Below are 57,671 nucleotides of genomic sequence, written 5' to 3' on the forward strand. Positions count from 1 at the left end.
AGTTGGGTTGCAAGTTTGGTATTTATCACTGTGTTGATTTTTATTATTTTCAGTATTTGGGAGAGTACGAATTGTGCCAAAACTCTGATTTGCTTTTTGCGACTTCTCAGCGTTTTTTAGACGATTATGGCGACTACGATGCTCCTAAATATGTTGTTCCTCATGGTATTTCCACCGAAGAATTTGAGACCAAGCAAGAAGAACTAGACAATCTAGATATTGATATTCAAGACTATGCATTGTATGTTGGTGTCATCGACCATCGGATGGATTTCTCTTTATTGGAACGTGCCATTCAAAAATTTCCTGACGTGCCTTTTTTATTTGTAGGTCCTTTGCGGTTGTACCATCGCCCTATCAAAGAAAAAGATCTAGCAGCAGCCAAGCGCATCTTTGAGGAAAAAAAATATGCTAATTTGCATGCTATTGGCTCTAGACACTTTAAGACACTCAAAAATTATATCAAAAAGGCTAAATTCTGTATCTCGTTTATGGATATGGAGTACCATGCCAATACCGTTCATCATCACAAAACATTGGTCTATCTAACACAAGGAAAACCAGTTTTTGGTCCCATTTTTAGCGAGTACAAAGACTTGGGGAATATTATGTATATGGACAATGATCCCGATGGGCAGTTAAATTTGATTGCTAATTTCTTAGAGAATGGTGAGGCTCCTGAATTAGAACAACTTAGGATTGAGCATGCTCGGCAATATACCTTTGAAAATGTTTTGGCTAAGGCGAGCAAGTTGGTGGAGCAACATAGTTCGTAAGTTTACGTATAATGCTATGTCCCCACATCATACCAAATACATCATCATGCAAAAAAAAATCTTTTACACACTTTTATGTTGTATAATTAGTAACTTGTGTGCCGCCCAAAACTATACCTCTTTTGATTTTAACAATGGTCTGTGGGAAGAAGAATATTATCACATGCAACATCAACGTTCTAGGTATAATTACTATATAGATGGGGACACGGTCATCAATAACCTTACTTATCAAAAATTATACAGGATTGGAGAACTTACCTATTCTTACGGAACAACGTATGCTTCATGGCATAGTTTTTCTACCAATATGGGCTTTATCCGAGAAGATAATAACAAAAAAGTGTACCACTTACAGGGTAATATAGAAGAACGTTTATATGATTTTGACATAGCATTAGGGGATACCGTTTCAATTCCTACAATTGCATACTCGTATGATAGTGCTATTGTGGTTGCTGTAGATAGTGTTTTTATTTGCTCTACCATGCGTCAGCGTTATAAATTAGATCCTATTGGAACACAGTTAATGCATGATCTCTATTGGACAGAAGGCATTGGCAGTTCTCATGGTCTTATTCCTAGGTATAGCTGGTTTGAGAGTGGGGTGATACATGTTTGTTACTCAGATAGCACTTGTGCTACTCCTTGCTCAAACTTTCTGTCTACTATGAAAGTAAAAAGTCAACACTCAAAACTAGCTACGGTATATCCCAACCCAAGTTCTGAAAAGAGCATTATTCAGCTTAACAACGAAGCTACTACGACTAAAATTCAAGTGATCAACAATATTGGGCAAGTCATCTTAAATAAAAGGACTAATAACCAAGAAGAACAACTTGATTTGAGTAGTTGGCCGATAGGTCTTTATGTTATTAAATTAGAATACGACCAATATATAGAAACACATTTTTTAATCAAAGAATAAATAGTTTTTGCCAAACAGCGCATTATACCTTTCATGAAAGACATTTTAGTTTCTGTAATCATACCAGCCTACAAAGCAGGGCAATACATCGAAGAGACCATCCAAGGGGTTTTAAATCAAACCCATGATAATTTTGAATTAATTATTGTAGACGATGGTTCGCCTGACAATCAAGCAGAAGTTATTGCACCTATTGTTGCCTCAGACAATCGCATTCAGTATATCAAGCAAAAAAATGGCGGTGTTTCTTCTGCTAGAAATCATGGTTTTAGGCTGTCTAAAGGCAATTTTTTAGCTTTTCTAGATGCAGATGATATTTGGCTGCCGAATAATCTAGAGGTAAAATTGGCTAAATTTGCCACCGACAAAGCATTTGGTTTGGTTCATTCAGATATGGCGATTATGGATGGCAATTCACAATTAACTGGGGAGACCAAAAGCGGGAAAGAAGGATATATTTTGGATGATTTATTGTCGTGGAATGGTACTTGTGTTCCTACTCCAAGTAGTATTTTAGTGCGACGAGAAGTCGTAGAAAAAGTTGGTGGCTTCGACCTAGAATTATCCAATGCTGCCGACCAAGAATTTTTCTTTCGAGTTGCCAAAGATTATAAAATAGGTCGAGTACCTGAGGTCACTTGGTGGTATCGAGTACATGACAACAATATGCATAGCAACATTCCTGTTATGGAAAAAGATGCCTTACTCGCCTATCAAAGAGCCGAAGAAAACAAATTATTTAAATCAAAAGCATTTCGAAATCAGTGTTTTGCCAACATGTATTTAATTATGGGGGCTTCTTGGTGGGGAGATGGCCACAATAAGTCCAAAGGAATGCAATATTTATTAAAAGCCATTACTACCCATCCACCGGCTGTTGGAAAAGTATTTAAAAAGCTGTTTTCTTAAACAATCAATGAATCCTCACCTTAAAAGTTTTATTTTTTAACCTTCATTAGCATTCATGGCTGTATCTAAGCAAAAACCGTCTATTCTTATTTGTGCATCGCATAGTTTCAAAGATCCATTGTTTAATGGGTTGATGTATCAATACATCTTAGAACACCAAAAAGCATCTCAATATGCCTATCGGTATCATATTGTAACAGAAGAACAAGCTGCTTATGCCCTTTCCTCTGGAGAACAAGCAAAGCTTCAAGCTCAATTAAAAGAACAAGACTTGTTTTGGCACCCCATGCCCTATCGAGGAGGGAAATTTATTTTGTTTAAGAAACTATGGAACTTCATTGGTTTGTTTTTCAAAATATGGGGCATCAAGCGTAGAGAAAAAGCAAAAGTTATTATTGGTTTTTTAGCCATTGCGGGGGGCTATGCTTATATTATTTCTAGAGTATTAAGACTTAAGTTGATGGTTTTTTGCTTTGAACCGCATAGCTTATACATGAAAGAATTTGGCATTTGGTCAGGGAGTTCTTTAAAATATAAAATCCTAAACAAAATCGAATACTTGCAAGCTACTCGTGCCGATTATGTAACAGGTCCTACGATTCATACCATCGAATTGCTAAAAAAATGGCAATCTAAGGCTAAGTTGTTTAGAGTTCCAATTAGTGTTGACACTCAAAAATTCACCTTTTCAACTCAAGATCGTCAACGTATTCGAGCACAATATAATATCCCTGAGGATCGTTATGTAATGCTTTATTTAGGTAAGTTTAATGGGATTTATTATAATGAAAAAGAAGTTGCTGATTTTTGTAAACGACTCGTCCACTTTGACCCTAGCATTTTTATTTTCACCATCTCGCCAACCCCTTCAGAAGCTGTTGAAAAGGCATATCTAGAAGCAGGTTTGGGCAAGCGTGACTTTTTAGTTTTAAATAAAATTCCTTACGAGGAAATTGAAGGATATATTTCGGCTTGTGATATGGGAATTGTTGCTATTCCGCCTTTGGATTCTCAAAAGTATCGTACCCCCGTCAAAATTGGCAATTACTTGGCTTGTGGGATTCCTTTTTTACTAAATAGAGGGATTGCGGACGATGATATCATGGCAGAAGAAGAAAATGTGGGAGTAGTTTTCGAAAGTTTGGATGCCAAAGATTTTGCCCCTCCTTTAGCGACCTTAAAAAGGTTTATGCAAGAAGACAAGTTGAGCCTTCAAAAACGCTGTAGAGCAGCTGCAATAAAGCACCGAGGCATCCAAAACTCGGTAGAAGTACTTGATAAAATGATTCAAGAAGTGTATCCATAATTATGAAAACGACCAAGTACTTGTAAAGTCATTCAAAACTAGCTACTGTTTATACTTTTTGTAAGAATTAGTAGCCTATTCAGAGTATCAATAGTATAAAATATGGCAAATATATTTGTTACCGGTGGAACAGGCTTTATGGGGTCTCATATTGTTGAATTATTAGTACAACAAGGACACCAGGTTACGGTATTAACATCTAGCTCCAGCATACACCCCAATATCCAACATTTACAAGCTCAAATAAAAATTGTTCGAGGTGATTTTGGCAATTATCAATTGGTTTTGGAACATCTAAAAAACATAGATATCATTGTCCATATTGCTTGGACAACGGTTCCCAAAACAGCTTCCGAAAATCCAATTTATGATGCTCAAACGAATATTATTGGAAGCATACACCTTTTAGAAGCTGCGGTAAAAGCCCAAGTCAAAAAAGTAATTTTTGTATCTACAGGCGGCGCACTCTACGGCGTCCCCCAATATACTCCTATTGACGAGGCACATCCCATTCGTCCAATTTCTGCTTATGGTATTTCAAAGATGGCTTTTGAACGTTATTTGCATTTCTTTTATCAAAATAAAGGTTTAGATTATAACATCTTTAGAATTGCCAACGCTTATGGCACCCGTCAAAATTTAACTAAAAACCAAGGAGTAATAGGCATTTGGTTGCAAAAAATAAAAGAAAATCAGCCTATTGAAATTTGGGGCGATGGTTCCGTAGTCCGTGATTATATTTATGTGACAGATGTAGCTCAAATTATTGCCAAAGGAATTGCATATCAAGGCAAAGACAAAGTATTTAATGTAGGTTCTGGGCTAGGATATTCTTTAAATGAAATTTTGGAAGTTTGCCAAAAAGTAAGCCAAAAAACACCAAGTGTTACTTATTTAGATGGTCGTAGTTTTGATGTTCCTGTTAATATTTTATCTATTCAAAAAGCACAAGAACAACTTGACTGGCAACCTCAAATTTCGATTGAAAAAGGAATTGAAGCTACTTGGGACTGGTTAATTTCTATATAATATGGAAGAACATGAAATTTTAGATCTTAAATCCCCCCAAAAGCACCTGCCTAGTTGGCTCGTTCGTTGGCAGTGGCACTTTATACATGCTGGAATAATTATCGGTTTGCATTTTTTTGTTGCCTTTTGCTTGACCTCTATACTGCCTATCTTTCCTAGAGTTATTGCAGATATGATTAGCTTTCTTTTGTTAATCATCATTATTTTTGGCACTTGTGGTATTAGTATTTATATCTGTAAAAAAGGTTATCGTTGGTCTTGGTTAACAGCATTGATATTAGGTGCTTTTGTTTTTTTTTGTTGTTTTGTCTACACTATGAGTAATCTCGATTATTGGGTGGATATATTCACAAATAAGTTGCAAGATTGGACAACCTTTTCGGATAAAAAATTAAAAAACATATTAGAAATTGTCGTTGTTGGAATTGTATACAGTTTCTGGGCAATTATTAGTTTTGAAATTTTAGTGCTTCTAGGACATGTTATATCTCAATTAACCCACAAAGAAGAAACATAGAGTCTTATGCGCTATACTAGCCAAACCAATTGAGGTGCTCTATTCTCTCCTCCATAAACAATTGCATTCTGTTGATATTGCCTCCCTATCTCTTTCCCTGATTCCAACGATAAATTACAAACAAAATAACTTTTTTCAGCCTCCCAGCTTGAATTATCAGGTACACCATTCGCCTCAAAGAAGATACACTTTGTATCTATTAAAGTCTGCTTTAATTGTTCATTATTTGCTTGATTCATTTCCAAAGAGCACTCTTTAGAATAAGGATTATAGGCAGTGATAATTGCCCAAGTCTTTATACCTTCTCTTTCACAAAACGATAGGAAGAGCTCATTCTCTTTTTTTATCCTAAGTTGGTATATCTCTTCTTGGTTATAAACTTCGTAAGTAGTACTTAAATATGCTTGTTCAAGAAATGTGTTCATGATTATTAATATTTGTTAAGGTTAAACTTAGAAATGGATCCCAGTTGTCAATAATAACAGCTTGCACTTGTCCGTCTTTTTCAAAGACATCGACACCACTCACTTCTTTAGGCAACAACATGATTTTTTGCGCTGCAAATGGTCTTTCAGCTGGCGGAACCCATCCATAATTTCCTTTTGTATACAACTCGTTGTTTTTGTCCCTCAAATGCTTCCCAAAATTCACCCAACAATTTTGGCCTCTAGTTTCGGTTGTCATGGCAGCCCTTGCTAGTGGACTTAACATTCGAATATGAGTTACCCATGCTAAATCTTCTCCAATAGGACCAAAGCTATAACCATAGGTTGCATGACCAAAAATATCATGAACAATTCGAAAAACATCGTTGACTAAAAGTTCATATCCTTTAATGCAAATACCCGTATTCTGAAGCATTGGATTATTAAAATCCAACACACCTTTACCAAAGCCATTCGTTGTTTTGAAAAAATACATATGATAGTTATAAATGTCTTTTACCATTTCCAAACTATTCTCATAAGGTTCTCCTTGTCCATCATACGGCTCAAACTCAATATCCATTTCTCTAATAATAAAATAGAATTGTTGCAAGATTTCTTTTGCTAGTGCTTTATAAGCCACTTTAACAACTTTACTTTGAGGATTATTGACACCGACTTCGTAGGCATCTGCTATTTTCATTCCTACAGAAAAAGTCATTCGTTCTCTATAGACAAAATTGTAATGCGGAATTTTATACGTATTCTTGTAATCTGTTTTTAACTTATTTAACAATGGGTAGGGATCATTTTTTAATGTTTTAATGTGGTAAGCCTTTACCAACTCTTTTAGCTTATTCATTTTTAAATGTATTCTTTTTCATTAAAAATAGATTCCCATTCAGCCACAATTTCTTCTGCCAAAAAACTAGGAAATGGATGAACTCCATTGTCTAAACGAGCAAATCTTAATAAATCTACTCCTAGATTATGTGCATAAAACACAGGGTCCAAATACCTCATCAAAGTTGGCTGATCGACAAAGAAGTTGATAGGGCGCTTTTCACACATAACACCTTTTTTTTCAAAACCATAACCAAACTCATCTTCACCACCCATGTTTGCCAAGTATTTAGCTTTGAATGCTTTAGGATTATACCTATCTGATATGACGTTTTTAATCCCTGTTGCTGTGACAATAGCAAACATTTGTGAAGCTGATGCTTCTACATTTTTTTGATCGTCCGCAGACAATACCTTAAATCCAGCATGAAAAGCTTGCGCTATATGCTCCTGTTTTTGTTCTACAACCGTAATATCTTGAGTATAATTTTTCAAATGGTGGGCAATTCCTCTACCAACTTTTCCATAACCAAAAACCATCATCTTTCTCCCCTTAATGTTCTCTTGTGTCAGCTCCAAAAAGGCTCGAACAAAAGCCTCTCCAGTTCCTAAAACGCCTTCTAAGTGCTTGATTTTACTTTGGTCTACAGAAATGACAGGATAATCAATTTCAGCTGCTTTGTATTTATTCGTTCCTGTTCCTGTGATTTCTACCCCTCCAATACTAGGGCTGGTTTTATCCAATAATTCGGCCGCACAATCCATTGTAATATCAAATGACTGATGTCTTATTTTTTCAATAGGCACCCAATCTCCTCCAGCTTGTACAAATTGATGGACAAGCTCTCTATCTACCTCCATAAAACTAGGAGAGGTTACAACAAGATCAGCCCCTCCCACATATAGCGTTTCAAGTTTTACAATCGTCTCTCTGGTAAAAGGAATATTGTGTAAAATGCGCAGGTCTTTATAAGGCAAATTTTTGGCAACTCTTTTGAGCTGCTTTTGAAGGAAGGGATACTGTCCTTTGTCAAAATACCCTTTTTGCTCGTTGATAAATTGATGTATTGATTCCATTGTCAATTATAATAATTCTAATAATATTTAATAATCTAACCAAGTCACTCTTAGGCATAGTAGTTCCTGTCTTCTCAACAGTACGTTGTTGGAAAATAAGCTACTTTAACCTGTAATATTCAGTAGTTGTTATTGACAAAACCTCATTGACATGCATTAAAACATTATAACATATTCTATACACATCACTGATCTTACGACATAGAATTATACCTTTGAAATTAGGCTATAAAGTCAATTATAAATTGAAATTTTCCTAAATTCAATAACATACTACTGAAAAATAATTACTATTTAATATTATAGATTAAGGCAAGTTGCTATAGATCGCTTACATTTTTAAATTGAAAAAAGTTTCTAATCCCAAAATGTATGCGCCAAAAGGCTTGAAACATAGCAGTAGGAAATATCTATAAATATTAGTTGGGGGGCTGATATTATTTCAATGAAATAATATAATACAAGTGGTTTGGGATTTTTTGTGGCGAGCTTATAATATAAATTAATTGGCTGCCAACATATTTATCATTATTTAATTGTCCTTGTTTGCAATATATAACTAATTATCTCTTAGTGCAAACTATTTTATCAATATAAGTATTGACAAAATAGATATAAACATTACAAATAATTAAAACCCAACAATTAAGCAACAAAAAAACTGTCTATAAGATAATCCCATAGACAGTTTTCTAAAATAAGTAATTATAAGCTTTTGTATTTATTTCCCACAAGCAGCAATAAAGTCTACAAACAAAGGATGTGGTTTTTCTACTGTACTTTTATATTCAGGATGAAATTGTACCCCTACAAACCATTTGTGATCAGGGATTTCAACCACCTCTACCAAATTGGAGTCTGGATTGATTCCTGTTGGAATTAGCCCAGCTTCTTTTATTTTTTCTAAATAGTCGTTGTTAAACTCATAACGATGACGATGGCGTTCTTGAATTGCCTTGCGACCATAGATACTACGTACTCGTGAATCTTTTTCCAAATGGCAAGCATAGGCTCCCAAACGCATTGTCCCTCCTTTTTGATTGATGCCTTTTTGAGCTTCCATAAGTCCAATGACAGGATGTTTGGTCTGCTCGTTCATTTCTGTTGAAGAGGCATCTTTTAAATCCAACACATTTCTAGCAAATTCGACAACGGCACATTGCATTCCTAGACAAATTCCAAAAAATGGGAGGTTGTTTTCTCTAGCATAACGAATAGCGTGTATTTTTCCTTCAATGCCACGTTCTCCAAAACCAGGTGCTACTAGGATTCCATTCAATTCCTTAAATTTCTTTTCAACATTATTTCCTGTAATTTCTTCCGAAGCAATTGGCACCACATGCACCTTGCACTCATTGGCAACCCCAGCATGAACAAAAGCCTCTAGGATGGATTTATAAGCATCTTGAAGCTCAATGTATTTTCCAATCAATCCCACACGAATTTCGCTAACAGGGTTTTTCATATGCCCCAAGAAAGCTTTCCACTTTCTCAAATCGGGTTCTCTTCGATCTGCTAGACGAAGCATAGAAATAACCGTGATATCTAACTTTTCTTTCAACATCAAAATCGGCACATCGTAAATACTGTCCGCATCTCGTGCTTCAATAACAGCATTGGGTGACAAGTTGCAAAACAAGGATAATTTTCTACGAATATTAGAAGATAAAGGATGTTCTGTACGACAAACCAAAATATCAGGTTGTACCCCTGCACTCAACAACTCCTTAACAGAATGCTGTGTAGGCTTTGTTTTTAACTCTCCTGCTGCATTCAAATAAGGAATCAACGTCAAATGAATGACCAAACAATTATCAGCACCTAATTCCCAACGCAACTGACGAATCGCTTCTACATAAGGTAGTGACTCGATGTCTCCAACGGTTCCACCTATCTCAGTAATAACAATATCGTATTCTCCTGTATTTGAAATCAATTGCATTCTGCGCTTAATTTCGTCTGTGATATGCGGAATGATCTGAACTGTTTTTCCTAGATAAGCCCCTTCACGCTCTTTATTAATAACAGTTTGATAAATTCTACCTGTTGTTACATTATTCGCTTGAGAAGTTGGTATATTTAAAAAACGCTCGTAATGTCCTAAATCCAAATCGGTTTCAGCGCCATCGTCCGTGACAAAACATTCTCCATGTTCGTAAGGATTTAACGTTCCTGGATCGACATTGATGTAAGGATCAAATTTTTGGATGGTGACAGAAAATCCACGTGCTTGCAGTAATTTAGCCGTAGATGCAGCAATAATTCCTTTTCCGAGAGAAGAGCTTACGCCCCCCGTTACAAAGATGTACTTAGCCATGATTTAATTGCAAAGAATTAAGAAGTTTGAATCAATTGCGCGCAAAACTACCCTTTTTTGAATGAAATTAAGCTATAAAAGGTCATAATTATTAACATTAATTCATAGTTTTCTCTCTATCTCAAAAAGATACTTCTTATTTTCTGTTGATATCGCTTTTTATTTTTTCAATAAATAAAAAGTGAGTTGCCCACAAAATACGAACAACTCACTTTAACTAAACACCATCAATAAGCTATCTATAAATACTCTAATTTCAAACAACTTAACAGATGTATCTTTGCATTATTCTAATTTATCTTCTACCCAAATGTCAAACTTTTTTTGATCTTTTGTAGAAACACCACTTCCGCCTGATCGAACAAGTTTCCCTCCAATAGTTGCTTTATATTTTACTGTAATATGGTCTCCATCAAGCATTCCTTTAGCTCTAACAATTAGATCCGCACCAGAATCCAATTCAAATGTTGTATTCCAATCAGGGGTTAAAGTTTCTGTTTGAAGTTGCCCTGCTTTATCATAATAAGATATTGTAGACCAACTCTCTAGATCACCTTCTACTTCAACAGACAAGGCCACCTCCCAAATACCGTTATCCTGTTTTTTACACGAAGAAAAAAAACTTACAGCAAATAATGAGATCAAAATAAATCGAGATAAATTTTTCATTTTTTAATATTTTTTATTTTTTGAAACTTAAGGAATTATTTCAACTCCCTATTATCTAAATAGTAAATGTTGTAACCTATCAACACCTCCACAACCTTAATGTATTTGCCAAAGGACCTCTATTCTTTTGTTATCAAAAATTAAATCTCAATCCAAGAGAATTAATTAATTCATGTGCATTACTACGGTGGAAATTATTTGAATTATAGGGCTTAAAAATATATTCTGCTTGAACAAAAAGCCTCAACTGTTGGCTCAATTGATAGTTAATATTTAACCCCATAGCTATTTTAGAATTGAAACGTTCTCTAAGATGTTCTGAAACATCGATCTTATCAATAGATTGTACATCTATGTTAGAACTTATTTCAAGGCTATAACTCACATCCAAATCAATTCCTATTTTATTTAGTTGTAATAAATTAAATCGATTCCCCACAGTTAGAGAAAATGATGTAATATTAAAGACCGCCTTTATATCGTATAAAATAAATTGATTGCATAAAAGGTCAGAGTCATTGATTTCATCTAAAGGCATTTTATTTCCTTGAATATTATAAGTAAAATAGCCTTCGTCATCATATAAAGCACTATAATTGAATTCAGCTTGTTTTCTATTATAATTAAAACCTACTATTGGATTTAATAAAGAATTAATTTGATAACCAAAACTTATATTTGCATTCAGTCCTGAGGATTTGAATTTTCGATTCGAAAGATCTCCAAAGACAAAAGAGGAATTCCATAAACTCATTTTATAGCTGGAATAACCAACTTTAGTTTCTATGAAAAATGGCGTTTTTCTAGGTTTATTTTTTCTTGAATCATTTTCTTTTACTACCTCTCCTGTTAACAACATTGCCAAGTCCTTATTTTCTATAAACATACTGTCAATGCACTCATCTTCTAACAATAATTCCTTAACAATCCTCTCTGCTCCTTCCGCATTCTCTTCCTTCTCTTCTGGTAACAACAATCCTTTAGATAGATCTTCTACTCCTTTATCTTCCTTTCCTTCTAGTAACAACAATCCTTTAGATAGATCTTCTACTGTAGCAATATCAGTGGGTAGATTTTCAGAGATATAGGCTTTCTTTTTATTGACATACTGTTTGTCTATCTTGTTTTGATTTTTCTTTGAATAAATAGTAGTTGGCAATTCATCAAAACCTGTTGATTTTGGTATTGCATTTGATTCTTTAGAATTAAGGTTTGGTTCAGAGACAATTTCCTCAAAAGATGCCTGCTGCGGCAAATCATCTATTACCCAGTAAATAAATCCTAAACTTAGCAGGAGAAGCAATATACTTAGCATCTGAAAGAAGAAAAACAACCCTTTTTTACGCTTCTTCTCTTCAATTTCCTTTTCAATATTATCCCAAACAAAAGAAGGCGTTTCTGCTTTACCATCCTTTAAATTATCCCTAAATAGTTTATCAAATTCTGTCATAGTAGTTGTTAATTATTTGAACAGATTGATCTGCTGTTAAATATTTTTTAAGCTGAAACCTTGCCCTTACCAATTGGGACCTAGAAGTACTTACGCTAATTCCAATTAATTCACTAACCTCTTTGTGAGAATAGCCTTCAATAATGACTAAATTCACAATTGTTCTATAGCCATCTGATAATTGATTAATTGCGTTTAGTAGTACTCTTTGTAGATTTTCATCTCCTTTAGGATAATCAAATTCAAAGGATTGCTCATAAAAATCCTCTACAATATGGCTATTTTCCAGTTCTTCGTAAATCTTCCGACTTCGTAAGAATTCTAAGCATTTATTTACTATGATTTTTTTTAACCAGCCCTCAAAGGATCCTTTGCCAGAAAATGAGGGTATCTTCTTGTACGCTTGGATGAATCCCTCTTGCAAGGCATCACAAGCGTCTGGTCTATTCTTGAGATATCGCAGGCAGACGTAGTATAATTTATCAGCATAATGCTGATAAATTACTTTGAAAGCGGTACTATCCACTTTCTTTTGACATCTTTTTATTGCTTCTGTTACTAAGATAATACTTTATTTAATAGAAATTATACATAATATTGATCTGTGCAATTAGCTAAACTGCCTACTCCGTCATAGAGACCTATAGCCCATCCCATTCACTATTCGAAACCACTCTTTGTTAGTCTTAGGTAGACCACCTACAATACCTCTTAACATCCAATAATCAATACCAATCGTTTAGATGTTCTTATCAAAAGTCTAAAACTCCATACGAAATAGCATGACAGCTAATTACTACACACACATCTATTTAAAGACCATAGACAGATAAGTTATCATATGTCGTATTTTCTGGCAATACAATTGTATTAATAGGACCTTCAATGACAACTCGATAACAAGGTATTCCATTTTCAGCATCTCCTAAAGGCATAATAGTATAAGAAATACCAGCAGGAACAGTCCCTAATGAAGCGCCATTTACTCTAAATTCATTGGGAGCGACAAGCAACATATCATTAGAAACGTCAAAAGAAATATGTTTCTTAGAAATCCTAAGACTTGAAAAATCTATCTCTAAATCACAATCTAGTAATTTTAAAAGACCACCAGAAAAATTGCTATTCCTCTCTTTATCAAAAGGGAAACTATCCCCCCATGCGATAAGTCCCTTTTCGCCTCCACCAACAGCACCAGTAGAACCTATATATTTAGCTCTAAAATAGACAGAATCTATATTGGTAGGATAAGGTAGGTGTTGTTGGTGCAAGATACGAATTCCCATAGTACGTATTAGTTTATAATCTGTGTCGGCAGAGTCGATAAATATATTTAGGGAATTATCAAAAACAAATGTACTCGCGTCCCATCCAGTACTATTGCGTGAAAGATCGTTTAGCAATAAGTCATCAATTGAAATAGACGCTCCTCCTAACTCTATAGTATTAATTTCTCCTAATAATTTCACCTCACCAAAAGTTTGAGATGCCATATATTCCTCAGGAGAACCACCATTTATTTTAAGGTTTCCAGAATGAAGCAAATCATCAGTTTTAAGGATAATTGACTTTAACCTTGTTGAATGGTCTACAGCAGAATAATCAAACAATACATCGGCATCTTTAATATTTAAAACTTTATCGACAAAGTTTGCGTTTGGATTGGGTAGCTCAGAAGCTGAAATAGTCTTTACAGATCCTAAATTTTGTCCAAGCCCAGAATAATCCTTGTACTTTCCTTGCATCGTAACACTGTTATGAGCATAAAAAACAGGGCTATAAGTGGTAGACGAAAAAGATTCATTAATATTTACAACATCAAATCCAATATTTGGACATTTTTCAGGAATAGGAACTTCAACATCTTCTTTTTGGCAAGAAACAACAGTCATTAATAAAGCAACTAATACACCTACGATATAAAAAATACTCTTACTCATCTTTTGATTATTTGATAGTTATTAATTGATTAGTAGTTCGTTGACTAGCTTTGTTACTCCCTATGGTCGTGAGCTCGCATAGCTCGGTTCGCAGCTACTACGTGGTTTCAACGAACTATTGAATTGATGACATCCGTTAAAAAATCAACGGAGTAATAAATTGAGATTATTTAAGAATAAGGTTATCTAGAATTAATACTCCGTTGATTTTTGAGTTTCCCTACGAACCCGCAGGCTCACGAAGTAAAAACGTAAAAAAGCATCTTGCATTAGTTTGATTATCAGTCTTTTAGCATAAAGGCTAACAAGGGCACATCTTACTGATAATCAAACTAATACGATTTTTCAACGGAGTAATGCTAGAATAGTAGTTATCAATAAACATCTTCATTATTTATCTCTTAGATGCAGACTTTGTAAAAACGCTGCATGATTTTTTATTTTTTTTAAGTCTGTGTACCAAACAAAAATTTTAAAATTGCTACCATAAAAAGTTTAAATTAGTACCCAAAAGAAAATATTATGATTCGTATATTCAGTTTTTTATTCCTTTTCAGCATTCTACTGGCTTGTAACCCAAGTTCAAAACTAAAAAATAAAGACATTGAAGATTTAGAGGATATTAATCTATTGCTTCAAAAAGTACGTTCAAAATACAATATGCCAGCCATGGCAGCAGCAGTTGTTCGCAAAGATGCCATTCAAGCCATAGGTGTAACAGGCGTACGACGTATTTATACCAAAGATAAAGTAAAACTTAGCGACCGTTTTCATATGGGCTCTACGACCAAGGCAATTACAGCACATTGGGCAGCAAGCTTGGTAGAAAGCGGGTTCATTACTTGGGATAGCAAGATTTTAGACATATTTCCACATTGGGAAGACGATGCATTAAAAACATACCACAACGTTACTCTATCTGATTTACTTTGCCATAGAGGCAAAATTCAGCCGTTTACAAGTGCAATGGACTTGGCTAGTTTGCCTCGATTTGCGGGCAACCCCATGGAAAAACGTCGTGCTTTTGCCAAATGGTTGCTCAAGCAAAACCCAGCAAAAGTTGGTAGTCAAGAAGGTTACGTTTATTCCAATGCAGGATATTCTATTGCTGCTGCTATGCTCGAAAAAGTAAGTGAAACAACTTGGGAGGAAGCTATTTTAAGCGATGTACTGGTTCCTTTAGATATCGATGCGGTTATTGGTTGGCCTACAGATAGCGACGCCAATCAACCTTTTGGGCATCATTCTGTCCATCCTTTAGATTCTAACCTTCGAGCTGTGACGGCTAGAAATATGTTTCAAATGGAAGACATTATTGCTCCCTCTGGTGACTTGAGTATGTCTATTGAGGATTACGCCAAATTTGTTCAAGCACATTTACAAGGTGTACAAGGGCAAGATAACTTGTTAAAAGCTGATACGTATAACTATGTGCATTATGGTCGGGAGAACTATGCTATGGGCTGGACTAGGCTGCTAAAAAATGGCACACACGTTAGCACACACGACGGTAGTGCTGGTACCTTTTATTCTCATACGAGCATTTTGAAAGAAAAAGACTTGGGCATTATTATTTTTGTTAATGCTTCCAATATTTACGCTACAAAAGCCGTTTATACTTTAAAAAAACGTTTGCTAGATATTTATGACAAATAATAATTTCTTTGGCATAAAAATTATAGCTATATTAATCATATAAAGGCTATCCCCCAATATAGAATAAATGACAAAGTATTCATTTGGGCTTAGATACAATCCAATTTAAGTCCTTTTCTATATTTGATTATCTCGTCCTGTTTTTTAAACCCCAAATTTAAATTACATTATTGATCTACTTTTTAATCTATGTAGTATGCCATATACTAGAACTTATCTAATTAAAGGAGTTCTTATTCCCAATAAAGGTGCTACATTCAAAATGGCTGGTTATGAAACAAGTTCAACACCTATTTTTTGTTGTCCTTCTTACTGTTTTTGCAATGACAATGACAAAAGCACAAGATACTCCATTGCCCAACATTAGCTCTCAATATCTAACTCAAGGGAATGATTATGGTGCTGTAGTATTAAAAATCCAATATGCCAACCCAAAAAGTCATTGGGTTTTGGATGGAAAAACACTCGATTTTACACAACAAAATTTATATCAATTCTTGGATACTCGGTTTGAAAATTTAGAAGCAGCAGAGATTCAACAACATAATATAAAATTGGAAGCGCCCTCTGATATGCCCATTCACTACTTACAAGATGCTTATGCGTGGGTTCAAATTTATGGAAATAAAAGTTTACACCTAGCCATGTATGAAAGCATGCAACCCGATAAAAAACAATACCTTCCGTTAGATATCCTGCCCTTTACTCAACTAGAAGAAGCCTGCACTTATTACGCTACATCTACGAGAGGTTCCAATTCGGCAGTTGAAGCTTTCTCAACCATCCACCCCAATACCGAACGCTTAACAATGTCTAAAAAGATAGATTTAAGTTTAGCATCTAAAAAAATTCGTCCTGAACATTATATCCCTCAAAACATTCTACATATTGACCTTCGAGAAGGTAATGAAATAATTTTTAAAGGTCGTCAAGCCAATCCTTTGGTTTTGGGTTCTCTTATTCAAAGTGAGTTGGCTGCTAATTATAAGAATAGTTACGAAAAAGCAGCTCCGCAAAACTACTTGTGGATCAACCTCCGTATGAACAAAAATATTACCTATCAGCAGTATGCTGAAGTATTGGTTGCTCTGCAAGAAGCGTTTCATTTATATTGGGAAGAATTGGCATTTAACAAATTTCAAAAAGCCTACTTAGATTTAGATGTGCAACAACGCTGGTCTATTCAACAGGCTAGCCCTAAATTAATTGCTCAATATGATGCCATTGAATTATTGTACATAGAAGAAAAGTTATCTTCGGATACTCCTCAAACATGGTTTGAATTAAAATAAAACACCTTATATGCTAAAGTTTTTTTGATTTATAAAAATTCACGAAAGACCAAGCTACCTTTTAAGGGTAGCTTTTTTTATGTGATTTAGAAGAATGAATCTTAAGATTAATCGAAAAAATTATAAAACATATTCCATTTGCACTTATCTTTACTCCCACAAAAAGAATTCCTATTTATAATATTTTGTACGTGTTTTAAACAACAACTTAAAACAAGAGAATAAATCTAATTCTTGATATTGTACAAACTCTAACAAAGAACAACCAAAAAATAAATTAACCAAAGAATGAAAAAATTATTAGTTAGCTTATTAAGTTTAGCTACCCTACAACTTTCTGCTCAAACATACGAGTATAAAGTAAATTTAAACAACACAGCAAACGATCAATTAGCTGTAGAATTAAAAGTCCCAGCTTTAAAACAAAAAGACCTCTATTTTCACTTACCTGCAATGGTTCCTGGCACTTATAGTGTTTATAATTTTGGTCGCTTTATAAGCGACTTTAAAGCTTTTGACCAAGAAGGAAAAGAACTCTCTGTAGAACATCCAGATGTTAATACTTGGAAAATTGCCAATGCCAAAACAGCTGCCAAAATCACCTACAAAGTAGAAGATACTTGGGACACCAATAAATCCAATGTTATTTTTGAGCCAGCGGGTACTAATATTGATAAAAATGTATTTGTTTTTAATAACCATGGTATTTTTGGCTATTTCAAAAAATACGAAAAACTGCCTTACAAAATTGAAGTAGATCGCCCTAAAGAATTGTTTGGAGGAACGGCCATGCCTCGCACAGGGGGAGATGCCGACACCGACATTTTTGAAACAGACAGTTACAACTCGTTGGTGGACAATCCAATTATGTTTAGTGCTCCAGACACAGCCATGTTTAAAGTAGGTAAAGCTTCAATCTTAATTCATACCTACTCTCCTACGGGTCGTGTCAAATCTAAAGATTTAACAGCAGATATCAAACCTATTTTGGAAGCTCAAAGAGAGTATTTAGGGGGCACATTGCCTGTTGATCGTTATGCCTTTTTAATCTTTTTAAACAAAGAAGGTGGTTTGTATTTATCAGGTTCGGCAGGAGCTTTAGAGCATTCTTATTCTTCTTTTTATTGTCTTTTTGAAGGCGATCCAGCAGGGATTAGCCAAACAGTTAGGGACGTTGCTGCACATGAATTTTTTCATATTGTAACGCCTTTAAACATTCATTCTAAAGAGATTCATAATTTTGATTTCATCAATCCTGAAATGTCTGCTCACTTATGGCTGTACGAAGGAGGAACAGAATATGCTGCACAACACGTTCAAGTGAAGCAAAAACTAGTGCCTATTCAACAATTTTTGGCTGCCATGAGTCAAAAGATGCGTCAAGCAGAGATGTTTAACCAATCTATTCCGTTTACGACCATGAGCAAAACTTGTTTGGATGAAAATAAATCTCAATATGCCAATGTTTACCTAAAAGGGGCACTGATCAATATGTGCTTAGATATGACGCTTCGTAAGTTGTCTAAAGGTAGTTATGGCACTCAAAATATGATGAACGATTTAGCCAAAAAATATGGCATTGACAAACCATTTAAAGACAAATGCCTATTCAAAGAAATTGGAAAAGTAACAGGCTTCAAAAAGGAGATGAAAGACTTTTTTGCGCGTTATGTCGATGGAGCAGAACCGCTGCCAATCGCTTCTTTGATGAAAGATTTTGGAATTGATTATAAAGAAAAAGGAACGATTACAGAGCTTTCTCCTTTTGGATTTAATATCAATACAGGGGTTACGTTCAATTTTGCAAAGAGTTTGATTGAAATTAAAGAAAGTGGTATTGATGCATTTGGTAAAGATATTTTAGGGTTCCAAGGGGGTGATTTGTTGTATAAATGGCAGGGACAAGAATTGACCATGCAAACATTGCAAAGTGTATTGGGTCAACACCAAATGGCAGCTAAAGAAGGGCTGGAACTAAGTGTCACCGTTTTGCGTAAAAATGCGGAAGGCGAATACGAAGAAAAAGAACTTAAGGGTACTCTAAAAAAAGTACCTGTAGAAGTTACACACGCTTTGTTTGTAGATGAGCAAGCTAGTGCCGAAAAGGTGAACCTACGTAAAGCTTGGTTGGGTGATTACATTTCTGAGTAATCAGAAAAACTTTTTCAAATGAATACTTCTTAACAATAGTTCTCTACAAAGTATTGTCAGATAAAAAAAGACTAAAAAGGTATTGGATTCTTTTCCGATGCCTTTTTTTTTATCTTAGTAAAGCTTTAGTAATCGTTCAGAAAAAATGAGTGATCAACAATAACAACAGTATTATCATGAAAATCCTTACCATACGCCTAAAAAACCTTAACTCTCTAAAAGGAGAGTATCGCATCAGTTTTGAAGAATCTCCTCTTAGAGATAGCGGCTTATTTTTGATTACTGGAAATACTGGGGCTGGTAAATCTACCATTTTGGATGCCATTACTTTGGCTTTGTTTGGTTTGGTGCCAAGGTTTGAGGATATGAATATCACAAAAAAAGAAAACCAAGTGTTAACACATGGTAGCAAAAGTTGTTATGCCGAAGTGGAGTTTGAAAGTATGGGAACGATTTATCGCTCAAAATGGAGTTTACGGAAAACTCGTACAGGTTCTTTTTCTGAGTCCAAACGAGAAATTGCAGAACTTTCTCCTGATAGGCTAAGTAGCAAAATTCTAGCTACCAAAAAGAAAAAAGTCGATAGCTTGGTAGAAAAATTATTAGGAGGATTAGACTTCAAACGTTTTACTCGTTCTGTTTTGCTTGCCCAAGGTGAATTCGCACAATTTCTAAAAGGTACTAAAGATAGAAGTACTATTTTAGAGCGAATCACTAATTCTGACCGCTATTCTAAAATATCTATTGCGGCTTTTGAACGTCATAAAGAAGCGTTATTAGAACTAGAAAAGCTAAAGGAGCAAAATTCCAATATTCAATTATTATCTCCTGAGGAAAAAGCTTTTTTGACAGAACAATTAGGCTTGTTCGAACAACAACAACAAGAAAAAGAGCACACCCTCTTACAGCAACAAGAACAATTACAGTTGCTCCAAAAATTGGAAAATTTGCAAGCCGAACAAGAACAGTTCCAAGCACAATTTGAAACATTGTTATCACAAAAATCAACAGCTCAAGATTCTTTTGACCAACTGGCTTTACATCAAAAAGCAATTGAATTTAAACCTGCCTTAGATGAATTAGAACAAACCATCCAAAACCAGCAGACGATTTTAGTTGAAATTGAAACCTTACAACAGGCGAATGCGAGCACGACAAAAGAATTAGCAACTCGTTCTCAGCAACAACAAACACTAGAAAAGCAATTGCAAGTTGCAAAAGAAAATTTCTTAGCTTTTGAGCAAATTTATGATCAAGTTGTAAAATTGGATACTCAGCTAGAAAGTGAAGAAAAAGTGGCGCTCGCTTTACAAAAAGAATTAAAAGAAACGTCTCTACTTGTAGAAAATAAAACCATTCTTATACAAAAAACTCAAGATGATAAAAAGAAGTTATTAGAAGATCAAACCTCTACAAAAGCATGGTTAGAACAACATCAAATCTATGCTTCTTTGGTGGATTCGGACACTATTTTTGAATTAAAAAACCAATACAAAGATCTTCAAAAATACGAAGAAGCTTTGTTGGCTATTCAAAAAAAGCAAGTTGCAACCAAAGATAAAATAGAGGCTTTAAATATACAAGCAAAAAAGCTACAGCTTGCTTTGCAAGAAAACCAAGCTGTTTTAAAAGAAGAAAAAGCAACTTATCTACAATTTTGTAAACAATACAAGTTAGATGCTTCTTTAAGTTATGAAACACATTTAACAGCGATACAAGAACACAGTGCTAATACCGATCAACTGTTACAAGCCTTAACCAGTGTTGAAGAGGAGCGTAAAAAACACCAAGAGTTATTACAAGAAGTGATTGAGTTGGATGAAAATATTGATAGCAAACAAACGGAGTTTGAGTTTTTAGATCATCTGTTTTTGCAATATGAAGAAGCCTTGCAACAAGCTCGAAAGCTCGAAAATTACTATGAATTAGTCTATCAAGAACAACAAGCCAAAAACGATTTGAGTGCTTTTCGTGGTCAATTAAAAGAGGGGGACGAATGTCCTTTGTGTTTCTCTGTTGAGCAACCTTTTAGAAAGTTGAATGTTGATGTGAGTTACGCCCTAAAAAAAGCCGATCAAGATCGTACAAAAGCCAAAAGAGAACGGGAAAAAGTAGAGCAAACTTACTCTGAAAATACCAATCATCAACGATTAATTTTTTCTAACATCCAAGATTTGCAAAAACGAAAAGCTACTTTGGTTAACGACTTAACCTTGGTGGAAGAGAACATTCGTTTTATTATAGAGCAAAAGCAATTGTTTATTGCTCCTATTGTTCATCAAAAAGATGCCTTAAAAGCAAAAATTGAAGATACTTCAGCTTTGGTCAAGGAGTATATAACGTTAGAACGTGCTTTGAGTAAAATTCAGCAGAAGATTCAAAATAGTGAGAAAGATGAGGAATTACTTCACTCCAAACTTCATCAAAATACCTTGCACCTAAAAGACTTCAATCAACAACAAAATGAACAAGCTCTAGAACAAGAACATTATCACACAGAGCTACAAAAGGCTCAAGATTTTATAGAAAAACAACTTGCTAATTATCAACTAAAAGACGATCTACCAAAAGCTATTGAACATTTAGAGCAATCCAAAAATAAATATATAGAACAAACTGAATTGCAACAAAAGCAAGTTACAAAGCTTGAAAATATTGGCTTGCAGTTAAAAAATCTTCTAGATCAATTGAGCGAAAGCCAAGAATTGCTCAAAGGGAAACAAACGATTTGGGAACAGCATCAAAGAGATTTAGATGCCTTAAAACAGAAGCGTTTGGATTTATTTGGCGAAGCATCTATACAAGCAACTAAAACGGCTAAAACGCAAGAATTAGAGGAGTTGAATCGTCACTTAGAAGATAACTTAAAAGCAGTACAACAATTGGAGCAGTTGCAAGCTAAAAATGTTGGTATTTTATCCGAAAAAGAAAAGCAAGCGGTTCTCTTCCGTAATTTGGTGGCAGAAAAACAACCATTGCTACTGGATGCCATACAAACAATAGGTTTAAAAGATTTGGAAACTTTGAAAGCAAGTCTTTTGGACAAAGAATTAGCGATTTCTATTGCACAGCAACAACAAGAATTGCAACAAAATATTGATCATAATACTGAGAAACAACAAACCAATCAGCAACACCAAGCTGCCCTTTTAAAAACTACTACCGTTGAATTGCAGGAAAAAGAAACGCTTTTAGAAAACTATCAATTGCAACAAAAGCAAGTTAAAGATTTGCTCCAAGAGATTGGTAGTACAAAAGAAAAATTACGACACCAAGCTGCCCAAGAAGAAAAGAACCAAGTGCTTTTAGAAAAAATTAATGCTCATAAAAAAGAAGTAGAGCGTTGGGGGATGCTCAAAGAATTAATTGGTTCAAGTGATGGTAAAAAGTTCCGTGTCTTTGCACAAAGTATTACCTTAAAAAAACTAATTCACTTAGCCAATCAACATTTGCGCTATTTTATCAATGGACGATATTACTTAGAAAAACGCTTGGCAGAATATCAAGATAGACGACCTAATGATATTTTAGAAATTGATATTGTAGATACGTTTCAAGCCAACAACAAACGTCCTTTGAATACGCTTTCGGGAGGAGAAAGTTTTTTAGCTAGTTTGGCTTTAGCTCTAGGATTGTCGGATTTAGCAGGTGGCAACGCAACCATTGAATCCTTATTTATTGACGAGGGGTTTGGCACCTTGGATGCCGACACCTTGCAAGTTGCTATTCGTGCCTTGCAAACACTAGAGTCCAAAGGAAAAACCATTGGTGTTATCTCTCATATCGAGCAACTAAAACAAAATATTCCTACCCAAATTCATGTCGTCAAAAAAGGTGGTGGTTTTAGCCAATTGAAAGTGATGGAAGTTTAATAAAAATGGTGTTGTACCAAGAACCTGTACAACACCATCTTTATTCTTATTGTTACAAACAATCTATACTTGTGCTGGTTGTGCTTTTGTTTTCTCCAATTCAGGGTTTTTGCGTTTGGTTCGAGAGTACAGACTCACGTTCTTATCGGTTAAGAAACGCCAGTTAACCGCCAACCAAGAATTATACGAGTGTAAATTATCATAAAACTCTGGTGCCATTTTTCTTAACTCTGGCAAACGGCTTCCAGGAATACGAGGAAAATCATGGTGCTCATTGTGGTAACCTACATTGAACGTTACTAAATTCAAAGGACCATAGTAAGAATACGTTTCTTGTCCTTCTTCAAATACATAATGCTCTGAAATGAAGTGTCCAGATACAGGATTTAGACCACCTGCAAACACCAATGACAAGCCCAAATAGAGCAAAGCATACAAGGCAGCAGATGTACTAACGTAAATAGCTAACCCTCCAAAAAATAAGGTCATAGCTGTAATTTGGAAAATAGCATTGTAAATAACCCATTTATTGATTTTCAATTTCTTTACCATCATTGGACGCAAGGCATAAAAGAAAATCTGACTAACAAACCAAATTACTTTCCCTATAAAACCTTTAAATAACATTGCTTCACCCAAGGTAGGAATATCCGTATCCTCTCCATCCGTTCCTTGTGACCAGTGATGTACTCCATGGTAGTATTTAAACGCCATAGCATAAGGGAAGATCATCGGAATATTAGCAAAAAAAGAAAAGTAGTTGTTGTGTGATTTTTTTTCAAATGCCAAGTCGTGTGTAATTTCATGCACTGCTAAAAACATAGCATGTACAATTGTTGACCCCACCAAGTAAGTTATTAATAAGAAAAGGATCCAACTGGTTTCGATCAATTGATAACTTAAAGCGGCTATAGTCATGTGTATGGTTACCCACAACACTGTAAAATATTTCATTTTAGGATTAATTCCAAAAAGCTCTTTGACTTCTGGGTGCGCCTTTAAAATTTCTTGTCTACGCTGAAAATGCGGTTCTTTATCGTCAGCCCAGTAGTAGTCATTTTTTGATGCTCTATGAATTGCCATATTTTATATTTTTTTGTTTTTTGATTGATACAATCAACTTATAAAATTGCATTACTACGTTGTTGAAAGATTGATTGACAGGCTATTCCTTGAATATTTAGTCAAAATTTAAGCTCCTCAAGGGCTTTCAACTCGTTTGCGCTGCAAAGATAAGATATGTAGTTTATTCTACACTACGATTGATCATTTTTATTGATGATTTGTATCTTTTTTACATTATTATTATTAAGAATAGGTTCATAGATTCTAGCATTTACAAAATACTAAAAACCTAAATCCAGCAACCTTTTTATTCTATTTTACAAGTACAAACTTCTATAATATAACTTCTTTTTTTAGATGCATTTTTTAGGGTATTTCCCCTAATAGAAGTTGATCAAATATTTCTATAGCCATCAGTTGCCCCATCCTTGAATCACGTGTCGTATAATCATTACTCTGTTGAAACTACGCAGTAGCAGCGCAGCTAACTACTAATAATATAACTTGCAAAAAAAATGGAACCTTTTAACTATCTAAAATATCTTCTTTAGACGCCACATCATTTAGCAATGAATAGTATCGGAATGTCGCTTGAATTGCTCGAATGCTGATGTACACCATCAAACCAGCTAAAAAAATATTCCCACCTCCTTCTGAGGAAATTCCAAATTTATTCATAATTGTCATAATAAAAGCGATAACAGAAAAAAGGAATAAAATTACCGCAACAACTCGGCTCTTTAATTGTCTCAGTAATAAGCCTAGTACAATTAGAACCACCCCATCTAGTATAATCGCAGGCATTAAAATAATTCCAATTATAATTTGAAGACAGGCAACGACAAAAAATCCATTAGCTGTTTCTTTGATAACTCCCAAAGCATCTTCTTTTGTTTCAATTTTAGCAAATGCTTTTTTGGGTTCTGTGGTTTTAGTCATGATGTTTTTTAGTTTTAATATATTAAAGTAGTCTGTGGATAAATTTTTTAATTAAAATCCACAAAGTAATGTAAAATCGAGATATAGAACCAACCCTATTTAAAGTTCATCTAGAAAAACGACTCCATCAAAAGCTGTTCCACTAAAAGGCATATCCAAACGAGGGCTTCTTAAGTATTTTTTATCGTATACATTATGACGCTCATCAAAACGAGTTGGATAATAATTCATTTGAATGATTGTTTGAGTGGCTCTTTCTTTCAAACTGGATATACCTAATAATCGTTCTCGCACACTAGCCGTTTTACAAATAGCTATCATCTTAGCTACTTGTTCAGCATCATATACAGAAGGCTCAAAAGGAGTATCATTGCGCTCTGGAGCAGGAATTGGTAGATCTCCGTTGCGCCACATCGACGTCTTATCATCATAAGGGAAAGGGTCTATAGGCTCTCCATTTAGCCAAACATTAAAATGAATGTGAGGAATGCCTAAAGGAAAAAAAATCAATGCGTCCAAACCACTGTACCCCGATAACGCAATTGCTTCCCCTCGTTTCAAAATCGTTCCTACTTGAACCAAAGAACGAGCTAAATGAGCATAACACGTCATCAAGCCATTCCCATGATCTATAAATATCTTTAAACCTCCTCGGTTAAATTCTGATTCAATGGCCACTACTTCTCCTGCGGCAGCAGTACAAACCGTAGAACCAACAGGAATTGCAAAATCAGTTCCATTGTGACTATCATAAGTCAATTGTTTGCCACGAAAATCTCTAATTTGGGTACGCTTGACCGACCAACCATTTTCAATGGGTGTTTGGATGTGATTGACTAAGTTGGATAAAATGGCCTTTCGGTCTATGTAAAATTTTCCTCGCCATAAGGTAGGAGAAATTTTAGGGTGTAATTGCGATAAGCTTGATAAGCCAAACTTTGATCCTGGCACATCTTCTTGTCCAAATAAAGCGATTTTGGTTTGGCGCATCCGCTCCTTAAATGGAGAAAGACCTAATACTTCTCCAAAAAATTTTAATTTTTCCATTTTGTCGGGGGATTAATAAATCTAAAAATAATATTCTACTTCCTTTGTCCATAACTCTATTGAGTTGTTTCTACCTAACTATAACTATTCTAATGAAAGGTAGTTATTTTTCAGTTGCTGAAGCACAAACAAAATTAGTAAACTTGACCTAATTTTATTTTTATTTAGTATATTTGACCTAAACAACTCTAGAACACTCTAAGAATTTTGTCATCCTAAAACTCTAACTATATCTATACAAGGCTTTTAGCCTTTTTATCAAGTTTACTAAATTATTCATCTTATAATTATCAAAATGAAAAATTCAGCACTATATCAAAAAATTGGATCATGGGCTTTTATCCTTATTGGCACATTACATCTTAGTGGGCATTTCTTGATGACACCAACAGAAAAACAACTAATATTAGCAGCACAAATGGAACAATTTACCGTCGCCCCTTTATTTATGGAAACCAACATTCTAAATTTTTATAATGGATTTAGTATCCTTATGGCTGTACTAATTATGGGCTATGGAATACTTAATCTTTTATTATCAAAAGCTGGTACTAACAAGGCTTTAAACATACGTTCAATTTTACTATTAAATAGTTTGGTAGCTAGTATTGCCTGTATTGTTTCTATCCTATACTTTTTTATTCTTCCAATTGTATTTACTGGAGTAGCTGCTATTATGTTTGGACTTGCCTACCTAAGCCTTCCTACACCTTCCATTCGATAATCATTCTAAATCGCTAAACATCATTACTAGAGATCTTCTTTTAAGCGCTTAATCATTGTTCGTTCGTACAATTGAGGCAAAAACCGATGCAACCAATAAGAAATTTTACCTGTATTGCCAGAAATGAGTAAGGGCTTATTTTTTTGACAATATTGGTAAATATCCTGAGCAATCTCTTCCACTGCAACTGTTTTTCCAATTGTTTTTTTCGCTTGATAAATAGAATTCTTATCTAAAGAAGCATCCTTAGTCTCCAAGGGGGCTTGAATAAAAGAAGGACAAACCATCAAACAATGCACCCCCTCTTCTTGGAGTTCGCTTCTCAACGATTCAAAAAAACCGTGTAAAGCATGTTTGCTAGCGGCATAGGCAGTACGCCCCAATAAAGGGGCAAATCCCGCCACACTTGAAATATTAATAATAAAGCCTTTGTGTCTCCGAATTTGATCCAAACAAGCTTCTGTGCAATTAACTGACCCAAAAAAATTAACCTCCATTACTCGGCGCGTAATTGCTTTGTTTTTGTCCATATCGACATAACGTTCAATATGCGTAATGCCTGCATTATTGGCTAGTCCGTCAATTCGTCCCCAATGTTGTAAGACCTTATCCATTGCAGCAAAACAGGATGACCGATTGGTAATATCGCAAATGATGGGGAGCACTTCTATCTTTGTTGCTTGAAGTTGGGATTCTAGTTGGTCTAAACTAGCTTGGTTAATATCTAAGGCTGCTATTTTCATCCCAACATCTGCAAATTGCTTGCAGATTGCCCGACCTAAATTCCCCGAGGCACCTGTCACTACAAGCACTTTATCTTCAAAATTTCGTTTCATTGGCATTTATTTTTTAATAGTTAGCGGCACTGCTACTAGGTGGTTCTTAAAAAACTTTGTCAACTCGAATTAATAGTTCATTCGTTAGCAACATTCAATTTAAGAATACTTTATCGCTTTTTCACCTCTATATCTAAAAAAACAAGAATACACGCATAACAAACTTATTATCAAATAAAATTAAACCTACCCAAATCATAAAATCTACTCTATGGATAGTTAACGTTGCCCCCCTCTCGAGTCAAACAATGCATTTTTTTAGAGAAGTAGAGGATGTTGAATCAAATGGCAAAACACCAACTGCATTCAATTTATTTATTCCTAAGCATAAGAATCAACAACTATTCTTTGTACTTTTACACCTCACTATAACAACAATATCAAATGAAAGACGAACAAACTATTGTGATTGGAATTCCTGGTAAATGGAAAAATAGAGATGCTATCGTGGAAGCAATTGCGAAAAATAGTGGCGGATATACTTTTGCAGGGATGATGCTCATTCACGACCAAACTCAAGAGAGTTTTGGTTTAGAAATTTATGAAAAAGATTCCAATTTACGTCAAGCATTTGAATTTGCGGGCATGGGGCAACTCTCTGAGGAATTCCTTCAGTCAATAGACGAACATACGTTCACGGTATACATCATTGGAGAAGGAGGAAACTTAGAGTTAGCTCAGAAAATGATGACTGTAAGCCAAGCTTTGTTAAAAATTGGTGGCTTGGGTGTCAAAATAGAAACGACAGGAAAAGCTTTTAGTCCAGAAACATGGAATAACATCTGCAATTTGCAAGAAGACGCTAAGTATTATGATGCTTTTGTGACAAAGTTGCGCGCACAAGATGATGTTTATTATACTTGTGGGATGCATAATCTAGGACTTCGAGATGCTGTTATTGGTGCCGTTGATATGAATACCGCTATTTATACCTTGGATGTTTTTTCTATTTATCAAATTGTTGAGCAACCGACAATTCAAGCAGGCGAAACTTTTTCAGCTATTGAGGATAGTCCTCATTTCGAAATCTTAGAAGAAAAAGACACTCGTTATCCAGAAGGAGATGGATTCCACAACAAATATGGCATGTGGATTTTGCGCCCTCAACATTTGAGTTGATAAGTAACATCTAAGTAATCGTTCAAAAAAATAACAAGTACCACGCAGTAGCAGCGTAGCTAAAACAGCCTTCTTTTTGCGCTACACTTCATCAGAAAAACTTGTCTTAGCTCGCTAAGCCTTCCTTTTTCTTCTTGGATTAGCAAAAAATAATCCCATTTTTTGTTCTTATTTTTTCTGACCTCTTACTTATTTATAGTAGTTCGTTGATTACCTGCGGTGCTACTTCGTGGTAGCTCCCTGCGGTCGTGAGATCGCTATCGCTTAGTTGTTTACTTTTTTACCAAAAAGATAAAAAACCACACTTATATTAGCTTGATAATCAAAGCTTTAATGCAAAATGCAATAAAAATCATAACTTATTAATTATCAACTGCGCAGCACTCACGAAGTAAACTAATAAAGTTTAGCTGCGCTGCTACTCCGTGGTTTCAACAAACTATTGTTATTTAGATAAGTGGCGTAAAATTCCTCGATCAAAAGGCGACCAAATTGCTGTCTTTACAGATGCCTTTTTTAAGGCTTGGTTGACCCAAATATTGCAGGTATATAGACAAGTATAGTTTCCTTTGGCTTCGTAAAAAAAGTCATTGTCTCGATAGCCCGTTCCTTCTAATATCTGGATCGTTCCTTTTTTGTCGTATTTAAACGATTCATAAACAAATTTTTTCATGGCTGCTAATTGCTCGTCACACAGTTCGATAGATTTCCATTTTGAATTGAGGTACTTGTAGTGGGTCAAATGCATCAGCGTTTTACTAGGCAAAAAACCTGCTGCAATTGCTGTACTAATCTTTAACTCAGCCCAACTTGGTGTATGTAAATAAAATCCTTTGTCACCCCACCCTATGGCAATATAATCGCCTTCTATTGGTTGTAACTGAACTAAAAAAGCCTCGTCTAGTAAACTTTTGTGGAAGATTAAATCCATGTGAACGCCATTGCTAGTAGCATAAACCGTGTATGGTTTATCACATTTATAGTCCTTGGGTGTTGTGGTCAATCTAGATAAAAACCAAGCAAAGAAAATATAGTTGAGAACAAAAACGAGGCAAACTACCAAGAAAATGAGCAAGTACTTAGTTAGTCGGAAAAGTATAATTTTCATGTTTTTAGGTTTAAAGTATATCGTCTAAGATTTTGGAGGTTCTATACAAATCGTCATTTTTTTTATGATAACCCCAAACCTTTACAAGGTAACAAGTTTACGATCATTTTTCTAACAATCAATTGAATTCAATTTTTACAAAAAAATGAAAGACAACTCAAAGAAATAATATAGCTCAAATGTGGCGATTTCTCGCCTATCCATATAACTTTGTGAAGTACTAAAATAAAAGAAATTGTTTATAAAGTTAAAAAGAGTTAAAATCATTTTTTTTCAAAAAAAAAACTAGTTCTTCGGAACAAATCTTAATAAAACTAGTATATTAGATAGCATTACTATCACTAAAAAAAATTAAGACATACTAAAGGAATGATAAAACCTTGGGCTATAGACAATAAATTCAACTTATATGATTTACTTCGGTATATCACCATATGTACTATTGCCTTTTTTTTTGTTGCACAACCTACAATTGAAGTTGTCTTCAATTTAGTCGAGACAGAATACGAACTGTGTGAATCTTTGGAGGATGATGACGTTGAAGAGAAAGAGGAATTAAAAGAAGAACAAAAAAAAGAATCTGAGTTTTTGACGCCTAAACACGCAACTTATCTCGCCATTAATAATATAGCTGTCCATTTACGGGTAGCCACCAATTTACTTTGTCAATCACATTATATTAGAGAATTCTTCTTAGAAATTCTCCTCCCTCCTCCTGAACAGGTTGGATAACCAAAAATCAATCAAATGCAAATACATTAAATTATCATTTAATATATTTTTGCTTTATTCTTCTATGACTTATAGTCTATGAATGACTATTGATTTAATAGCAACAACCTAGTTGAGTACGGCTAATTCCCTTAGACAAACCGTTCTTAACACTACCATTAAATATAAAGATGCCGTTCGATCAACGGCATTTCTATCAATATAAAAAACTGTATTGAATTTGCCTTCAAAACACAATACCCCGAAATGTATTGTTCTTTTGTTTTAAGTATCAATACTTTATTCAAGTTATAAATAAAATGAAATCTACAGATAATTTATTAGATGACTTTCCTCAAGCAGAAAATCCTCAACAAGGAGTTCCTCAACAAGGAAATGATTTAAGCCCATTCAAAAACTTCAAACACGATTTTCCAGCCAGTATTATTGTATTTTTAGTCGCAATGCCTTTGTGTCTAGGAATTGCATTGGCTTCTGGCGCCCCACTTTATTCGGGATTGATTAGTGGAATTGTCGGAGGAATTGTAGTAGGAGCCTTAAGTGGTTCTCCTCTTGGAGTAAGTGGACCCGCTGCTGGTTTGGCAGTGATTGTCTTAAGTGCCATTACAGAATTGGGCAGCTTTAACATATTTTTGGTGGCTGTTGTTTTAGCTGGTATTCTTCAGTTGATTATGGGATATGCCAAAGCAGGAGTTATTGCCTACTATTTCCCTTCTTCAGTTATACATGGAATGTTGGCAGGAATTGGGATTCTCATCTTTCTAAAACAAATTCCTCATGCTGTTGGCTATGATCCTGTCAACGAAGCCGATTGGGGTTTTTCTCAAGCTGATGGTCAGAATACTTTTTCAGAATTGATTAATATGCTCAACTATATGAGTTTCAGCATCATTGTAATTTCTGTGATTTCTTTGGCTCTATTAATCCTTTGGGAAACACCATTTTTCAAAAAAAATCAAGTGACCAAATTAATTCAAGGACCTTTGGTCGTCGTTGTTTTAGGAGTATTGCTAAACGTTGCATTTGCCTCCAACCCTGAATGGGCAATTAGTAGCGATCATTTGGTTAATATACCTGTTGCTAGCAACGCCAATGAATTTCTTAGCAACTTTGCTTTTCCAGATTTTAGTGCCTTGACCAATCCCAGAATATATGTCATTGCAATTATTTTGGCTGTTGTTGGTAGTTTGGAAACACTTCTTTGTACAGAAGCTTCTGACAAACAAGATACCTTAAAACGTGTTACGCCTGTTAACCGAGAGTTAAAAGCACAAGGGGTTGGTAATATTGTTTGTGGTTTGATTGGTGGAATTCCGATTACACAAGTTATCGTTAGAAGTTCTGTCAATCAACAATCAGGTGGGAAAACCAAAGCTTCTGCTGTCATACATGGTGTGTTAATCTTATTGAGTATTATCATTATTCCTAACATACTCAACCTAATCCCATTAGCAACCTTAGCTGCTATTTTGATGGTCGTTGGTTTCAAATTAGCCAAACCTTCTTTATTTATGAAAATGTATAAGCAAGGATTAAGTCAATTTATTCCTTTTGTTGCTACGATTTTAGGTATTTTATTTACCAACTTATTGGTTGGAATTGGAATCGGAATGGCTGTTGCCATTTTCATTATCTTGCGCAACAATTATAGAGTAGCTACTCGCGTTGAACAAGGCAAAGGTTCTAATATTCGTTTGGTTCTGTCAGAAGATGTAACATTCTTAAATAAAGCCTCTATTCAGGGTACTTTAGCGCAGATTCCAAACGGAACGCACCTAGAAATTGATGCTAGCAACACCTATTTTATTCACCATGATGTGATAGAAATCATTGAGGATTTTAAGATCAATGCTGCTAGTCGAAATATTACAGTTACAACAATTGATTTGACCCCCGAAAAGGAAAAAGAAGTGCGGGCTTTGAATCATTTTGAACTTATTTCAGAATAAAATTTTGCTCATAACAATTACTTAAAGAGGTCATTTACTTATTGGTAAATGGCCTTTTAAATATACAAAGTCATTGTTCAAACAACTTACACCCCAACTAATCTATGTTTATTCATCTTACAAAAGCCAAACATTGGCAAATCTTCTTCATTCTATTTGTTATCCCTTGCAGCATTCATTTCCTTTCCTTTCGGTTTCTTGTAGGAAGTCCTCCTTTCCTTAACCGACAAATGTTAGATTATCACATTACCTATATCAGTCCTTTTATAGTTCTTTATTTTTTATCAAGCTTGATGCTTTGGTTTCGAACGGTTGGTATTCTTTTGCAACGTTCCATTCCTATAGAGTTAAGATTGAATATCAAACGATTCCAATTCTTTATTTTTATTCCTATTGCTTATGGTTTATACTTGGAAGGTGTCTTATTTCAATTGACGGGTATTTCCTTCTTTGCCCCTTCTTTTGAACACCATCCCATCAAAATATTTCTATATATCCTTCCATTTCACTTGTGTGCTCTATATGGTATTTTGCACACTATTTTTTTTGTAGCTAAAACAATAAAGACCGCTGAATTACAGCGACAAGTCTACTTTAAGGAATGTATTATAACATTCTTTCTCTTGTATTTTCTTCCCATAGGTATTTGGTTTATTCAACCCAAAATCAATCGTATCATTCACATTTTACCTTCTTCTTCCCAAGCCATCAACCATAATCTTTTATTATTAGATGATGACAACTTTGAGGTATAGTTTTTTATCCATGATGAAATATTACCTAAATAGCGGGATTACCACTATATCTAAAACAGACCTACAAATAAACTCATAAAAACCTACCAATCAAACACATAGCACTCAAAACATATCTACCAACAAAATAATATGTACTTTTATTCCATATGTCCATCATCTACTTTTGAATAAAACGCAGGCATATGATCTATCAGCAGTGCTATCGCGTACACTAAAAGTTAATTCTACTAGTAAAATATTTTCTCCCCACCAGAATCTTGTTCTGTCGTATCCGACTAAACAAGAAGGAATGATTTCCTAATTTTTACACTACGATTTTTTAGTCTCAAAATCTATTATAATCATGAAGCTTAACTTTTTAATTTATTTTTGGGTGGGCAGTTTTTTATCTTTACAAGCTCAAACCATTCTTTTTTCTGAGGACTTTGAAAGTGGCACCTTGCCAACAGGCTGGTCTAGACAACAGGCAATAAGCTCTACTGGTTGGCAAGTCGGGATTTACACTTCTCTATCCAGCACCAATTTTCAAATTCCTCCACATTCCAACTTTGCCGTTTCTAATGACGATGCTTGTAACTGTGATATGAGTAATGATTTACTCATTAGCCCTGCGATTGATTTGAGCGCAGCCTCAATGCCCCAATTGACTTTTTCTACCTTCATTAATGGAAGTTATAACTCAAAGGGAAGTATTTTAGTGAGTACAGATGGAACCACTTGGAATACACTTCAAGACATTGCAACGAATCCTGCATGGAAAACCTATCAAGTTAATTTGATGCAATATGCTGGAGCATCTACCGTGTACCTTGCTTTTAAACACGATGATAACGGTTTTTATGCTAGTGGCGTGGCAATTGACGATATAGTTGTTTTTGAGCCTGCATTTGTTGGCAATACGATTTTATTTGAAGGTTTTGATGCTTGTACACTGCCAAGTGGCTGGGGAACTATTGAACATTTGGGAGGCGTAGGGTTTGAATTTGGCACTCCCAGTGCTTTATCTGGGAATACCGTAGCTATTCCCCCACATAGTGGGTGTGTAGCAGCTATTAATGATGCCAAACACGATGGCGTAAATGGAACGCCTAACAATGTAGACGATTTTTTGCATACGCCTAGTTTAGATTTAAGTAACTATAGTAGCGTATTTTTAGAATTTGATACTTGGGTGGCTTCGGATAGGAGATTTTACATGGACGTCGTTGTTAGTACAGACTCTATCAATTGGAATTATGTGAAAGGAATTTATTCTATAGATGGGTGGCGTTCTTTTCAAATCGATCTAACAAATTGGGCTGGTCTACCTAAAGTATATATTGGCTTTAGAGCAAGGGATTTCAACTTTACATACGATCAAGGAGGTGGAGCTATTGATAACATCCATATTTACGAACCACCGACACATGACTTAGAACTAAATCATGTTTTTCCTTATCAATACATGGCCGTTGGCAAAAGTCCTGTAAAAGGAAAAATTAAAAATTTAGGAAGCGATGTAATTAACTCTATAAATATCCATTGGCAAGTCGATAACGGTACAATTAACTCTGAAACACTTACTGGTTTAACATACGATCCTTTAAGTAGCAATGATTTTTTATTTAGTGACTCTATAGGAATTTATACAACTGGAACACATACATTAAAGATTTGGATTTCAGCACCTAATGGTTCTCCTGATTTAAATTTATCCAATGATAGTATTACTAAAACAATAGAAGTCCTTCCTTACCTTCCCAAAAAACGAGTAGTATTAGAAGAACATACAGCGACTTGGTGTACCTCTTGTCCAGAAGGACTGGACTCGACCATTGCTTTTTCAGATCGAAACCCTGATCTTATTGTCACAGCTATTCATAATGGTGACATTATGTCCTATACAGATGGAAATATAGTAGCGGGTGGCATGGGTTTGAGGGGACTGCCAAGTTTGACCATTGATCGCCGCCAATCCCCAAGTACCCAAAGTTTGTGGTTTAGTCCTTATAATAACTTGGAAGCTCCTTACCAAGAACATCGAGATTTGATAGAACCTATAGAAATTACATTCTTACAAAAAGCCTACGATACTTTAACCCACGAATTAACGGTTGAGGTAAATGCTGAGTTTTTTGTTGCCTACCCGCACGATGACCTTCGAATCAACGTCATCATTACAGAAGATAGTATCTCCAACGAATTTGATGCCAATTATAACCAAGCAAACGCCAATACATTTCCTTATTATCACCGCCATGTAGCTAGAGCCAACCTTGATGGTGCTTGGGGAACTCAAGGTAGTCTTCCTACTTCGGTAGCTGTTGGCAACTACTCCAAACTATTTACTTGGACAGTTCCTGATAGTTTTAACCTAGACCAATTAGAAATCATAGGCTTAGTGCAACGACATTCTGCCGACAGGTATAATCGAGCAATTCTCAATGCGAATAAGATTGGGTTTAATGAAAATTTATCTCCCACCTCCACCCAAGCAATTCAGCTCCTTACTAGCCCTAATATCAATATCTATCCCAATCCTTTTTCGGATAACTTGACCGTTGCTTTTAATTTAGCTACTACTGCTAATGTTAGCATAGAAATCGTGGATATGATAGGGCAACAGGTTGGCTTTTGGCAGAACAAGACCACTCCTGCTGGTCGTCAATTCGTAACAATGAGACCACATTTGAGTACGAGTTTAGTACAGGGCGTTTATTTTCTAACCATTCAACTTGGAGAAGAACTCTTCACCCAAGAAATCATCTATCAAAACTAAATTTTATGAAAACGATTTGCATTATCTTAATGGGGTTGGGATTAGCAGCAAGTATCACTGCTCAAACTTCTTTTTCTTTAAATTTCACAGATACTTGTTTTACAACAGGAACCAATAGCTATGTTGCTATAGAAGGAACGTTAAGAAACAAAAACGCCTCTCCTTTACAAATGAGTTTATTGCTAAAAAATGTCCACACACCCAGTGATTGGTCTGTTGTCGCTTGCGACCCTCAGCAATGCCTCCCTCTAGGAATTGTTTTTTCTACTTTCACAATGAGTCCCAATCAAGTTGCTCCTATTTTTGTAGACTTTACAGTTGGAAATACAGCAGGTGTTGGAACAGCAGAAATTGAACTTACCGATTTAAACAATTCAGAAACATCTCTTTGGACGCTAAAAGTTACGGCATCGACAACCACCAATACAGTAACCTATCAATTAGAGGAACAAAAGCCTATTCTTGTAGAATGGTTTAACTTTCAAGGACAACGTATCCAGAATATAAAAACTGTTCCTTCGGGTATTTATATTCGGCGGTTGAGTTTTGAGCGACAAGCGGCTTCTTCCACTCAAGTTTATGTCAATAATAATTAGTCTCTTTTTAAAATTTATGACAGGTCAAATTCACAACAAGAACTATGTGTTGCAAAATGCTAGCTCCTTTTGTGAATTTGACCTAAAAATTATGGTTATCAACCATTTTATCTTAGAAACCAATAACAATCATAACTTTTTAGCGTAAATTTTACATTTTCATAACTTTTATGCTAATTTAGTTTTAAATTAGATCTCAATGATTCTACATCCAATATTTTGATTATCAAAAACAATTGGTAGAAGACTCACTCAAACACAACACAAAAATTTAAAAATGGGGTTATTAGATTGGTTTAAAAAACAGACTAAGAAGGATGCCATAGAACTAAAAGAAGAAGGCAACCAAAGATCTATTTATGCTACCTTAAACAAAGCACAAGGTGAAGGGATTTCGCATAAAGAAGCACAAGCCATGCAAGCAGAAATTTTAGAGCTATTGAGCAAAGAAGATAAAAATTCTGCCATCAATTTTGCTTGTCAATTGCTAGCAAAAGGACAATACGAAGCTTGTATAAAAGCCTTCGAGAAAATCATGGAACAGGAACCATCCGAAAAAGGCACTTGTGAAAATCAAATTGGAGCGGCTTACTTTTTTCTAGGAAAATATCCAGAGGCAATAGCACACTACCTTTTGTCTTTACAAAATGGATTTGATACCGAAATGCTCGATTATAATATATGGGAGGCTGCTGAGGAACATTACAAGGCAACTGGTGATAACACCTTTGTTAAGACTTACTTACAACACTTTCCAGAAGGAGAAGCAAGAGCTGCTGCCGTGAAGTTATTATAAATAGGAACTATTTCCTGCCATACAAAACAAAAGCTTGCTTTTGAAAACATTTTGTTGTATATTTATCTTCTGCAAGATAGAAAAATCAAGTTTTTGTTTTATAGTTTATACAACTTCATATATCATGTCAACTACCCCTGCTATTAGTTTGGATGTTTCGGTCGTCATTACCAACAAAAACCACAAAAATTCTTTGGAATCTTTTGCCCATGCGCTTGGTTTGGCAGTAGAAATTTTGGAGGAAGTCCCCTTTCAAGACATCTATACTCCTACTAAAGATTTTGCCCATGCTTTCTTCTCCAACCAAGGAACCTTGTTTTTTATTCCTTCAGGAGAATACAATATAGCTGCTGCATCTAGAGCTAGTGAAGTTGCTTTTTTAGATATTGCACAAAGCACGGCTTCTTTTAATTTAGAATATGCCAAAGATGGTTCTATGCAACGCATTTATACCAATTTTAACGGTACCGTTCGTCGTAACATCAAAGCTCCATTGGAATGGGAGTCTAGTAGTAAATCTTATGTTGAAATAATGTCTGATGCGATACAGGCACTGACAGGGCAATCATTGGAATTGTATCAACAAGATAAAGCTGCTCGTTATCATATTATCAAGTAAACAGCTTTTTAGTCATGAGCCGTTTCATTCAAGAAAATAAGCTTGTTATTTTTCCTCCTGCTCAATACGAAGCCGATCATTTCATCAATCCTCATTTAGGGTGGCGATGGCTTTATATCTTTCTAGCTTGGTTGCTTATCTCTATTTTATTAGGATATTATGGCGAGTTGTTGGTTCCTGTTGTTCCTGACCAAGGCTTTTATAGAGAGTTTTTTATGAGTGCAGGACAACTAATCTTTCAAACAGTTGTTATTGGGCATCTTACCAAAAATCGACTGATTCATTATTTAGGAAACATGATGACAGTCTCTCTTATTGGTGCATTACTTTTGATGCCTGTTTTGTTATTGGCTTGGTGGACAGGTTGGGATGCCCCTTGGTGGTATACGACTTACTTTTTGGTCATCGTTGGGGTTATTATTTTAATCCACAAAGATAGAGTAGAACGACTAAAGTTGCATTGGAGTATTACGCTTTCTTGGATTGCCTATCGAGTTTTGCTATTAATCATTATTTATGGTATTGGTCCTTTATAATAACTATTGCTACATGACCTTAACTCTACTGTTCCATCATCAAAAGTTTTATTTCTTTTTCTCCCCCTCTCATATATTCCCCTCCTGTATTGATATAATATAGTTTCTTTCCTTCCAAAAAGAAGGCATAAGGCTCATAACTTACTAAAACCCAAATCTTTTTATTTTGACTCAATTCTTTTATGAACTTAAAAGCCTTTTTTGCATTAGTGGTGTTTGTAAAAATATATTCAGCAATTTTTGCTCTATAGCGATATTTGACAGGAAGTTCACTTTTAACAAAAACTTCTCTAGCTTCAGAGATATTATCGACAATCTCCAATAAGGAGTCTTTGTCTATTTTATTAGACAGGTGTAATTTTTCCAATCTACTAAATAAACGTGTTTTGAATACATTAAGACTATCAAGTGATTTTATGCGGTATCGTTTTTTTGATTGGTATAACTTCTCGGCTTTTTCTTTTAACTTAGATTCCTCTTTTTTTACGTTATTGCTATTGTCTAATGTATCCAATTGAACACGTTCACGAACCGTTGGTTGATTTTTGCTTTCAGATTTTTCACTTTCTATAGAACAAGAAAAAATTAGTATAGAAAAGAAGGCATAGTATAATATAGGTTTCATGTTTTACTTGTTATTTTTTCTGACCTCTTACTTACAACTATTAAGAAAATAAAAAATCGCTTCGAATTTAGGCCTATTAAACTCTTAGCCAATAGTACTGCCCAAAATCGAAGCGATGTAATAATTGTATTATTTTTTAGTGCATGATATGCTTCTTACCACTTTCACGCCAGCCTGCATCGTATTTTGAACTTGCGTAATAGATTTTCAGGTCAGCATCGTATTTTGAATCTACAAAATAGATTTTTTTGTCTGCATCATACTTTGAATCGACAAAAAACCATCGACCTGCTTTGTCGGTATCATATTTAGAATCTACTTTGTAAACGACTAAATCTGCATCGTATTTTGAATCTACAACATATACCTTTACATCGGCATCGTACTTGCTACTTGCTTCCCAAACTTTTTGGGCATTACTTTGTGTCGACATTGTCATAAAAATAACAAAGGCACATAAGAAGAATAATTGCTTCATGTTTTTTTATTTTGTTTGATAAAAATCTAATTACCTAAGATAGGTATTTTTATGTAATTATAACCATAGAAAGAAGAAGAAAGTGCCCTGTAATATCAAAAATTAAGACATTATTTACAGCACCACTTCCTTTCTAAACAAGTAAGAGTAACCTCCCCACAACAAATAGATTATCAACTCTCTAAAAAACCCACAGCAACAAGTCATTCAAGAAATCAGCTTTTTTTTGTAACTTACAATATCAGGTATTATAAATAAATGATTCCTTTGAACATAAGCGTACAATATGGACAAATACGACCGACAACTTGAGTTTCTAATTCAAACATTTCCTCATCATGCCAAAGAACATTGCCAAACTGTTTTTTTATCTGTTGCTAAAAGAGATTTACGCAAAGCTTTGTTTTATTTACTTCAACCCAATACAGAACTAGAAGAATTATTAGCCCTATTGTGGCACAATCCATCTGAATTGCCAGCTCAACAAATAGAATGGATTAATGATCTAATGCATTGGTATTGCCCCAATGCTTCCTACAAAAAAATAGTCCATCAAGCCTCTAAGAAAAAGCCTCTACTCTTAGAAAAAGAAACTATTCGTCGACTCAAATCTTTTCGTAGAGCTCCCAGGAAAGACATGTTCAAGCGGTGGTTTGAATTAATGGACAATCGCTCGGATACAGTGAGTTTGCATTTCTTGAAGTGTTTGCGCTCTTTCGACCGAGAATTAGAGCCTTTTTGGGCATATATCGATGCTTATGCTCGGTCTTCAAACCCTGATATTATCAAAGCAGCTTTGTCCTTACTGGCACAAATGCCTACAGGAATACAAAAATCTATCTTAACGATTGGAGGTTATTTAAAAGACCCCAAAATGCGTTTTTACGCTTTGGTTGCGATGCAAAACACCACACAATTATCCCCTGCCCTACTAAACAGCTTGCTCCATCCAATTGTTACAGAATATAGGCAACTTATGAACACACAAGGTCGTATAAATGATTTATGGGAAGAATTTAGAATAGTGCAAACCATTCTAAAAAATAATGGCATCCGTTTATCGATTCCAGACATTGGTTTGGGGCGTTTTTAAGGGCGTAAGTCGATTTCTAGATAACTACTTATTCATTTTAGGAACTCTGAAACTTCTTCTAATGGTTAATATAAGTATACGAGCTAACATTACTTCGTTGAAACCATGCAGTAGCAACAAAGTTAATCAATGGAGTATTAAACTAATAATACTCCGTTGATTTTTTAGTTTTCTTACGAAAAACGTAAAAAAGCATCTTGCATTAGTTTGATTATCAATCTTTTAGCACAAAAGCCAACAAAGATACATCTTGCTGATAATCAAACTAATACGATTTTTCAACGGAGTAATGAAACTAACAAATGTGTGCTATTAAAAACAGCTCTAGGCGCAATAATTATAATATTAAATCATAAAAAATAAAAGAATCAGATGTTCTGGACAGCAATTGCAATAATGGTTATTGGAGGGTATTATTTCGACCTTCAAAAACAAAAACTAAAACAAGAAAAACGTGGTGGTGCCAATTCTAAAGAAGTCAAACTCCAATTAGGTCGTTTGATGGCAGAAAATGAAGAAATGAAGGAGCGCATACGAAATTTGGAATACCTAATGACAGATCGAAAAGATTATATTGATATAGATTACGAGAAAGAGCAAATGAGATTGGACAACAATAACAATAAGTTTGAATACTAAACCACCGAACCTTATTTAATTACTTCATCTCTTTTCACTAAAACAACAACCAACTATGGACGAGTTTTTTCTGTTTATGCTTACCGTGATAGGTGTCCCTATGGGATTTTATTTCCTTGGAGCTTACCTAAAAATCAAGCTTCAAAGCTTGCGACAAAAACACAACTTAATAGAACCCAATGCCAATACTAAAAATATGCAACAACAAATGGAGTACTTAATGCATGAAAATGAAGAAATAAAAGAGGAGCTCCACAACATTAAGTATTTACTAAGTCGACAGGACAAACGAGAACGCATTGATTTAGATTATGAAAAAGAGCAAATGAGATTGGATTATGATGCCAAAGGTTCTTTATCCCTTTAAATCTTATTATCTTAATTGTATTTCTTAATCTTTGCAAATTTATATTATGGAAATTCTTGTTCCCATTATTGCCATTATCATGATCTTTTCTATTCCACTGGTTGCCTTATCCAATGCCCATAAATTAAAACTTGAAAAGCTAAAGGCAACCCAAAATGGTGGCAATGAAGCGGTTTCTGATTTGCGCAAACAAGTTGGTCATTTGATGGCTGAAAATGACGAAATCAAAGAACGGCTTAAAAATCTAGAATATTTATTGACCAATGACTCCAAGCGCATTGACTTAGATTATGAAAAAGAACAAATCCGAATTGATCAACAGAATAAATTTAATTCATAATGGAAGTCATAATTGAACTTGCAATTGTTTTTGGTTTTGGGGCTGTTTTTGTAACTTTATTTTTCTTTCTGTTTCAGATCTTGCGACTAAAACTAAAAAAACTAAAGCGAGAATTTGCAGAAGAAAAGGAGTTGAGTCAAGTTGATGTTCTAAAAAAAGATATTGGCTATTTGATGGCTGAAAATGAGGAAATGAAAGAGGAATTGCGAAACATCAAATATTTACTTAGTGGAGAAATCAGCAAACAGGCTATTGACTTAAAAGCGTACGAGAAGCAACAAATTGAAATTGATAAAAGAAATAAATTTGAATTATAATTATGCTAGCAGAAATAGCCCTCTTTATTTGTGTTTCAACAGTTATTTTAGTTTTTATCTTAACTCGTTTTTACCTCAAATTACAAGAGTTAAAATACAAACATAATTCTCATTCTAATCAAAGCGCCTCAGAAATAAAGCAACAACTGGGACACGTAATGGCCGAAAATGAGGAAATGAAAGAAGAGTTATCCAATATCAAATACCTATTAAGTCAAGACAAACGATTTATTGATATTGAAGCTTACGAAAAAGAACAAATCCGAATTGATCAAGAAAATAAAATGAACTCGTAACTTTATTCGTAGATTACTGCACTGATACACTCTTCATATTCAATCCGTGCTTAAACGGACTATTTTGTTTATTCAATTGATCATACTATTATGCCTGTATTAGCTGGATTATTAGCCCTTTGTTTGTTGCTGGTTATTGGTTATACCTTGACTACTTCTAACAAAGCATTCAAAGAAAAAATGGAACAAGAAAAGCAACAAAAAGCCCTTGCTGAACAATTACAAGCTGTACAAAATCAAATTTCTAATTTAGAACAACGATTGGGCAATGTAGAAGTGATTTTGACAGATAGTCAATTTATGGATCCTCCTACCAATGGGCGTGAAGCAATTGATTTAAAAGCAGAGATTAATGAACTAAAATCCATTATTAAAAACTTGAGGTGAACAACAGCATTTTACGTATCCAACGACTCTTAAACATTTCCATTGTATTAATAACGGTCATCGTTATTTTAGGGTGTCTTGGTCTGTGGATCGTGAATTACGAAACATTAACAAGTTTTATTCTAAAAATGGTGCACAAAGAGTCTTGGCGCACCTATTTTGAGCAAGAAGTATTTCCCCCTAGCCGCTTCCATCTATTGCAATACTTGGTCCTGATACTAAGTCTATTTTGGGCTTTTATTGGTTATCGGCTTTATACTCAAACACAATACTTAGCAACGAGCTTTGCTTATTTTGGGCGACAATCCAAAAATATTCTTCATCGCCAGATTCAACAATTTGAAAAGCAAGAAACCTTTTTTTTCCTTTCCATTTTATTGCTTTTTTCCCTCCGAGGAATCCTCCAAATATACCGTTACGAACTTCAATACGATGAAGCATGGACCTATAACCATTTCATTTCTAATGGCTTTTTTGTTTCCGCAATTAGCCCCAACAACAACCACATTCTCTATACCTTAATTGCTTGTTGGTTTGATTACTTGCCCTTTGAAGCCAAATATTGTTTGCGTTTTCCTGCTTATTTGGGAGGTATAGCTACCTGCATCCTTTTTTACGGTATGGTTCGAAGCTTATTAGGACAGCGGGAATGGGCATTAATCGCCTTAGCATGGTTTGCATTTTCACCAGCAATTTGCTTCTATTCTATGTACGCAAGAGGATATATCTTTCAGATATTTTTCACTATTTTGACGTTGTGGACAAGTTTAAAACTAAGCACTCCACGCACTTCGATTTCCTCGAATTACCTTTGGGGCGTATGGATTATTGCTAGTATTTTAGGATTTTACAGCGTTCCGACCTATGCCTACATTTGGCTGGTGATCAATTCATTTTTAGGCATTCATTTTTTCACCCAATCTGGTCAGTATAAAAAATGGTTAATAAGCTTATTGAGTGTTCTTTTGGTAACAACTCTTTTATACTTTCCCTTTCTAATCACCAATGGTTTTAATACCCTGATTGCAGTTGCTTCTACTGAAGCCCCCCAAGGTGAACATTTTGTCTCTTATCAAGACAAAGTAGCCGATTGGATACTTTTTGGAGGAGGACGTGGCACCTCTGTCTATTGGTTTTGGCTGTTGTTAACCTGCTGCACCCTCTCTATATGGTGGAAAGCAACGGCTCAACGAATCAAAAGGACGATAGAACTGGTTATCCTTTTTTTACTATTTCCTTCCCTCTTGAACCTTTTGATAGGTACGCAACCTCCTTATCGTGTTTGGTGTTTTTTGAGTATTGCGGTGGGACTATCTCTGGGAATAATAGGTTCTCATTATACCCAGAAACTAACATCCTCTGTTGTATTCATCCTAATAGGTCTTAGTTTAAGCTTTTTTAGCATTTGGCGAACAGAAGTACACTATGCCATTCGTTGGAGTGCAACACTAGATCAAAATGTAAAAACAATATCAAACGTACTCCTACAACATAATTTTTCTGAAGTTTATCTGTTTTCCAACTATGACAAGCCTTTATTGGAGTATTATTATTTAATAAAAGAAAAACGTTTAAAGGTATTTATGGAAGCTAAAGCCAGTAAAAACCATGCTCCGTTTATCAATACTCGTCTTTATCCTGTTGTCTTATGGGACAAAGAAGATCGAGTGGCATCTTTAGAGGAAAAACAGTGGTTAGAGCAATACTACCCTATCACTTTGTACGAAGATGCCCGTGTTGCCTTGCGAAAACCTCTATAATACCAAGCTTCTCTTCTTGTTAACTGACATCTTTAAACCTCAAAGCACGAACAGCACGTTCAAAGGCATTCATATTCGGCTCAACATCCTTGGCACAGGTTCCTATAAACAATAAAGAAGATTCTTCCCCCAAAATAATAGTTTGATACAAGTAAGAAACTTGACCTTCCATTTCTATCGTAGCTTTGAGTACTAGGGCAGTTTGGTCCGCTAATTCAAGTTCTGTGATTTCTTCAGATAAGAATGTCGCTCTCTGTTGAGTTTCATAACGCTGAATTAATTCATTGGTATAATTTTGAGCGGCATCTTTAGACATAAAAGGCAATGGAGCAATTGTTATTCCTGGAACTTCCTTATGCTCTATGGTATCTGCCGCACCATTCGGACTAAAGATAAACATGGTATTTATCTTAGTATTGAATTCAAAATCAAAACTATCTTTATTAAAAGTAAAATTCGCTAATTCAAAGGGATCTAATTCAAACGCTTCGTCATAAAAAACAGTTCTTATAATCTGAATCAACTCCTCCTTGCCTTCTGCATCAGAGTTTTTGCATACGCCCACCATCGATGCCACAACAGTTTCATTTCCAAACCAAATACCAAGTTTGGTTTCTCCTGGATATTTAGACGGACCTTCAAAGTAGATTGCATCGTAGTTATTGACCTTTATTTCTTGATAAACATCTACTTGTGCTCCTTGCGCTTCAATCGCTTCTCTTGACAGATTAGCTTTTGCTTCTTCAAAAGAAGCGGGCATTTCCATGACTTGAAAATACAACTTTTCTTTCTTCTGATATCGGGCTAACTCTTCCACATGCTCATATTCTTCAGGAGCAACAACCCATACTTTTGTTCCTGCTACTCGAATATGTTGTTTGGTTTTAGACGTTTGAATGGATGTAAAATCCTCTCTCTTGGGCTCCGTACAAGAAAAAAAGATATTGAATAATAAGAATGGTAATAATAATTGAATGGTTTTAGGCAGCTTCATTTTTAATCAGTTCTCAATATTTATAATTCGATACCATCACAAGATAAATCTATTTTTAGGAATTAGGAAACAGCACCTTTATTTCATCTATACTACCCTTACGCATTTTTTTAGCCTCCAAGTAATACAAAAAAGTTTCTAACGATGTTTTTTGAGGAATATAACCAAACTCTTCCTTCAACTTTCTATTATCTAGAACGGGTCGATACTGAATGAATAAAATCTGATCGGGACCATACTTCGTCCAGCCCAATCGACGCCCCATCTTCAATCCCAACCTTAACCAACGGGCAGGAATTGCCCAATAGGGCTTGCCTAAAATTTTTGCTAAATCAGCATTTGTAATAGCTCCATCACCCGCTAAATTATAAATACCCGTTTGAGTAGAAAAAACAGCTTTGTGCATACAAGTTGCTACATCCTCATCCCATACGAAGACATAAGGACTAAGGTGGTTCTTGATCCCCAATATTCGTTTCTTATCAAAAAGATTGGTAATCAAATTTTGAGTACTTGCGCCCAAAATCGTACAAACCCTAAATACGACCTGTTCCAAATTGGGGTGTCGCTGCCTATATTCTGCTAACATTGCTTCTACTTGCCTTTTGTGAGCAGAATAGGCAAAAATTTCATTGCCTCGAAGGGGATCACTTTCTTTTAGCCAACTAGGATTATCGGCATGATAACCATATGCCGCACCACTCGAACTAATAACAATTCGTTGAGCACCAACTTTTAGACAGGCATCTAAAATATTTTGAGTTCCCAAAACATCTACTTCGTATTGAAATGCTCTAGAACTAGCTTGAGAATCAATAATTGCAGCCAAGTGAATAACACTAGTAATCTTTGTTGTCGCCAAATGTTTCCAGAGATCTTTGTCCCTAATATCTGCTTGAATATACACAACACCTTTCAACCGTTGTTTAGGATTAGCTTCTTTGACATCCATTGCAACCAATGCCTCTATGTTCCCTTTCTTTAAATCACTGTGAAGACGCTTTAATACAATCTGACCTAGATAGCCCAAAGCCCCTGTGATAAGTATTCGCTGCATCTTATTCTTATTTAGTTTGTTTGATTTAATCTAGTTAATGCGTCCAATTCCTTCCTCGATTTTCTTTGCCAATACCATGCTAGCGTCAAGCCTGAAATCATATGCCATACGCCCCACCATGCTACAATAATTCCCATTCCTCCAAGATGCTCAAAATATTGAAAAAACAAAATTAGCCCCAAACCAGAATTTTGAATACCAACTTCTAACGATACTGTTTTACTATCATCGTGACTTAATCCTGCACCTTTAGCGCCCCAATACCCCAATGTCAACGCCAAGCTATTCTGTATAAAAACAACAATAGCAAATGTTCCAATATAGTTGATAAAGGTTTCAAAATTAGCCAATAAAGCGCCAATGATTAGAACGACAAAAAATAGAATAGAAAAATACTTCATTGGCTTTTTGATACGGCTTGCCAACTCTTTTTTATAATGAGCGATGAGCATTCCCACCGTTAACGGGATGCCCAGCAACAATGTAATGGTCATTAACATATCCAACGGATCAATAGACAATTCTGATAACAACGTATGGGTACTTGGAAGTAAGGCACCCCAAAAAGAAAAATTAAACGGAGTCATTATCAAAGCTGCTATGGTAGAAATAGCAGACATGCTTACAGATAGAGCTGTATTGCCTTTTGCTAAATGTGTAAAGAAATTAGACATATTTCCTCCAGGGCAAGCTGCCAGCAGTAACATCCCCAAAGCCACACTTGGATAGAAGATTGTTGGAGCAAATTGACTCGTTCCCCATATCATTAAAAACGTTAGTGCAGGAAAAGCGACAAACTGCAAACTCAAACCGATTAACACTGCTTTGGGATTCTTTAGAACACGTTTAAAATCGATCACCTTAATATCAAGTGCCACTCCAAATATAATAAAACCCAAAACGAGTTTTAATATAAATTGTGTGTTGTCATCAAAGGTTATTTGTACGCTATCAATCCCCATACATTTTTAATTTCTATCCTTTTTGTAATGCTTTTGTTTCTTTATTCACCAAATTTCTATAGGTATCTTTATGGACATAAAAAGACATCCGTTCTAATTTTAAGTAGTTGTACCCTCCACTCAAATCGGGCTGTTTGCCACGCTTCTTCTTTTTAAACGCCAAAGCTTTAGAACTTTTCTCTTCCATTCCTTTGATATAATGTGCCATTAGACGAGCTTGCTCATAACGCCCTTCCCACCCCAAACCTGTTGCTTCGATCATTCCTAACACAAACAAATTATCATACTCTGGATGAAAAATCTTAAGGTAAAGCTCTGGTGCCATTCCCGACCAGTTAAGGTGTTTTTTATCAATAAAAGGATAATGCAACTTATAACCTGTTGCCAACACAATTAAATCATATTGCTCCGAATGCCCATCTTTAAAATAAACCTCCTTGTTCTTCATATAATCAATATCCTTCTGCACCTTTACATCCCCTTGACCAATGTGATGCAAAATCAAGGTATTCACGACAGGATGAGATTCGTACATCTTATAAGTTGGTTTTGGAAACCCAAATCGTTCAGGATCTCCTGTAAACCACTTTAGCAATTTATTATCAAACGATTGTTTTAACCGACGAGGAAGCTTGATTTTTCCTCCAATGGTATCCGAAGGTTTCCCAAACACATATTTAGGGACAAAATAATACCCTCTACGTACACTAATATCTATCTTATCTGCGTAATGTACCGCATCTACTACGATATCGCAACCACTATTACCCGCCCCAATGACCAACACATTTTTTCCTTTGAATATAGAAGCTTTTTTATAAGCTGCCGAATGCATCATTTCTCCCGTGTAGTTGCCCTTAAATGTTGGGACATTCGGCTCAGACAAAGTTCCATTGGCCAAGATAACGCCTTTGTATTGGTACGTCTTGCTTCCCCATTCAGGATTGCTCAATGTGATCGCCCATTGCGCTCCATTTTTTTCTACTCGCTCTACTTTGGTATGAAAATAATAATGATCGTATAGTTTAAAATGGGTAGCATAGTCTATAAAATACTGACGCATTAATTGATGGCTCGGATAATCAGGTGTACCTTCTGGCATGGGGAAATCTAAAAACTGAGTGGTTGTTTTAGACGAAATCAAATGCGCAGATTCATACATGGTACTTCGTGGGTTGGTAATATTCCACAAGCCTCCAAAATCATTGCCCATTTCAAAACCATCAAAAGCAATTCCTAACTCCTTTAAAGCCTTTGCACCAGACAAGCCTGCTGGTCCCCCTCCAATAATAGCATATTTTTCTTCTGTTTGCTGTGGGTATGCTGATCGTTTTTTAGAATTTCCCATTGTTGGTTGATTTTTGTATGGTCAATAGTATGAATGCCGACTATACAAATTACGGTTAAAACGATTGCTTTTTCATCCGTATACTGTATCAACAATAAGCTCAAATTACATTTCTAACTTACCCAATTCAGAGCTAGAGTTCTTATATTAAGCACTAAATCAAGCATAAAATATAGCTTACCTCCCAAACCACCAACCAAGTCCATTCACTATTAAATGGCTATACTAAATAGCTACAACATTATTTCAAAATTCTTAAAGGTGCATAAGCTTTATACAATCCATAGGAATAGCTTAAGTTACTCCAATAGATTACTATAAATAAAAACTTACATTTCTAACTTTTAATAGAATGGTTTGCTTGAATTATTTTTGTCCAATCCATCAATCCACCTTTTTCTTCTATTTCCCATGCTAATTCTAATAATTGGCGATCATCGCCCAATTTTCCAGCCAACTGCACCCCCAAAGGCAAGCCATTTTTACATTGTCCCATTGGCAAAGAAATGGCAGGGGCTCCTGTTACATTCTGAAACGTTGTATAATTTACATATTGGCTCAGTTTTTCTATACTAGCAAAGAAGTTGTTCTCTGGGCTAAAATACCCAATCTCAGGTACAGGATGGGACAAGACAGGACTCAGCAAGACATCGTATTGATCATATAGACTATTATAATAATTCGTAAATTTTTTCAAACGTTTAATACTCTTAGCAGTGCTAAACATCACTTTAGGATAAACCTTTGCCATTTGAGTTGTAAAAACCTCCAATTTCGAATTATTAAAACCTATTCCATAAGAAACCTTTCCAAATCGATACAGCATATAGGTAATAAAACTCCAATAAGCCAAGAAATCAATTTTGGTTTCTTGTGTAAATGGATTTGAAATTAACTCTACCTGATGCCCCAAACTTTCACAAAATCTTCCTGCCGATAAAGTAACATCATCGACTTCTGGATGGCTTTTGATTTGGGTTGGTGTTTCTGTAAAGACACCTATTTTTAATCGCTTTTGAAGCGGGCGATCAATCCAGCCAATCTTAGGCAATTGAGGATTGGCATAATAAGTTTCAGCTGCTGCATAGTAATTAGCAGAGTCTCGAACTGTTCTAGAAACAATTCCTTGACAAACAATATCAATAGGCAACATAGAAGTAGGCGATTCCATATCTCGCCCTCTACTTGGTTTTAGCCCAACAAGCCCACAACAAGCAGCAGGAATTCGAATAGAGCCGCCACCATCTGCGGCATGTGCAAACGGTACAATTCCAGATGCGACTAAAGCTCCTGCTCCTCCAGACGAACCTCCTGTCGAATAACTTAAGTGGATTGGATTAAGTGTTGTTCCTTGCTGTAAGGTTTCTACTGCTGGCAAAAGTCCAAATTCCGAAGTACTTGATTTACCTAAAACAACACATCCAGTAGATAATACCTGTTGAGTATTTTTTTCATTTTTTTTCTGAGGTACCGCAGGTACTCCCAAAGAGCCATGTAAGGTTGGTAAACCTTCTACATGTGTCAAATCTTTGATAAAAGTAGGCACTCCTTTAAAATAAGCATCCTTCTCTTCTTTTTGAACAACAGGCTTTTCAAAACAATCCGTTACAATTGCATTGAGCGTTGGATTTAGTGCTTGGGCACGTTCTATAACACAATGAACCGCTTCTTTAGAACTAATGGCACCTTTCTTAATTTGCTCGGCTATTTCTGTAGCATCCATTGTTCCTAAAATACCAATATCAAAAGCATGCATTTTCTGTTTCATAAGATTGTTTTGTTGTTGTTGAGTGGAGATGATTACATCTTAAACATGTCTATTTAAGTACTTGCCCCTATTGAACCAATAGAATTAACGATTAATATAGGTAGAGACTCTTTATACCTACGCCATCTAGTCAAAACAATCTATTAAATTATCATCACTATTCTATCAAATAATTCAATTTAATCAAAAAATTAAAATTTTATTCTAAAAAAATGAACAATACTGTTTTTTTAGTGTTAAAATAGTAGTTGGTCTTCTAAGCGATACCTTCTCAATAATTTCTATCTAAATTATTGTCTCTCTCTACTAGAACTTCCTTTCTTCAGTTGACGGTATCCCTTGCTGGTAATCTAAATTTTGCTTATCCCACTAAACATCATTGATGAACTATACCAAACATCAATACTACGTTGATTTGCTTTGTTACTCCCTATGGTACGATTGCGTGACTTCAACGAACTATTGACGAAATATAGTTCAAGCATTTTATTCAATTTGTCTTTTATCAATGATAAGATGACTGACACATTCTTTAATTAAAAAACATAATTATGAAATTTCTATTATCAATAGCCATATTAATATTCACGTTTAGCTCGGTCTTTGCCATAGATGCACCTACTCAAGAAGATAAAATGGTAGCTGTTATTCTTATAATGGACGACGGAGAGGATGATCAACAAGTTGTGGCAACTCTATACACCTCTTTAATGGCAGCTGAAAAAGTTGCTAAGGTATTAGACATCGAAATGCAGGCAGAAGACGAAGTCAACGATGATGTATTCGTTTTTGCATTAAAATCAGAGGAACAAAAAAATCTGACCATGAAGATGTTTGATGAAGAAGGGTATCAACTGGCTGCCAATCGTAATATACAAGTCCAAGACGGCAACAATTATAATGCGTTAAATGTAAAAACGCTAGAGGACGGAACCTATCAATTTATATTAATGGATGAAAATGGTGCAGAAAAGAAAAAAACAATAACTATTAATCGAAATAAATAGTTGCTACATCATGTAGCAAATTAATGTGCTATATCTATAATCAATAGATTAATCTATTGTCCTCTAGAAGCGCTACACCTCAATGGTGTAGCGCTTTTTTTTGGTTTTAATTAAAATTATTATTATATTATAATACCTGAACCGTTTCTATTTTTTTGTTCAAAAATGAAAACAAATTCTAAAAAAACAAAACATATAAAAAACAGTAATCCAAAGATTTAAAAACATGGTCTATTTTTTTCGCCTCTAAGTTTAGCCAAACTTAGTATCGCGCGCCACATTTGCTATCATAATTAAATGGGAAACAATGCTACATAAAAACATCCTACTATCATTCTTATTTTTATTCATTACGTTTCAATACAGCTTTTCTCAAAGTCACGTTTCTCAGTACTTGCACCAAATACTAGCAACAGAGCAAGATCCTGAAACCCCTCCTTCTACTATGTATTTAAAACTCCATACATCAAGAGTTGAAATTCAACAAATGAAGGGAACACGCTTGATGGTAACAGGAAAAGTTTTGCTGGGTATTCCAAATGTTTTTTTTCTAGACGTTTTAATTGAAAAAGGACGCTACGAATTATTTCTTTCTGCGGATGGTGGAAGCGGTCTCCGTTTGGAGGACAAATCTAGGCAACCAATGATACTTCAAGGCGAACAATGTAGAGAAGAAGTTTCTTATGTTATTTATATTCCTGAAACAGTAACAACCGTTGCTTTTGAAGATGCCGTCACAGGAGAGACAAGGGTACTTCCTATCAAGAAAAGAGAACAACCGCTTGCTTCTTCGGCACCTCCAGCTAGTGCTGCTCCTCAAGTTTTCATAAAAGATAAATAAAGAATAAGCCGTATGTTGCACAATGATACATTCTTTATTCCTATTTTATCAATTAGTATTAGCTACGCTCGTGCGATCACAAAATTATTCATATTAGCTTGATAATTAATAAAATTCAGCTACACTACTATTCATTGCACTATTTTTAAAAATCGGAGCCTATTGACAAATATAAAATAGGATTTTGAACTTGTCCTGTTTCTACTCCCCAAGCATAATCCAAGCGGAAATAATGCCCTAGTAAAACCGTTCTAATTCCAAATCCATAACCAAACAAAATTGGTCGTCTAAAATAATTCACGGTCACCTTTACAGGAGAAATCGACCCAGGACCATTATTGTCAATGACAGTTGTGTTTAATGGATTGTCTGTAGAAAATGGCGAAGCTCCTTGCCATGCAGTTCCTACGTCAAAAAACGCAACTAATTGTAAGCTCCTTAACATAGCATTTCTTGGCGGATTTTTTGAGATATAATCTATAATTGGAATACGCATTTCAACATTTCCAAGTGCATACGAACTACCATTTCTAGCATTATTATTAAAACCTCTCATATTAGCTCCTAATGTCTGCAAGCCATAACTACCAGCTTCTGGCAATGTAACTGTTGTACTAGTTGTTGGGAACATCCAATTTTCAACTCCACCTAAAGAGTATAAGATTTTTTGTTGACCAAACGAACTTGCTGCTGCCAAACGAAATGCAAAGATAGTTTTGTTGTCAAAAGTTAAATAATGTCTAGCGTCAAATCCTATCGCTGTCGTCAAACCACCTTCAAAACCAACCTTGAATTCATCTTGAGTTTGAACTGAAAAAGGCTTGTAAAAATCTAAATAACCTTTAAACTTCGTTCCTTTTCTAGCGTTCAAGCGCAATTCTAAAGTGTTATCAAATACATACTCTAATCTCAACCCCAATCTATTTTCATGATAAACAGGAACTTGAAGACTATTTAACTCTTCAGCTAAGATAGCCACTTTATCCAATTGCAAACTAAAAATGCCTCGCAAGCTTTGAAATTTAGACAAAGGATACTTCAATTCTGTCTGCAACAAATGCTTTACAGTACGCCCTCTAGCCTCTATGGAAACATTAGTAACAGTATCTACGACTACGTAGTTATATATGCGCCCACGTCTATAAAAGGAATAGCGTTGATCAATTAATCCTTTTTTATTTTCTACATTAATAAAATATTCCATGCCATTAAAATCAAATGGCACTCGAAGACCGAGCTCTAAATAGAAGTTCTCAAAAACATCTACAAATCCAGTTTTAAGAGCAAAGCTTAAAGGTTGGAATTGATAATAGTTTCCTAAATACATATCCATACCATTGTACAATGGAGTATTATCCATCTGAAACGTCACCTTATCTACCCGAAACAAGCTCTTATATTTATTAGCATGGGTTTCGTTCCAAGCCACCACTTTTGTCTCTGAGTTTGTCAAGACAGTTTTAGTTTTTTTCTTATTATTGGGGGTAGCCCTGATATCTTCACCATCCTCTACTAAAATCGTTGGAGTAACATTTTTATCTTCTTCTTTGTCAACTCTAGGCTCTTCAACATCTTCAAATTCGCTTTGGAATTCGTAATTGTCAATATCAATCTTGCCCGTATCTACTGGTGGGTTCGTATCCTTTAGCACAGGACTAGGTTCCTCCAGTTCTAATTGCTTTGGCAAAACGGTCTCTTTGGGTTGTTTGGTAGACTTTTTAAACGCAACCGTACTTTTTTCCCCTTTATACAAACCACTCATTTTTTCTATGATATGGCGGTAAACTGTTTTTTGAACATCTTCCATCTTGCGTTCGGGCTTGGCATCGCGAACAAATACTTGGTAAGCCCCATCTCTATAAATCAGATCGGCTATTTTGCTAGAACTACCATCGTGTTCTAAGATGTTTCTACTATAATCTGTATTTGCATGCCCTACTCCCGTCAACGTATATATTGGACGAATATAGGTACTGTCAACAGGCAAATGGCTATAAACAGTATCCAATGCTACTACCAGCTCTGTTCCATCTTCTAAGATCAGTACACGCTCTTCTCTCAGTAATACTGTATCAATCTTGGCTACATATCGGTTGTAAAAACCATTCTCGTCACTTAAATAGGTAAAATGGTCGCCTTTTCCCATTGCAATAGGATGCGTTTCATTTGCCAAAGGTGTTCGTGTCAACTGAATTAAATCCTTAGACTTTGTTTCTAAATTATAAAAATACAGATCAAAATTATTCGGAGGCAATTGGTCTGTAAACCGCATAGAATTGATTCGAGCTGATGTACGATTAGAAGAAAATACAATCCCTTTTTGTCCTCTCAAAGTAATAATCGCCAACTCCTTTTCGTCCCAAAAATCATTTGTAATTGCCTTTGGAAGCCCTCCATTGTACATATACAAATCAGAATGTCCCCCTTGAATTGCTGTGAATACTAAACTGGAACTACTTAATACATCAAAATCAATGATTCGCTCAATGCCTTCTATGGGTCGATCTTTTGCTGCCTTTTTATTAATTGGCTGGTATCGGATTTTTATTTTATCTCTTTTTTCATGAATAATAATAACCTTATCACTTGTCTTCGACCATGCAATTAATGGATAATTAGATTCATAATCGCCAGAATAATCTCGTTCTCCTTGTTTAAATAAAACTGTTTTTTCTTCCGTTTTTAAATCATAAACAATTACTTTTCGTACGCCCTGATTGTGCTCTGTATACGCTATATAGTTTGAATTAGGGCTAATTTTTAGATTTTTAACAATCCCCTTAGGAGGAATATCCAAAGCCACCTGTCCTTTATTGGGAAATCGACGCTGCTTGTTATCTGCATTATAACGCTCACTATAATAGTTAAACCAGTCAGCTCCTACTACTTGATAATACGTCTTGCCAAAAACATATAAAAATCCATTTTCTACACTTCTATTGATTCTTGTCAAATACAATAAATTAGAAACGGTTGACTTGCTATGCTCTTGCGACACAAAATGAAATAGAGATTGACCAGCCAATAAAGGTTCTTTTTTTGCTAGCTCTACAAAGTTTTCATATTTACCACTCAACAACACATCTCTCAGCTTGTTATCCATTTCTGTATTCCAATCCTCTGTTGCATGAGCAATAGCTCCTTTAACAAACCACTGAGGAAGGTTCATCAACACAGAATTTTGTACCATTTCTTGAATGTTGGTTCCCACTAATATTTTACCCAACAAAACCTCCGCAAGCCCCTTTCGAATTTGTTGACGCAAATCTGCATGACTTCCATTAAAATAGACTTGAACTTTAGGAGTAATAATTTTTGTTGTTCCACCTTGATTCACAGTATATCTTTTCACTCCAATATTACTTTGGAGGTAATCACTATAGTCGCTATAAATAATAATTTCAATTCGTTTTTTTAATTGATGCTCAAACATTCTAGATAACTCTATGTAATCTAGTTCTGCTACAGGCAAAACATACTGAGCCAACTTCTTGTCATTTTCGGCATACGACAATTGAAAATTAGTAGACTCGTATCGAAACCACTTTTTTTGCTCGTATTGAAGTCTGTTATGACCAAAGTCGGTACTAACTACCTGACTTTTTGCTGTTGACAAAAAAATCATGGTCAAAAATAAGGCACGAAATCCCGTGATAAGATAATTGCGTTGTTGAATCATAGTTATAAGTCAAGCAATTCTTTTGAAGTGATTGTTCTTCTAAGAATTTTTTATCAAAAAAAATAGAAAACGAATAAGCTTATGACTGTACCAATCGAACGAACTAAGCTTACTTTATTATGAGATAGAACGAACCTAACATGGCTCTTACTCCCCAGTACATCTCTCCTTGTTATTTTCTGCTTTTTATGACAGGAAATTAGACGATTTTCTATACTCCATTGAGGTATTATATTAATAATAACGTATTTTTGTAGTTTGAGGTTAAATTGAGAACATATTTTTTACAAAAATCTGCCTCTAAATTTTTTATTTGTACTAATAAATGAATCACAAAAATAAAACCAGTTCGTTTCTTACGCACAAAATTGTTTGAACAATAATTGGTTCCAAACTTTATTGATTGATATAATTACGTTTTAATGACATCTTTCTGAAGATAGATATTTGACCCAATACTTTATTTCAATCTATCAATGGATCAATTAGATTGGATTTGTTATACCTACAAAAATAGTTTATAAGGCTGTTTACAAAGCAGACTCCGTTTTTTCTCATGCACTTATTAAAAACATAACAATATAATTTATATGGCACAGGTTCATTTTTTTACATTTAGCCCCTTTGCAGAAAACACATACCTTATTTATGATGAGACTAAGGAATGTATCCTTATTGATCCAGGATGTTATACAGAAGACGAGCGCAATACACTGAGTTCTTTTATTCAAGAAAATAACCTTACTCCAGTTCGTTTAATCAACACACATTGTCATTTAGATCACGTTTTTGGCAACCGTTACGTAGCAGAGAAGTACCAACTTCCTTTAGAAATTCATGAAGGAGAATTGCCTGTTCTAGAATCGGTTCCTGTAGTTTCTCAGATGTACGGTATCCCGAATGTACAACAATCTCCTGATCCTGACCCAGAGAGATTTATCCAAGAGGGCGATACCATTACATTTGGCAATACG

The 57,671-nt window shown here is 35.1% G+C and carries 52 protein-coding genes (2 of these 52 cut by a window edge); 31 read left to right on the forward strand and 21 right to left on the reverse strand.

What is annotated here, in order from left to right; genetic code table 11:
• The 6 genes from CG11_RS07040 to CG11_RS07065 all read left to right on the forward strand — a co-directional run.
• On the forward strand, nucleotides 1-776 hold the 3' portion of the coding sequence (locus tag CG11_RS07040; protein WP_052594538.1) for a hypothetical protein. Its footprint begins 355 nt before the window's first position; 776 of the gene's 1,131 nt are visible here — the last part of the coding sequence; its start codon lies off the left edge, out of view; its stop codon occupies nucleotides 774-776.
• Nucleotides 777-822: 46 nt separating this feature from the next.
• On the forward strand, nucleotides 823-1,704 hold the full coding sequence (locus tag CG11_RS07045; protein ID WP_052594540.1) for a T9SS type A sorting domain-containing protein: 882 nt from the start codon (nucleotides 823-825) through the stop codon (nucleotides 1,702-1,704).
• A gap of 33 nt (nucleotides 1,705-1,737) precedes the next feature.
• On the forward strand, nucleotides 1,738-2,613 hold the full coding sequence (locus CG11_RS07050) for a glycosyltransferase (protein WP_052594542.1): 876 nt from the start codon (nucleotides 1,738-1,740) through the stop codon (nucleotides 2,611-2,613).
• A gap of 55 nt (nucleotides 2,614-2,668) precedes the next feature.
• Nucleotides 2,669-3,919 carry a hypothetical protein gene (locus tag CG11_RS07055; RefSeq protein WP_052594544.1) on the forward strand — a complete coding sequence of 417 codons (1,251 nt, stop codon included), beginning with the start codon at nucleotides 2,669-2,671 and terminating at the stop codon, nucleotides 3,917-3,919.
• A gap of 102 nt (nucleotides 3,920-4,021) precedes the next feature.
• Complete coding sequence (locus tag CG11_RS07060) at nucleotides 4,022-4,948, forward strand: NAD-dependent epimerase/dehydratase family protein (RefSeq protein WP_052594545.1); 927 nt, start codon at nucleotides 4,022-4,024, stop codon at nucleotides 4,946-4,948.
• A 1-nt stretch (nucleotide 4,949) separates the two neighbouring features.
• The gene (locus CG11_RS07065; protein ID WP_052594547.1) at nucleotides 4,950-5,465 is read left to right on the forward strand and encodes a hypothetical protein; all 516 of its coding nucleotides are present in this window, start codon (nucleotides 4,950-4,952) and stop codon (nucleotides 5,463-5,465) included.
• Between the two features lie 11 nt (nucleotides 5,466-5,476).
• On the opposite strand, the gene CG11_RS07070 is transcribed toward CG11_RS07065, so the two are convergent.
• The 8 genes from CG11_RS07070 to CG11_RS07105 all read right to left on the reverse strand — a co-directional run bounded on the left by CG11_RS07070 (nucleotide 5,477) and on the right by CG11_RS07105 (nucleotide 14,186).
• Nucleotides 5,477-5,890: a DUF3293 domain-containing protein gene (locus CG11_RS07070; protein ID WP_052594549.1), complete on the reverse strand. Its 414-nt coding sequence runs from the start codon at nucleotides 5,888-5,890 to the stop codon at nucleotides 5,477-5,479.
• Nucleotides 5,874-6,752 carry a hypothetical protein gene (locus tag CG11_RS07075; protein ID WP_052594550.1) on the reverse strand — a complete coding sequence of 293 codons (879 nt, stop codon included), beginning with the start codon at nucleotides 6,750-6,752 and terminating at the stop codon, nucleotides 5,874-5,876. The genes CG11_RS07070 and CG11_RS07075 overlap by 17 nt, the downstream gene beginning before the upstream one ends.
• Nucleotides 6,753-6,754: 2 nt before the next feature.
• Nucleotides 6,755-7,810, reverse strand: coding sequence for an NAD(P)-dependent oxidoreductase (locus CG11_RS07080; protein WP_052594551.1), 1,056 nt, complete (start codon nucleotides 7,808-7,810; stop codon nucleotides 6,755-6,757).
• Nucleotides 7,811-8,531: 721 nt separating this feature from the next.
• Entirely contained in the window at nucleotides 8,532-10,127 is a 1,596-nt protein-coding gene (locus CG11_RS07085; protein WP_052594552.1) for a CTP synthase, read from the reverse strand.
• 285 nt (nucleotides 10,128-10,412) lie between these two features.
• Entirely contained in the window at nucleotides 10,413-10,796 is a 384-nt protein-coding gene (locus CG11_RS07090; RefSeq protein ID WP_052594553.1) for a hypothetical protein, read from the reverse strand.
• A 133-nt stretch (nucleotides 10,797-10,929) separates the two neighbouring features.
• Nucleotides 10,930-12,246: a hypothetical protein gene (locus CG11_RS07095; protein WP_052594554.1), complete on the reverse strand. Its 1,317-nt coding sequence runs from the start codon at nucleotides 12,244-12,246 to the stop codon at nucleotides 10,930-10,932.
• Nucleotides 12,233-12,772: an RNA polymerase sigma factor gene (locus tag CG11_RS07100; RefSeq protein WP_052594556.1), complete on the reverse strand. Its 540-nt coding sequence runs from the start codon at nucleotides 12,770-12,772 to the stop codon at nucleotides 12,233-12,235. Before CG11_RS07100 ends, CG11_RS07095 begins: the two co-directional genes overlap by 14 nt.
• 286 nt (nucleotides 12,773-13,058) lie before the next feature.
• Nucleotides 13,059-14,186, reverse strand: coding sequence for a hypothetical protein (locus tag CG11_RS07105; RefSeq protein WP_052594561.1), 1,128 nt, complete (start codon nucleotides 14,184-14,186; stop codon nucleotides 13,059-13,061).
• Between the two features lie 522 nt (nucleotides 14,187-14,708).
• Here CG11_RS07105 and CG11_RS07110 point away from each other — a divergent pair.
• From CG11_RS07110 to CG11_RS07125, 4 genes are all read left to right on the forward strand, one after another.
• On the forward strand, nucleotides 14,709-15,842 hold the full coding sequence (locus tag CG11_RS07110) for a serine hydrolase (RefSeq protein WP_052594563.1): 1,134 nt from the start codon (nucleotides 14,709-14,711) through the stop codon (nucleotides 15,840-15,842).
• 272 nt (nucleotides 15,843-16,114) lie between these two features.
• Nucleotides 16,115-17,134, forward strand: a complete 1,020-nt coding sequence (locus tag CG11_RS07115) for a hypothetical protein (RefSeq protein WP_052594565.1) — start codon at nucleotides 16,115-16,117, stop codon at nucleotides 17,132-17,134.
• 288 nt (nucleotides 17,135-17,422) lie between these two features.
• Nucleotides 17,423-19,285 carry a peptidase M61 gene (locus CG11_RS07120; RefSeq protein ID WP_052594567.1) on the forward strand — a complete coding sequence of 621 codons (1,863 nt, stop codon included), beginning with the start codon at nucleotides 17,423-17,425 and terminating at the stop codon, nucleotides 19,283-19,285.
• A 176-nt stretch (nucleotides 19,286-19,461) separates the two neighbouring features.
• Complete coding sequence (locus CG11_RS07125; protein WP_052594569.1) at nucleotides 19,462-23,157, forward strand: AAA family ATPase; 3,696 nt, start codon at nucleotides 19,462-19,464, stop codon at nucleotides 23,155-23,157.
• Between the two features lie 63 nt (nucleotides 23,158-23,220).
• On the opposite strand, the gene CG11_RS07130 is transcribed toward CG11_RS07125, so the two are convergent.
• From CG11_RS07130 to CG11_RS07140, 3 genes are all read right to left on the reverse strand, one after another.
• A complete protein-coding gene (locus tag CG11_RS07130; protein ID WP_052594571.1) occupies nucleotides 23,221-24,240 on the reverse strand; it encodes a fatty acid desaturase in 1,020 nt (339 codons plus the stop codon).
• A 507-nt stretch (nucleotides 24,241-24,747) separates the two neighbouring features.
• The gene (locus tag CG11_RS07135; RefSeq protein ID WP_052594573.1) at nucleotides 24,748-25,161 is read right to left on the reverse strand and encodes a hypothetical protein; all 414 of its coding nucleotides are present in this window, start codon (nucleotides 25,159-25,161) and stop codon (nucleotides 24,748-24,750) included.
• Nucleotides 25,162-25,260: 99 nt separating this feature from the next.
• Nucleotides 25,261-26,208, reverse strand: a complete 948-nt coding sequence (locus CG11_RS07140) for a M23 family metallopeptidase (protein WP_052594575.1) — start codon at nucleotides 26,206-26,208, stop codon at nucleotides 25,261-25,263.
• Between the two features lie 295 nt (nucleotides 26,209-26,503).
• On the opposite strand from CG11_RS07140, the gene CG11_RS07145 reads away from it, so the two are divergent.
• The gene (locus CG11_RS07145) at nucleotides 26,504-26,932 is read left to right on the forward strand and encodes a hypothetical protein (protein ID WP_052594577.1); all 429 of its coding nucleotides are present in this window, start codon (nucleotides 26,504-26,506) and stop codon (nucleotides 26,930-26,932) included.
• 26 nt (nucleotides 26,933-26,958) lie between these two features.
• On the opposite strand, the gene CG11_RS07150 is transcribed toward CG11_RS07145, so the two are convergent.
• Nucleotides 26,959-27,768 carry an SDR family oxidoreductase gene (locus CG11_RS07150; RefSeq protein WP_052594579.1) on the reverse strand — a complete coding sequence of 270 codons (810 nt, stop codon included), beginning with the start codon at nucleotides 27,766-27,768 and terminating at the stop codon, nucleotides 26,959-26,961.
• A 384-nt stretch (nucleotides 27,769-28,152) separates the two neighbouring features.
• Here CG11_RS07150 and CG11_RS07155 point away from each other — a divergent pair, with 384 nt between their 5' ends.
• Nucleotides 28,153-28,887: a hypothetical protein gene (locus CG11_RS07155; protein ID WP_052594581.1), complete on the forward strand. Its 735-nt coding sequence runs from the start codon at nucleotides 28,153-28,155 to the stop codon at nucleotides 28,885-28,887.
• Between the two features lie 445 nt (nucleotides 28,888-29,332).
• Here CG11_RS07155 and CG11_RS07160 read toward each other — a convergent pair whose 3' ends face one another.
• Complete coding sequence (locus CG11_RS07160) at nucleotides 29,333-29,995, reverse strand: DUF2459 domain-containing protein (protein ID WP_052594583.1); 663 nt, start codon at nucleotides 29,993-29,995, stop codon at nucleotides 29,333-29,335.
• 369 nt (nucleotides 29,996-30,364) lie between these two features.
• On the opposite strand from CG11_RS07160, the gene CG11_RS07165 reads away from it, so the two are divergent.
• From CG11_RS07165 to CG11_RS07200, 8 genes are all read left to right on the forward strand, one after another.
• Nucleotides 30,365-30,727, forward strand: coding sequence for a hypothetical protein (locus CG11_RS07165; protein WP_052594585.1), 363 nt, complete (start codon nucleotides 30,365-30,367; stop codon nucleotides 30,725-30,727).
• 299 nt (nucleotides 30,728-31,026) lie between these two features.
• Entirely contained in the window at nucleotides 31,027-32,676 is a 1,650-nt protein-coding gene (locus tag CG11_RS07170) for a SulP family inorganic anion transporter (protein WP_081909489.1), read from the forward strand.
• A 104-nt stretch (nucleotides 32,677-32,780) separates the two neighbouring features.
• A complete protein-coding gene (locus tag CG11_RS07175; protein WP_052594588.1) occupies nucleotides 32,781-33,431 on the forward strand; it encodes a hypothetical protein in 651 nt (216 codons plus the stop codon).
• A 346-nt stretch (nucleotides 33,432-33,777) separates the two neighbouring features.
• On the forward strand, nucleotides 33,778-36,192 hold the full coding sequence (locus CG11_RS07180) for a choice-of-anchor J domain-containing protein (RefSeq protein WP_052594589.1): 2,415 nt from the start codon (nucleotides 33,778-33,780) through the stop codon (nucleotides 36,190-36,192).
• Between the two features lie 5 nt (nucleotides 36,193-36,197).
• Nucleotides 36,198-36,788, forward strand: coding sequence for a hypothetical protein (locus tag CG11_RS07185; protein WP_052594591.1), 591 nt, complete (start codon nucleotides 36,198-36,200; stop codon nucleotides 36,786-36,788).
• A gap of 277 nt (nucleotides 36,789-37,065) precedes the next feature.
• A complete protein-coding gene (locus tag CG11_RS07190) occupies nucleotides 37,066-37,584 on the forward strand; it encodes a hypothetical protein (protein ID WP_052594593.1) in 519 nt (172 codons plus the stop codon).
• 124 nt (nucleotides 37,585-37,708) lie between these two features.
• The gene (locus CG11_RS07195; RefSeq protein ID WP_052594595.1) at nucleotides 37,709-38,203 is read left to right on the forward strand and encodes a hypothetical protein; all 495 of its coding nucleotides are present in this window, start codon (nucleotides 37,709-37,711) and stop codon (nucleotides 38,201-38,203) included.
• A 14-nt stretch (nucleotides 38,204-38,217) separates the two neighbouring features.
• On the forward strand, nucleotides 38,218-38,739 hold the full coding sequence (locus CG11_RS07200; protein ID WP_052594597.1) for a hypothetical protein: 522 nt from the start codon (nucleotides 38,218-38,220) through the stop codon (nucleotides 38,737-38,739).
• 25 nt (nucleotides 38,740-38,764) lie between these two features.
• Here CG11_RS07200 and CG11_RS07205 read toward each other — a convergent pair whose 3' ends face one another.
• Together CG11_RS07205 and CG11_RS07210 are read right to left on the reverse strand one after the other, a co-directional pair.
• The gene (locus tag CG11_RS07205; RefSeq protein ID WP_052594599.1) at nucleotides 38,765-39,364 is read right to left on the reverse strand and encodes a hypothetical protein; all 600 of its coding nucleotides are present in this window, start codon (nucleotides 39,362-39,364) and stop codon (nucleotides 38,765-38,767) included.
• Nucleotides 39,365-39,500: 136 nt separating this feature from the next.
• Nucleotides 39,501-39,842: a DUF6150 family protein gene (locus CG11_RS07210; RefSeq protein ID WP_052594601.1), complete on the reverse strand. Its 342-nt coding sequence runs from the start codon at nucleotides 39,840-39,842 to the stop codon at nucleotides 39,501-39,503.
• Nucleotides 39,843-40,128: 286 nt separating this feature from the next.
• Here CG11_RS07210 and CG11_RS07215 point away from each other — a divergent pair, with 286 nt between their 5' ends.
• From CG11_RS07215 to CG11_RS07250, 8 genes are all read left to right on the forward strand, one after another.
• Nucleotides 40,129-40,935, forward strand: coding sequence for a hypothetical protein (locus CG11_RS07215; protein WP_052594603.1), 807 nt, complete (start codon nucleotides 40,129-40,131; stop codon nucleotides 40,933-40,935).
• Nucleotides 40,936-41,307: 372 nt separating this feature from the next.
• Nucleotides 41,308-41,574, forward strand: coding sequence for a hypothetical protein (locus CG11_RS07220; RefSeq protein ID WP_052594605.1), 267 nt, complete (start codon nucleotides 41,308-41,310; stop codon nucleotides 41,572-41,574).
• Between the two features lie 55 nt (nucleotides 41,575-41,629).
• The gene (locus tag CG11_RS07225) at nucleotides 41,630-41,941 is read left to right on the forward strand and encodes a hypothetical protein (RefSeq protein WP_052594607.1); all 312 of its coding nucleotides are present in this window, start codon (nucleotides 41,630-41,632) and stop codon (nucleotides 41,939-41,941) included.
• Nucleotides 41,942-41,987: 46 nt separating this feature from the next.
• Entirely contained in the window at nucleotides 41,988-42,281 is a 294-nt protein-coding gene (locus tag CG11_RS07230; RefSeq protein ID WP_052594609.1) for a hypothetical protein, read from the forward strand.
• Nucleotides 42,281-42,598: a hypothetical protein gene (locus CG11_RS07235; RefSeq protein ID WP_052594612.1), complete on the forward strand. Its 318-nt coding sequence runs from the start codon at nucleotides 42,281-42,283 to the stop codon at nucleotides 42,596-42,598. Before CG11_RS07230 ends, CG11_RS07235 begins: the two co-directional genes overlap by 1 nt.
• 2 nt (nucleotides 42,599-42,600) lie before the next feature.
• Nucleotides 42,601-42,894 carry a hypothetical protein gene (locus CG11_RS07240; protein ID WP_052594614.1) on the forward strand — a complete coding sequence of 98 codons (294 nt, stop codon included), beginning with the start codon at nucleotides 42,601-42,603 and terminating at the stop codon, nucleotides 42,892-42,894.
• 90 nt (nucleotides 42,895-42,984) lie between these two features.
• A complete protein-coding gene (locus tag CG11_RS07245; protein WP_052594616.1) occupies nucleotides 42,985-43,281 on the forward strand; it encodes a hypothetical protein in 297 nt (98 codons plus the stop codon).
• Entirely contained in the window at nucleotides 43,278-45,041 is a 1,764-nt protein-coding gene (locus tag CG11_RS07250; RefSeq protein WP_156039689.1) for a hypothetical protein, read from the forward strand. Before CG11_RS07245 ends, CG11_RS07250 begins: the two co-directional genes overlap by 4 nt.
• Before the next feature lie 19 nt (nucleotides 45,042-45,060).
• Here the strand turns inward: CG11_RS07250 and CG11_RS07255 are convergent, their stop codons facing one another.
• The 5 genes from CG11_RS07255 to CG11_RS07275 form a co-directional block, all read right to left on the reverse strand.
• Nucleotides 45,061-46,035 carry a hypothetical protein gene (locus CG11_RS07255; RefSeq protein WP_052594620.1) on the reverse strand — a complete coding sequence of 325 codons (975 nt, stop codon included), beginning with the start codon at nucleotides 46,033-46,035 and terminating at the stop codon, nucleotides 45,061-45,063.
• 55 nt (nucleotides 46,036-46,090) lie between these two features.
• Nucleotides 46,091-47,092, reverse strand: a complete 1,002-nt coding sequence (locus CG11_RS07260; protein WP_052594622.1) for an SDR family oxidoreductase — start codon at nucleotides 47,090-47,092, stop codon at nucleotides 46,091-46,093.
• An 11-nt stretch (nucleotides 47,093-47,103) separates the two neighbouring features.
• A complete protein-coding gene (locus tag CG11_RS07265) occupies nucleotides 47,104-48,054 on the reverse strand; it encodes a bile acid:sodium symporter family protein (RefSeq protein WP_052594624.1) in 951 nt (316 codons plus the stop codon).
• Between the two features lie 13 nt (nucleotides 48,055-48,067).
• A complete protein-coding gene (locus CG11_RS07270; protein WP_052594625.1) occupies nucleotides 48,068-49,402 on the reverse strand; it encodes an NAD(P)/FAD-dependent oxidoreductase in 1,335 nt (444 codons plus the stop codon).
• Nucleotides 49,403-49,739: 337 nt separating this feature from the next.
• Nucleotides 49,740-51,170: an amidase gene (locus CG11_RS07275; RefSeq protein ID WP_052594627.1), complete on the reverse strand. Its 1,431-nt coding sequence runs from the start codon at nucleotides 51,168-51,170 to the stop codon at nucleotides 49,740-49,742.
• 551 nt (nucleotides 51,171-51,721) lie between these two features.
• On the opposite strand from CG11_RS07275, the gene CG11_RS07280 reads away from it, so the two are divergent.
• On the forward strand, nucleotides 51,722-52,177 hold the full coding sequence (locus tag CG11_RS07280) for a hypothetical protein (RefSeq protein ID WP_052594629.1): 456 nt from the start codon (nucleotides 51,722-51,724) through the stop codon (nucleotides 52,175-52,177).
• A 307-nt stretch (nucleotides 52,178-52,484) separates the two neighbouring features.
• Nucleotides 52,485-53,018: a hypothetical protein gene (locus CG11_RS07285; RefSeq protein WP_052594630.1), complete on the forward strand. Its 534-nt coding sequence runs from the start codon at nucleotides 52,485-52,487 to the stop codon at nucleotides 53,016-53,018.
• A 145-nt stretch (nucleotides 53,019-53,163) separates the two neighbouring features.
• Here the strand turns inward: CG11_RS07285 and CG11_RS07290 are convergent, their stop codons facing one another.
• The gene (locus CG11_RS07290; RefSeq protein ID WP_052594632.1) at nucleotides 53,164-56,697 is read right to left on the reverse strand and encodes a hypothetical protein; all 3,534 of its coding nucleotides are present in this window, start codon (nucleotides 56,695-56,697) and stop codon (nucleotides 53,164-53,166) included.
• A 590-nt stretch (nucleotides 56,698-57,287) separates the two neighbouring features.
• On the opposite strand from CG11_RS07290, the gene CG11_RS07295 reads away from it, so the two are divergent.
• On the forward strand, nucleotides 57,288-57,671 hold the 5' portion of the coding sequence (locus CG11_RS07295; RefSeq protein ID WP_052594634.1) for an MBL fold metallo-hydrolase. The gene runs 276 nt beyond the window's last position; 384 of the gene's 660 nt are visible here — the first part of the coding sequence; its start codon is at nucleotides 57,288-57,290; its stop codon lies off the right edge, out of view.

The organism is Aureispira sp. CCB-QB1, assembly GCF_000724545.1.
Classification (GTDB): Bacteria; Bacteroidota; Bacteroidia; order Chitinophagales; family Saprospiraceae; genus Aureispira.

Coding starts and splice junctions, on each gene's coding strand:
- CG11_RS07045 (WP_052594540.1), top strand. CDS start 823: ATGCAAAAAAAAATCTTTTACACACTTTTATGTTGTATAATTAGTAAC.
- CG11_RS07050 (WP_052594542.1), top strand. CDS start 1,738: ATGAAAGACATTTTAGTTTCTGTAATCATACCAGCCTACAAAGCAGGG.
- CG11_RS07055 (WP_052594544.1), top strand. CDS start 2,669: ATGGCTGTATCTAAGCAAAAACCGTCTATTCTTATTTGTGCATCGCAT.
- CG11_RS07060 (WP_052594545.1), top strand. CDS start 4,022: ATGGCAAATATATTTGTTACCGGTGGAACAGGCTTTATGGGGTCTCAT.
- CG11_RS07065 (WP_052594547.1), top strand. CDS start 4,950: ATGGAAGAACATGAAATTTTAGATCTTAAATCCCCCCAAAAGCACCTG.
- CG11_RS07070 (WP_052594549.1), bottom strand. CDS start 5,890: ATGAACACATTTCTTGAACAAGCATATTTAAGTACTACTTACGAAGTT.
- CG11_RS07075 (WP_052594550.1), bottom strand. CDS start 6,752: ATGAATAAGCTAAAAGAGTTGGTAAAGGCTTACCACATTAAAACATTA.
- CG11_RS07080 (WP_052594551.1), bottom strand. CDS start 7,810: ATGGAATCAATACATCAATTTATCAACGAGCAAAAAGGGTATTTTGAC.
- CG11_RS07085 (WP_052594552.1), bottom strand. CDS start 10,127: ATGGCTAAGTACATCTTTGTAACGGGGGGCGTAAGCTCTTCTCTCGGA.
- CG11_RS07090 (WP_052594553.1), bottom strand. CDS start 10,796: ATGAAAAATTTATCTCGATTTATTTTGATCTCATTATTTGCTGTAAGT.
- CG11_RS07095 (WP_052594554.1), bottom strand. CDS start 12,246: ATGACAGAATTTGATAAACTATTTAGGGATAATTTAAAGGATGGTAAA.
- CG11_RS07105 (WP_052594561.1), bottom strand. CDS start 14,186: ATGAGTAAGAGTATTTTTTATATCGTAGGTGTATTAGTTGCTTTATTA.
- CG11_RS07110 (WP_052594563.1), top strand. CDS start 14,709: ATGATTCGTATATTCAGTTTTTTATTCCTTTTCAGCATTCTACTGGCT.
- CG11_RS07115 (WP_052594565.1), top strand. CDS start 16,115: ATGAAACAAGTTCAACACCTATTTTTTGTTGTCCTTCTTACTGTTTTT.
- CG11_RS07120 (WP_052594567.1), top strand. CDS start 17,423: ATGAAAAAATTATTAGTTAGCTTATTAAGTTTAGCTACCCTACAACTT.
- CG11_RS07125 (WP_052594569.1), top strand. CDS start 19,462: ATGAAAATCCTTACCATACGCCTAAAAAACCTTAACTCTCTAAAAGGA.
- CG11_RS07130 (WP_052594571.1), bottom strand. CDS start 24,240: ATGGCAATTCATAGAGCATCAAAAAATGACTACTACTGGGCTGACGAT.
- CG11_RS07135 (WP_052594573.1), bottom strand. CDS start 25,161: ATGACTAAAACCACAGAACCCAAAAAAGCATTTGCTAAAATTGAAACA.
- CG11_RS07140 (WP_052594575.1), bottom strand. CDS start 26,208: ATGGAAAAATTAAAATTTTTTGGAGAAGTATTAGGTCTTTCTCCATTT.
- CG11_RS07145 (WP_052594577.1), top strand. CDS start 26,504: ATGAAAAATTCAGCACTATATCAAAAAATTGGATCATGGGCTTTTATC.
- CG11_RS07150 (WP_052594579.1), bottom strand. CDS start 27,768: ATGAAACGAAATTTTGAAGATAAAGTGCTTGTAGTGACAGGTGCCTCG.
- CG11_RS07155 (WP_052594581.1), top strand. CDS start 28,153: ATGAAAGACGAACAAACTATTGTGATTGGAATTCCTGGTAAATGGAAA.
- CG11_RS07160 (WP_052594583.1), bottom strand. CDS start 29,995: ATGAAAATTATACTTTTCCGACTAACTAAGTACTTGCTCATTTTCTTG.
- CG11_RS07165 (WP_052594585.1), top strand. CDS start 30,365: ATGATAAAACCTTGGGCTATAGACAATAAATTCAACTTATATGATTTA.
- CG11_RS07170 (WP_081909489.1), top strand. CDS start 31,027: ATGAAATCTACAGATAATTTATTAGATGACTTTCCTCAAGCAGAAAAT.
- CG11_RS07175 (WP_052594588.1), top strand. CDS start 32,781: ATGTTTATTCATCTTACAAAAGCCAAACATTGGCAAATCTTCTTCATT.
- CG11_RS07180 (WP_052594589.1), top strand. CDS start 33,778: ATGAAGCTTAACTTTTTAATTTATTTTTGGGTGGGCAGTTTTTTATCT.
- CG11_RS07185 (WP_052594591.1), top strand. CDS start 36,198: ATGAAAACGATTTGCATTATCTTAATGGGGTTGGGATTAGCAGCAAGT.
- CG11_RS07190 (WP_052594593.1), top strand. CDS start 37,066: ATGGGGTTATTAGATTGGTTTAAAAAACAGACTAAGAAGGATGCCATA.
- CG11_RS07195 (WP_052594595.1), top strand. CDS start 37,709: ATGTCAACTACCCCTGCTATTAGTTTGGATGTTTCGGTCGTCATTACC.
- CG11_RS07200 (WP_052594597.1), top strand. CDS start 38,218: ATGAGCCGTTTCATTCAAGAAAATAAGCTTGTTATTTTTCCTCCTGCT.
- CG11_RS07205 (WP_052594599.1), bottom strand. CDS start 39,364: ATGAAACCTATATTATACTATGCCTTCTTTTCTATACTAATTTTTTCT.
- CG11_RS07210 (WP_052594601.1), bottom strand. CDS start 39,842: ATGAAGCAATTATTCTTCTTATGTGCCTTTGTTATTTTTATGACAATG.
- CG11_RS07215 (WP_052594603.1), top strand. CDS start 40,129: ATGGACAAATACGACCGACAACTTGAGTTTCTAATTCAAACATTTCCT.
- CG11_RS07220 (WP_052594605.1), top strand. CDS start 41,308: ATGTTCTGGACAGCAATTGCAATAATGGTTATTGGAGGGTATTATTTC.
- CG11_RS07225 (WP_052594607.1), top strand. CDS start 41,630: ATGGACGAGTTTTTTCTGTTTATGCTTACCGTGATAGGTGTCCCTATG.
- CG11_RS07230 (WP_052594609.1), top strand. CDS start 41,988: ATGGAAATTCTTGTTCCCATTATTGCCATTATCATGATCTTTTCTATT.
- CG11_RS07235 (WP_052594612.1), top strand. CDS start 42,281: ATGGAAGTCATAATTGAACTTGCAATTGTTTTTGGTTTTGGGGCTGTT.
- CG11_RS07240 (WP_052594614.1), top strand. CDS start 42,601: ATGCTAGCAGAAATAGCCCTCTTTATTTGTGTTTCAACAGTTATTTTA.
- CG11_RS07245 (WP_052594616.1), top strand. CDS start 42,985: ATGCCTGTATTAGCTGGATTATTAGCCCTTTGTTTGTTGCTGGTTATT.
- CG11_RS07255 (WP_052594620.1), bottom strand. CDS start 46,035: ATGAAGCTGCCTAAAACCATTCAATTATTATTACCATTCTTATTATTC.
- CG11_RS07260 (WP_052594622.1), bottom strand. CDS start 47,092: ATGCAGCGAATACTTATCACAGGGGCTTTGGGCTATCTAGGTCAGATT.
- CG11_RS07265 (WP_052594624.1), bottom strand. CDS start 48,054: ATGGGGATTGATAGCGTACAAATAACCTTTGATGACAACACACAATTT.
- CG11_RS07270 (WP_052594625.1), bottom strand. CDS start 49,402: ATGGGAAATTCTAAAAAACGATCAGCATACCCACAGCAAACAGAAGAA.
- CG11_RS07275 (WP_052594627.1), bottom strand. CDS start 51,170: ATGAAACAGAAAATGCATGCTTTTGATATTGGTATTTTAGGAACAATG.
- CG11_RS07280 (WP_052594629.1), top strand. CDS start 51,722: ATGAAATTTCTATTATCAATAGCCATATTAATATTCACGTTTAGCTCG.
- CG11_RS07285 (WP_052594630.1), top strand. CDS start 52,485: ATGCTACATAAAAACATCCTACTATCATTCTTATTTTTATTCATTACG.
- CG11_RS07290 (WP_052594632.1), bottom strand. CDS start 56,697: ATGATTCAACAACGCAATTATCTTATCACGGGATTTCGTGCCTTATTT.